Source organism: Lysinibacillus sp. NPDC092081 (assembly GCF_044755845.1).
In the GTDB taxonomy this organism is placed as follows: domain Bacteria; phylum Bacillota; class Bacilli; order Bacillales_A; family Planococcaceae; genus Lysinibacillus.
The window spans coordinates 1-42,629 of record NZ_JBIVRU010000030.1; the positions used below are offsets into that span (position 1 = coordinate 1).

A 42,629-nucleotide genomic window follows, 5' to 3' on the forward strand; every position below is an offset into this window, starting at 1 on the left:
AGTTAAGCTCTTTAGCGCCGATGGTAGTTGGGGGCTTCCCCCTGTGAGAGTAGGACGTCGCTAGGCACCTGAAAAAGTCGAGGATTTATTCCTCGGCTTTTTTGTTTGCAATTTTTTAGTAAGTTAACCCTACCTCATTAGTTGTAAGCCCAAGCTCATAGTTAATTGAATACTTGGACTTTGGCGTTGCATTATCAAATCGTTTTAGCCATCGTTATATTCGTAATTTCATAACCCATTTTTTCATATAAGCCACGTGCAATTTTATTATGACCAAAAACGTTTAGACCAATTTTATTCATACCTAACTCTTTAGCAATAATTTCAGCTTCCTTCATTGCTTTCTTGCCATACCCCTGCCCTTGATATTGTTCAAAAATCACAAAATCATATATAAAACCTTCATGAGGATTTGTAGGCGCCTTTTGTGAAATCCAAATCATTCCAATTAAGATATCGTTGTGAAAGATAGAGAATAAATGATTATTCTCGGTCTTCTCATTTTGTGGTAGTAGTCGTTCAAATGATTCCCTCGACAAGTCAATCGCTTTATCTTCACTCCAATTTCCGGAAGCGATCTTGTCTTTTGCGTAGTCTTCAATTGCATAGCTGATATATTGTTTGAACTCCTCTTGGTTCATAGGTTTTAATGTAATCAATTTATTTTCCTCCTATTCTATTTATTTAATTTTAGCATCTTTTTAAAATTTCCGATAATGATACTTGAAACCGCTCATCGTACAATCCAATTAAACAAAACATAAAAAAAGTGAAGTTACTATCATAAGATAGTAACTCCACATAGCTTGCTGATGAAATTATTTCCAATTAAAACCCTTTTTCGCTAAGAAATCTTTGATATGAGGACGGCGTTGTTCAATTAAAAAATCAGCCATTTGCTTTGTCCAGTTATCAATTTTTCGATTGGATGAGCGATTATTATAGTATGCTTCCATTGTGTCGTTGTAAGCTGGTAAAAGCTCCTCGTATTTTTCTGCATTGTATTCATTTTCATGTAATACTGCTGCGACAGGTAGACGAGGTTTTACTTCATTGCGACGAGCAGGAACCCCAATTGTTAAACCGAATAGTGGGAAAACATAGTCAGGTAGATTGAATAATTCGCTTATTTCTTCAAGCTTATTACGCACTCCACCAATGTAACAAATTCCATATCCCATAGATTCTGCGGCAACGACAAAGTTTTGCGCGAATAATGATACATCGGCTACTCCAACAAGTACGTTTTCTGCCGAATCAGCTACAATGTCTACACCTTCTAATTTACCTGCTGATTGAAGACGCTTGAAATCTACACAGAAGACAAAGGCACCGCCAGAAGTTTCGTATTGACGAGGATTACCAGAGAGCAATCCTAATTTTTCTTTTTTCTCCGCATCTGTTACCCAAATTACACTATAAGCTTGTACAAAATGTGATGTAGCAGCCATTTGTGCAGTAGCAATTAATTCTTCAATAATTTCTTTTGAAATCGGATTTCCATCATAAATACGAACCGAAGAGTGGTTGCGTAATAATTCTTTAACCATTTATAAAATCCCCTTTTTCCCTTTATATATATCAAGAGCATATCACGCTTCGTCTTCAAAATCGAATTTTTTCGATGTTGAAATTATTTTTAAATAATTTGCGAATGTATAAAATCTTTCGTAAAATAAAATAATTCGTTGGTTATAGATTAAAAATTCTAAATAGTTTAAAATTATATATGGGTGGTTTATTTGGTTAGATTTCTAATAATTGGATGACTATACCAGAGAATTAAACCGAGTAATTAGTTGAATAAAAATAAAGTGGGATGGAGGAATAAGGGATGGCAGAAAAGTTGGCGAAAAAGCTTCGTAATGAACAGCTACGGAGCAAAGTTGTAACAGCAGAAGAAGCAGCATCTTGGATTAAGGATGGTATGGTACTTGGGATGAGCGGGTTTACCCGCGCTGGTGATGTTAAAGTGGTACCTCTTGCACTTGTGGAGAAGGCTAAAAAAGAGAGCTTCCAGGTAGATGTATATACAGGTGCATCACTTGGCCCAGAAGTGGATCAATACTTAGCGGAAGCTGGCGTTATTCGTAAACGTGGACCTTTTCAAGCGGATGCCGGTATTCGTAACAAAATCAACAGTGGTGAAATCACATTTGTTGATGCGCATCTATCACATAATGCGGAGCTTGTACGTCAAGGTATTATTGGTCCTATTGATTTTGCGATTATTGAAGCGGCTGCTATTACAGAAGACGGCTTACTAATTCCTACAACTTCAGTTGGTAACTCTCCGATTTTTGTGCAAGAAGCAGACCAAATAATTATTGAGTTGAATGTAGCTCAGCTTGATGCATTAGAGGGTGTCCATGATATTTTTGTACCGGGACCACAGGGGAAACGAGATCCGATTCCATTACAAAATGTATCCGATCGGCTTGGCGCAATTGGCATACCACTAGATTTAAATAAAGTAAAAGGCATTGTGATTTCAGATATTTTAGATGCGCCATCAACGATTGTTCCTGCGGATGAAGAAACAGATATTATGGCTAATCATTTATTAAACTTCCTACGTGAAGAAATTAAAGTAGGTCGTTTAACAACAAGCTTAAGACCAATTCAATCAGGTGTAGGCTCAGTTGCAAACGCCGTTTTATTAGGTTTTAAAGATTCTGAGTTTGAGAACTTAGAAGTATATTCAGAAGTACTGCAAGACGCAGTATTCGAATTAATTGATGCAGGAAAGGTAAACTTCGCATCTGCTACTTCTATTACCCTTTCCGAAGAAGTTGGTAACCAAGTTTATGGTGATTTTGAAAAATATGCAGATAAACTAGTATTACGTCCGCAAGAAATTTCTAACCAACCAGAAATTATTCGCCGACTCGGGTTAATTTCTGTTAATACAGCACTCGAAGTGGATATTTATGGAAATGTGAATTCTACGCATGTTTCTGGCACAAAAATGATGAATGGAATCGGCGGCTCCGGAGACTTTGCACGTAATGCACGATTAGGCATTTTCGTCACAAAATCTTATGCGAAAGGTGGAAATATTTCTAGTATCGTTCCAATGGTTTCGCATGTAGACCATACAGAGCATGATGTAGACGTAATCGTAACAGAGCAGGGAGTAGCAGACTTACGTGGGCTAGCTCCAAAAGAACGGGTTGGGCTCATTATCGATAACTGTGCACACCCGGAATATCGTGAGCAATTATGGAAGTATTTTAACGATGCCAATGAAGCAACAGGTGGACACCATACGCCACACGATCTAGAAAAAGCTCTCTCCTGGCATGTGAATTACGCAAAAAATGGTACGATGAAGAACCCTGCTTTATTGAAATAATAAAGTAATAAAAGCCTTGAAGGACAGTAGACTTTTTCCTTCAAGGCTTTTAATTGTTATTAACGTAATCTCAAAAGCTCGGGTGCTCTGGAATTTTGATCGGGGAACCCCCTGAAGTGCTCAGGTGTCCAAAGAGAAAACCCTAGCTGCTTCTTACAATAAGCCAATCCATTTCCAATACGTTGCGGAGAATAGAAGAACTAGGATATATCCAATAATCGTTAATGGAATACCAGATTTTAAGAAATCCTTTGTTGTAAAGGCTCCTGTACCATAGGCAAGCATATTTTGCGGTGCGCTAATAGGTAAGAGGAAGCCAAAGCTAATAACGAATTGTTGCACGATAACGAAACCAACCTGATCGACATTAGCCGTTAATGTTGAGGCTAAAACGATAAAGACCGGTACAAGTGCAGATGCCAAGCTTGTTGCACTCGCAAAACCTAAATGAATAATAATATTAAATAAAGTAACAAGGGCGATTGTTGCTAGAATCGGCATAGAATCTAAACCGAGTGAACCGAATACCTTATCAGATAACCACGATGCACCTTTAGTATTAAGCAAGACTGTTCCTAGCATAATTCCTACTGCAAAGACGATAATTGTCCCCCAAGGAATATGAGGTTCAACTTGCTTCCACGAATAGACTCCGATTTTTGGCATTAATAAAATGGCGATTGCAACGATTGTAACGGTTGTCGTATCGAATGGGTGGAGTTTGCCCTCTGCAGCCCAGAAAAATAGTAAAACTACCGAGGTGATGATTAATCGAATTTCGGGAGCTTTTAATGGACCAAGTTCCGCAAGCTGTTTTTTGATTACTTCTTTACCACCTTCAATATTACTTGTTTCAGGCTTAATTAGTGTAATCATAATGAAAAATAGAGCCACCGACATGATGATTGAGAAGGGGGCAGCGTAAAGTAACCAAGCACCCCAAGAAATATCTACACCGAATTGTTCTTTGATGAAATTTAAAGCGACCATATTTTGAGCTGCTGCCGTTTTAATACCGATATTCCAAATGGAAACAGCTTGTACAGAAGTAATAACAAGTAAAGCAGCAAGTCGACTATCACGTGGTAAACCAAATGCTGCTACCATTCCGAGTAGTATTGGTACAACTGCGCCTGCACGTGCAGTAGCAGATGGGACAAAGAATGCGAGTGCAATAGATACTAAAATAGCACCGAATACAATGGCTTTCGTTTTTGTCCCAACTAGTGAAAGTATCCATAGCGCAAGACGTTTATGTAAATTCGTAATTTGCATAGCTGCCGCTAGGAAAAGAGCTGCGGCTACTAGTGCAACTGCTGAATTACTAAATCCGCTTAATGCTAATTTTAATGCATCTGATGTTCCTAGCACTTTCGCGGGATCTTCCATTGACGGGGCTAAGCCTAGTAAGATTGTCACGAGAGCAATAATCATGGCAGAGCTAACGGGATAGGATACTGCTTCTGTAACCCATAGGATGACCGCGAAAGCTAAGATAGCCAAAGCCCGTTGACCAGCTATAGGTAAATCGCCGTTGTTAGGTAAAAAAGTTATGATGATTAGTAATGCGAACGCTAATGCAATCCATAGTGGCTTCAAATTACGTTTCGGTTTTGCTTGTTCAGAAGTAGACATACTTTTTCATCCTTTCTATTACAATTTTCTATAACATCGGCTAGTAAAATACTTTATTAAGAAAGTTAATTTGTCTATTTATTGTAAAAAAACTAGTATGTGAAATACCCCCTATTTATAGCGATAATGGGCAGTTGCGAGAAAATATGTGGCCATATAAAAGACAATAATATCCAAAGTATATTATTTTTTCTTTTTGAATGCAGAAGTCACTTTAGGCTCAGTTCCTATCATCAGTCGCTTAATATTTTCGATATGCAAAATGATGGCTATACCAAAAAGTAATAGGGCTATAATCGTTGGGCCAACTCCAGGAATCCATAAATATGTGGCTATACAAAAAACGAGATAAAATTCAAGTACACCGACAATTAAATAGTTCGTCGTGATAGATAAAATAACAAATAAAATGAGTGCAAATAAGCCAATTTTCCAATCAATCGCAAGTAATATTCCTATGATTGAAGCAGTTCCTTTACCGCCATTGAAGCCCATAAAAAATGGGAAATTATGACCTAGAATGACGCCAGCAGTTACGATATAGATAAAGAGCCAAACTTGTGCTTCTGTTAATTGTGTTATATCTGCTAAATAGACATGTGCACCGATTATAGCTACAACGCCTTTACCGATATCGATTAGTGCAACTAATATGCCGTATTTCCATCCAAGGGAAAGTGTCGCATTAGAGGCACCTGCATTGCCATGACCAGTCTTTTTTAAATCTACCCCGGATAAAAACTGTGCAACTTTAGAGCCGTGAATACAGCCAATCAAATAACCAACAAGAAGAAAAATGATAACGGCTTTTATCATAAAAATCCTCCTTTCTAAATAATTGTCCCATCACTAAAAGTTAGGGATGACATTTGTTAAAACGTATATCATGTATATAAGTCGAAACGGAAATAAACCCACACTATGGTGATAAAAATAATAAATACCTAAAATAGTGTATGCGTTCGTATTACGTAAAAAAGCAGACAGAAGTTTCGGAAAAAATAAAATTTTAGTATTGACAGAGAAAAAGTCTATGTTTATACTGTGTAACAACGATGGAAATTGAATCTCATACTCTTATCAAGAGCGGCGGAGGGATAGGCCCTATGATGCCCGGCAACCAGTAAGTGACGAACTTGCTAAGGTGCTAATTCCTACAGATTCTTACTTGGATCTGGCAGATAAGGGGAGGAAAACTTGCAACCGCAACCCTCTTCTTAACTGAAGAGGGTTTTTGTTTTCTACTGAAAAAATCCTCCTCATCTCCGGTACCATCGTAAAAAAATAACCATTTGGAGGTATACAATGACAAATTTTAAACCAGAAACATTGCTGTTACACGGTGGCCAAGAGCCAGACCCGGTAACAGGATCTCGTACAGTACCCGTATATCGCTCAACGGCATTCGTTTTTAAAGATACTGCTCATGCGCAACGTCTGTTTGCCTTAGAGGAAGCTGGCAATATTTACACACGAATTACAAACCCAACTGTAGATGTTTTTGAAAAACGCGTCGCTTTATTAGAAGGCGGTACAGCAGCAGTAGCACTTTCATCTGGTGCAGCAGCAATCGCATTTTCAATTTTAAATCTTGCAGGGGCAGGTGATGAAATTGTCGCAGCTAGCTCTTTATACGGAGGTACTTATAATTTATTCGCAAACACACTACCGAACTATGGTATTAAAACAATTTTTGTAGACGAAACAAATCCAGATAATTTCCGAGCAGCTATTACTGATAAAACAAAAGCGGTGTTCGCTGAAATTTACGGTAACCCAAGTTTAAAGGTACTAGATATTGAAGCGGTAGCTAATATAGCACATGAAAACGGCCTGCCATTAATTATTGATAGCACATTTGCTTCACCATATGGCTCTACACCAATTGACTACGGTGCAGATATCGTTGTTCATTCCGCTACAAAATGGATTGGCGGCCATGGTACAACTTTGGGTGGCGTTGTGGTAGATGCAGGGAAGTTTGATTGGACTCGCGGACGTTTCCCAGGCTTTACTGAGCCAGATGCTTCTTATCACGGTTTGCGTTATGGTATTGACACAGCAGCGGCTGCATTTGCCACAAAACTGCGTGTGCAATTACTACGTGACTTTGGACCAACATTAAGTGCAGATGCAGCATTTAATTTATTACAAGGTTTAGAAACGCTTCATTTGCGTATTCCTAAACACAATGAAAATGCATTAGCGGTAGCCGAATATTTGCAAAACCACCCATCTGTGGAATATGTAAATTACAATGGCTTAGAAAATTTCCCTACCCATGATTTAGCAAAAAAATATTTGAGAAACGGCTTCGGTTCAGTACTTACATTCGGTATAAAAGGTGGACGTGAAGCAGGGCGTAAATTAATTGATAGTGTAAAATTATTCTCGCACGTAGCAAATGTAGGGGATGCCAAATCATTAATTATTCATCCTGCATCTACTACACATCAGCAACTATCAGCTGAAGAGCTAATCCAAACTGGCGTAACCGAGTCGCTCATTCGCTTATCTATCGGTCTAGAGGCAGTAGAGGACATTATTGCAGATTTAGAACAAGCTATTGAACAAGTAACAGCTTCACAACAAAAAGTAGAAGCTTAATAAATAAAACATATTGGCTAATGTTGTAGCGTTTACGTATTTTCTCATCCGATTGGCCTCATTTGGTAATGCGTCAAACGTTGCTGCATCATCCGCTCACCTCATTTGGTGAAATAACTGAAATTTTAACTTCTTTCAGCGGGTGCTAAAGCATCCCATTCCGGACGCAATTATGCCTCGGCATAATTGATAATTAATTAATACCTAGTAATTTTATAAGTATTATTGACTTATTTAATTCCTTGTTTTATACTAGGGAATAAGAAAAGTGTTCGAAGGGCTACCAACCTAGAACCAATTTAAAGCGCCGACTTGTTGATCGGTAAAGTGTTTTCAATCAATGCTCAAACTAATTTAGTTTCATAAGTGCTCCCCCACTTTTGAATATATACGAAGAGGAGTAGCTGCTCAGCCAGTAGCTACTCTTATCTACAAAACTGATGATAAAGGAGTGTTTTAAATGGGAAATGTGTATAGTGCGCAAAACATTGCATCTTATCTTATTTATGAGCTAAATGAAGGTCATGTGTTTGTGAACAACATGTCCATTCAAAACATACTTGCGTCAGTTGAGTGCAAATGGCAAGAGATCTTTGGACATTCTGCTTTTAAGGAAGTTGTTTATGTCAACGAGGAAGTCTATACAGTAAAAGAAATTTTCGAAGCTTATGAAGGCTATGGAACAAGTCATATTCCTCTACCTGCGACAGAGTATTATTTAAAATACGGCACATTCCAATTAGTTGAACGTACGTATGCAATACCAAATTTTACGCAAGAGGAAATAAGATTGGTGCAACAAGCTTTAATACAATATCGTTATAAATTGCTAGCCAAAGCTAGTTAATTATCCCTCATATAATTGGGCTCATTCTCTGCTGCTACAGGGAATGGGCTTTTTAAATTAGACGATGAAGATATACAGAAAAAATTTTTATTAATATATTTCAAAAGAACAATTTTTATGAATGTCTTTACATACATATATAATAGAAGAAAGGCATTTGTTTTTTAGATAAAGATTCGTCAAAATTTGTTCAATTATTATAGATCAAGTGAAAAATCACATAATAAAAGGAATGAAAACGATTTCCTTTGCACGTCTACAGGAAACAAATGTCCACCCTAGAAAGATTTTTCTTGTGCAATGTATGTATTTACGTTACAATTTTCTTTAAGTTGATTTTTGAATTATTTGAATTTGTTTGTTTCACAGTGTATCTTCATTCAGGATGTCTTTTGTAGCGAAAGTGAAACGCCATGACTAAATATCTGTCTGAAGACGAAGTGTTAGAAACACGGCAAACTGACCTGCTTTGTATAGTCGGCGCACAATTCAAAATCTATAAGAATTAAGCTGAGACGAAATAAATATAATGAAACTGCGGAATGTAAGTTGGAGGGAATAGGAATGGCAACTATAAAGGCAGCTATATTAGGATTTGGAACGGTAGGTCAAGGAATTTACCATATATTAAACGAAAAGCGTGAAGAGCTTAAAAATAAATTAGGAATTGAGCTAGAAGTAGCAAAAATTTTAGTTACAGACACTAGCCGTGAACGTGTACCAGGGACAGCGCATTTAATGACAACTAGTATGGATGAAGTCTTAGCAGAACCAGGTATCCAGGTTGTTTTTGAGGCGATCGTCAATGAGGAGCCAGCATTTACTTATTTAAAGCGCGCTGTTGAACATAAATGTCATGTCATTACAGCTAACAAAGTAATGTTTGCAAAACGAGGCTTGGAGTTACAGGATCTTGCAAAAGCAAACGGTGTTTTTGTAGGCTTTGAGGCAACGACTGCTGGCGGTGTACCAGTTATTAAAACGATGAAAAATATTTTGCTTGTCAATGATGTTAGTCGTATTCAGGGTGTTTTAAATGGGACATCCAACTATATTTTAACGAAAATGCGTTCACAGGGCTGGTCGTTCGAAACTGCTTTAAAAGAGGCGCAAAATTTAGGTTATGCAGAGGCAGATCCATATAATGATATCTCAGGCCAAGATGCCTTCAAAAAATTAATGATTTTAAGTGCTTTGGCATTTGGTGAACAACCAGATTGGGCTGACGTTGATGTGGTTGGCATTGATAGTATATCGGCAGAGCAAGTAAAAGAAGCGTGTGAAAAAGGCTTGCGTTACCGCCACGTTGCTGAGGTTGAGAAGCTAGCAGATGGTAAAGTGGTCGCAAAGGTTGGCCCGCAATTAGTGGATAAGGAACATCCGCTTTATCCAGTTGATGATGTCAATAATGCTGTGGCATTGGATACAAATTATATTGGCACATTAACGCTAATTGGACCTGGGGCAGGTATGTACCCAACAGCTAGTGTCATGGTTGAGGATTATGCGGAAATTATCGGTAAGCGAGCTGGATTTGTCGTAACGATATAATTAGATAGATTATGCCTATCATTCAACAATGTGCTAATTGTTTAATGATAGGCATTTTTTAATCCTCATCTTTAACATCGATATCCTCTGGAATAGGAGTATTCCGCCAAATTTCAATTTCCTCTTTAATACGATCTAACTGCTCAAAATAAGTGCTGAACTGTCCGCTATTAATTAGTATTTGATCACCGTCGTATACTGAACGGATACGGCCCTCGTAAACTAGGCGAAGTATTTGATCTTCTGGCATACCAAGTTCGATGGCTGTTTCTTCAATTGTTTTATACATATTTTCGCTCCTTTTGCTGTTTTTATTATAACCTCCCTTTAATAGAAAGCCTACTGTGGGTATATAAATGAAGGAAAAAGGAAAATGGTAATTGTTTGATTTTGGATAAATCTGTATTATTAATGTTAATGAGTGGTGACGGTCGAGGGGCAATAAATGATGTATCCTGAAATGGTCATGGAAATGGACAAGTATAGCTGCTACGAGCATTGCGTTATTCCAAGGTCTTTTTTTTTCATCAAATCGTTTAACCGGCGTAGCTATGGAACATTTATAAAATTGGTAGCGCTCCTGTCTTTTCTGGTGCTTTAGAATGGATACTATGGAAATCACACCCGACAAAGGTGTGGAGAATAGCAACTGTAATGACAATTCGTTAATAATGGGGAAGGGGCTGTCCCAGTCGGAACGGAAATCAACCCTACGTTATGATAATGAGTCACAATCAATTATGCCTCGGCATAATTGCGTCTGGAATCGACTTTGTCCTTAGGTCTGCACGAGGGCCGACACGATGTCGGTCACTCAGTCATTGCCCACAGTACGTGGCGTTCTTAGACTGAGTTCCTCTATTTCAGTGGATGTTTGGACACCTGCTGAAAGAAGGTAAAACCTTAAGAAATTCTTCATTTTTATAATAACTGGTTTTTAAGATTTAAAAGGTACACTATTAATTGAGAGCGAGGTGTATATCATGACGAAACTAACAGTTCTTGTAACAGACGATGATCAAGATATTCGTGATGGTATTGAAATCTATTTAAAGAATGAAGGCTACAATGTCATTAAAGCTGCTGACGGCTTAGAGGCACTCGAAAAATTAGAAGACAATGAAATACATTTAATTATTTTAGATATTATGATGCCAAATATGGATGGAATTACAGCGACGTTTAAAATTAGAGAAGAGCGCAATATCCCAATTATTATGCTTAGTGCAAAAGCGGAGGATGGCGACAAAATTCATGGTTTGTCTGTAGGCGCAGATGATTACGTCACAAAGCCTTTTCATCCATTAGAGCTGTTGGCTCGAGTAAAATCACAGCTGCGACGTTATGTACAACTTGGGACGTACAATGATGAAGCAGCAAAGGTGGAAATCGACGGACTTGTATTAGATGAAGATGCAAAGGAAGTCATCTTAGAAGGGGAGCCTGTTCGATTAACACCAATCGAATATAAGATTACGGAATTATTAATGAAAAATGTAGGGCGTGTATTTTCGATAAGAGAGATTTATGAGCGTGTGTGGAATGAGGAAGCTTACAATGCAGAAAATATTGTGGCTGTACACATTCGAAAAATACGTGAAAAAATTGAAGCAGATCCGAAAAATCCACGCTATTTAAAGGTGGTGTGGGGCGTTGGCTATAAAATGGAAAAATAAAATAGAGCAGTATGCTACAATTGCAGGGTTTGTAGCAGGGGTTATTGGACTAATTTATTTTGGTGTGTATGCGTATCAGATAGTAACTTCCCGCTCTTCGGGGATGCTACAATTGCTCGAGAGAATTTTTTAGAGAGGAGTTGAAAGTATGTTAAAAAATTGGAAATCTCTTCTTGCTCTTATATGTTTAATTTGGGTAATTTTTGGTATATTTACATTCTCAAAAGTCGGGTATCAATATATTGGAAAGTCGTATTTTCAATCTGAAACTTTCCAGCAAGAACTTGATAATTTTCAGTCAGAATTAGGACCATTAGTGTTAAATATACCAACGGCTGAGGATTTAAAAAGTAAAATTGTGGTGACACAAAGCGAAATTGAAGAACATCGTAATCGCTATGGAACAATAGGAGTACAGATAGATAATATTAAAGCTCAATATGAGGGGCGTATTCAAGAAGCTGCTAATGTAAATGCAACGGATTTAAAAACAAAGCTTGAGAAAGAGCGGGATGCAAAAATTAAAGATATTACGACTAATTTTGAGGATGATGAGCATGTCCGTAAAAAAATTCTAACTCAAAAGGAAGAGCTTGTTGATAAATATATAAAGGCAGCTAAAGAAGAAGCAAAAAGTTTTGTGAAAAATAATAATTACTGGTCTTATGAATTAACGAACACTGAATCAGGTAAAACATTTCGTTCGGGTGATGTTTCGGATAGTAGTGCGTTCAAAATAAAGTATACTGGGCAACATCCATTATCTACTTGGAATATTAGTGCTAATTTAAACCAAATTTTTTATCAAACTGATATCAACTTTGATACAGAAAATTTAAGGGAAACTTCTGATTACACTGGTATCATAACCATCTCAAAAAAATCAGCACAAGCAGTAGACATAATGGAAGGCTATAACAATTTTACAAGCCGTCAATACATTTTCTTCTTTATATGGTTAACGAGTATTGTGGCAGCAATTTTTGCATGGAAAGGGCGTAAAGAAGTACTGCAGGTGGTACAAGGTTTAAAGGAAAAAGAAGCTCTTGCAAAGATGAGAATTGATTACCAAATCGGATTATTATTAATAAGTGCATTCATTTATATGGTAGCATCTGAAGCTGCCTTTGGATCGATTGTAAATGTTTTCTATGAATATAATTATGTACGTTATTCAATGGATTGGTTGTTTAAAATAGGTGCCTTGATCATTATTGCTATGCTGTTCTTTGTGCAGCTAATTTGGTTGTATGACCGAGTGAATACAGCACAGAAATTAGAGGAGAACTTAAAAGCTAGCTATTTATGGTCACTTGGCGAATCAATGACAGATTTATTTATAAATCGTTCCATTGCATTACATGCTATTGTCATGATTGGAGCAGCATTTTTTGGTGGTGGAAGTCTTATTGCTTCAATGTTTAGAGGTGGTGGATTCCCCGTTCTAGTATTGGGCATCTGCGCAATGATCGGTATACCAGCCATGATTCTCTTCCTTTCTAGAATGGGCTATTTAAACCGAATTATGAAGGATACAAAAGACATGGCAGAAGGACGTTTAAATCGCGATGTCAAGGTAATGGGCAAATCACCACTCACGGGCCATGCAGAAAATCTTAATCATTTAAGAGAAGGCGTAAGCACGTCTATGCATGAGCAGGCAAAAAGTGAGCGTTTAAAAACAGAGCTTATTACGAATGTTAGTCACGACTTACGCACGCCGTTAACATCTATTATTACGTATACAGATTTATTGAAAAATCCTGATATTACAGAGGAAGAGCGTAAACAATACATTCATATCCTTGATAAAAAATCAGAACGTTTAAAATTACTGATTGAGGATCTTTTTGAAGTGTCTAAAATGGCGAGTGGTAATATGGAGCTTCATCGCAGTCGAGTTGATTTAACCCAGCTTGTACAGCAGGCGGTAGGGGAGCATGAGGAAGATTTAGCACAGGCTCATTTAGATTTACGCCTGACAAAACCACATGAGCCAATCTACGCGTACGTGGACGGACAAAAATGGTGGAGACTGATCGATAATTTAATCGTTAATGTATTGAAATATGCTTTAGAAGGCACACGTGTCTATGTTACATTAAAGCGTACTGCTGAGGGCGATGCAGAATTCACAGTGAAAAACGTCGCAAAATATGAAATTAGCGAGAATGCCGAAGAGTTATTTGAACGCTTTAAGCGGGCGGATGCTTCACGCCATACAGAAGGCTCAGGGCTAGGCTTAGCCATTGCACAATCCATTGTAGATTTGCATGGTGCTCGTATGAGTATAGAGGTAGATGGAGATTTATTTAAGGTAATCGTTCGGATTCCAACAGCATAGACAAAGAACAGCGGCAAATATTTTGCCGCTGTTTTTATTATGTTGAAAAATAAAATATGTGAGGAAATCCTTTTGAAAGTTGTGAATTTAAATCCGTCGTTTCGGCCCTTATTCAGTCGCTTTGGGTGTTCTATCCAAGACATTGACGATTCTATCCACGACTTAGGCTGTTCTATCCATCACCTCGGATCTTCGTTTTCAACCCCTCGTTGTGCCGAAGAGCCATACTTACTTTATTAGTTATAACCCTAAATTTTTGGCAATAATCACTTTCATGACTTCGTTGGTACCTGCATAAATGGACATGACAGGAATATCTCGATATCTTCTAGCAATCTTGTATTCCTCCATATAACCGTAGCCACCATGTAACTGCATACACTGGATAGCAAGCTCTCGTGCATTTTCTGTTATCCAGTATTTTGCCATTGAAACTTTTGTCACAACATCATTTCCTGCGATATGTTCCTCTATTAAAGATTCTAAAAATGATTTGCCAAGTTCAATTTTTGTCGCCATTTCAGCTATTTTAAATTGCGTATTTTGGAAGTCACTAATTGACTTTCCAAAAGCTGCGCGTGATTTTACATAATCAATTGTTAAAGCTAGCATGTCCTCAGCAGCGGCTTGTGCGGCGATAGCTACTGCTAAACGCTCTTGCTGCAGCTTTTCCATCATATAGATAAAGCCTTTACCTTCTTCACCAAGGAGATTCTCAACAGGTACGCGACAATCCTCAAAATATAGCTCGGCTGTGTCCTGCGCATGCATGCCAACTTTTTCGAGTTTGCGACCTTTTGTGAAACCTGGTGTCCCGTCTTCAATGACAAGGAGGCTAATGCCACGATGCTTTTTTTCTGCCTGTGGATTTGTTTTTACAGCAACGACCGCTAAATTTGTATGAATACCATTTGTAATAAATGTTTTTTGTCCGTTGACGATATAGTGATCGCCATCACGAATAGCAGTTGTTTGGATGTTTGCCAAATCTGAACCTGTGCCTGGCTCCGTCATAGCAATTGCTGAAATATGTTCCCCTGTAACACATTTCGGTAGCCAGCGTGATTTTTGCTCATTTGAGCCGTATGCCTCAATATAAGGCACGACAATATCGTTATGCAGACCAACGCCAATAAGGCTCGAACCTACGCGCTCTAACTCTTCTTGAATAATAACGCCAAAACTAAAATCTAGTCCGAGACCGCCGTATTGCTCTTCTACTTGAGGGCATAGATAGCCCATTTCCCCAAGCTTACGCCAAAATTCAAGTGGAATAAGATGATCTTTCTCCCATTGTGGATAGTGTGGCTCGGCTTCTTCTGCTAAAAACTTACGTAAGGTTTTACGAAATAACTCATGCTCTGTTGATTCGAATTTATATCTTGTCATATGAACAACACCCCTTTTTCGCTCGTATACGCGTTAAATTTGCTCTTGCCATTATTATGTTACTGAAATATTCAGAAAAATTAAAGTATATTATTCATAGTTTTTTTGCGTAATCTTATAAAATAGGTTGAATTGCAAAAGCGGATCATTACTATAACATGGGTTTAGTTTCTTAGGCGCTTTCTGGGAGCGTCGGGCAACAAATGTTTTATGTGCGAAAGCGTAGTGTTAACGTAGCGTCAGGATGTAGTATACGATTTTTATGTGTTCGTCTAGATACGATCGTGTCACTTTCCTAATTAGCTTGTCATGTAAATCATACGATTGAATTACAAGGAATATGTACACTTGATATCATGAGCTGATTGGTTGTCCTTTTGCACTTACCTTCTATCAGAGAATGTTAAGTATAATGCTATAATCAACTAAGACTATATGAAAGTAGGGAACTGAAATGCCAAAAGTAGTTGGTGGAATTCTTTTATTAAGTATATATAGTGCATTAACTTTTTACTTAGGATGGGGATTGCGACATTGGCTTGTGGCAATGGGATGGTTCCGTTATCCAATTTTATATTGGTTTGTGCTTTATGTCATTGCGTTCAGTAGTATTATTAGTAGATTGCATGAGTCCTTACGAGTGTTTTCAATCATCAATAATTACTGGATGTTTATTTTTGAATACGGATTATTTCTCTGCTCGATAGCACACTTGATTCTTTGGCTAAGTCCTTTTAAAAGTGTACAGGTAATTGGTAGTGTAGCAATTGCTATGTTGTTTGTACTAAGTATTGTAGGTACCTATTTAGCGTATTCGCCTGTTGTCCGTCATTTAGAAATAACGATGGATAAAAAGAGTAGTGAGCTAGAATCGATGAGAGTTGTAGTTGCATCAGATTTTCATTTAGGTGTTCTATCACATAAAAAACATTTACAGCGCTTTGTTACGTTATCGAATGAAGCAAAACCGGACATCGTCTTTTTAGCTGGGGATATTGTAGATGACGACCCTAAATGGTTTGTTAAAGATGGAATGGCAGATGTGATGAAACAATTAACATCTACATATGGAGTGTATGGTGTACTGGGCAATCACGAGTACTACGGCAAGAAAATTCCTGAATTTATTAAAGAGATGGAAAACGCTAATGTAAAAGTTTTGTGTGATGAAACTATTAGAATCGATAATGTGTTAGTATTAACGGGGCAAGAGGATATTACAAACAAGGATAGAAAGCAATTAGATGCATTGAAGACAACAGATGACTTGCCTTGGTTTGTCATGAATCATACTCCGAATGATTTAATTACGCCTGTAAAAATGGGTGTAGACTTCCATATGTCAGGTCATACACATAAAGGTCAACTATGGCCGAATCAGTATATAACAGCTCGTGTATTTGAGCTCGATCATGGTTATAAGATGAAGGAGAAAATGCATACACTTGTTTCATCAGGTTTTGGCTTTTGGGGTCCTCCGATGCGAATAGGTAGCCGTTCCGAATTATGGGTTGTGGATATAAATTTTCGTTAGTTGGTAAGGATGGCTGTTGGAGTAAGATAAATGATTCAGCTAGTTTGATAGACAACCACTGTTAAAAAGTTGCCATTATACTAATAAAGGTTGTCTTCTGACACATTAACCAAAAGTTTTGAGTGACATTTGTTAAAACCGTTTGCCATTAAGTTGATTGGAGTGGGGGCAGGGTGACTCTTGAGGGCTCACCGGACGCTCAGAACGGAAATCAACCCCACGCTATGGTGATTAGCCTGTCTACTCATAACTATATGAAAAAGTGTATTTTATAATATGTTGGTATTTAATTAATAAAAGGTAAGGTGACAATGTGGATATCATTGAATTATTAAAGGCGCTTATTTTAGGCTTTGTCGAGGGAATGACAGAGTTTGCACCAGTGTCGTCAACAGGTCATATGATTATTGTGGACGATATGTGGTTGAAGACAGAGGAGTTTTTAGGGATGTATCCCGCCAATACATTTAAAATCGTTGTACAGCTAGGCTCCATTTTAGCCGTAGTCGTTGTAATGTGGAAACGAATGTTAAATTTAGTTGGACTTTATAAAATTGATGGCCAATCGAAATCAGTAAAAGGTCACTTCAACTTATTACATGTTATTGTGGGTATGTTACCAGCGGTTATATTAGGTTTTGCGTTCAAAGATTTTATCGATGATCATTTATTTAAAGTAGAGCATGTTGTTTATGCTTTAGTAGCTGGAGCACTTTTAATGATTGCTGCAGATAAATTAGCACCGAAAAGACCAAAAGTAGATTCTCTAGACAAAATTTCTTATGGTTTAGCATTTAAAGTAGGGTTAGTACAATGTTTATCACTTTGGCCAGGGTTCTCCCGTTCAGGTGCAACAATATCTGGTGGTGTATTATTTGGTATGAGTCACCGCGTGGCGGCAGATTTTACTTTCATTATGGCAGTACCAATTATGGCGGGTGCTAGTTTAGTATCTGTACTGAAAAACTGGGATACGCTATCTATGGATTATTTTGGATTCTATGTAGTAGGCTTCATTAGTTCATTTATCTTTGCATTACTCTCAATTAAATTCTTCTTAGCACTTATTTCAAAAGTGAAATTAATGCCATTTGCTATTTATCGCCTAGTACTAGCTGCTGTACTAGCTGTTATTATCTTTATGTAATTAATAAAGTCACTCTTCTTTTTAGAATGAGTGGCTTTTTAGTTTGAGATTTATATTTTAGCGTTTTCATCCCGTTTTAAAATAAATTTAATGGTTAATAAGTATCATTCTCAATTAAGATAGATAAATACTTATTGCGAAAACAGATGTTTTTTACCTATATATTGTCATTTCAGTTGTCTAGACAGTATAATTGATTATAGATTTATTTGTTTTTAGTAGAATAGACATAGGTACAGCGGGGTGGGGAAATTGTTTCAAATTGGAAATCGGCCTAAGAAAAATACAGTTGAAATAAGTGATGATTTAAGTATAGGGGTTATGATGCAAGATCAGGAACGTTTACAACAGTTAGATCTAGTAAATTTAACTAGAGAAGATTTGCAGTTGATCAGAAGTTTAAAACCGTATATTGAACGAAATGTTGTAGAAGTAGTGGCGGCATTCTATCATGCAATTGAAAGTGTGCCAGCCTTACGTGAGGTTATTGAAAAGTATAGCTCTAGTGAGCGGTTACGCCAAACATTACGCCATCATATTATAGAAATGTTCGAAGGGCGTATAGACGATGCATTTTTGGAGAAGAGAAGGCGAGTAGCGAAAATGCATGTGAAGATTAACTTGTATCCTAAGTGGTATTTAGCAGCCTTTCAAAATCTTGAAAATTTTTTAAGAAGGATTATTTATAAGCTTCAATTATCGAGGGACGAAGAAGAAAAATTTTGTGATGCTATCAGTAAAATCTGTAATTTCGAACAACAGATTGTCCTAGAGGAATATGATAATTATGCTAATACATTAATTGAGAAGCAACAGGATAATGTTCGAGCACATGTTAAGGAAGTTATAGGTGGGATATCTACGCAGCTAGAGACTCAATCTCATAGTACCAATGAAACAGTGACCGAACTTGTTTATAACGCTAAGGAAGTGAATGAATACTTGAAGGAAAGTATCGATGAGGCAAAAACAATGCAAAAGGTATCGTCTGAAGGCTATTCTAAAATTACATTAATTAATGAACAAACAGGAAAAATTCATCATAAGACAGTTGAAATGTCGGATATGGTGGAGCAATTAGATCACTCTTCCTCAAAAATCAATGCTGTTATCGAAATAGTGAAAAGTATTTCTGGCCAAACAAATTTACTGGCGTTAAATTCGGCTATTGAGGCTGCACGTGCAGGGGAGCATGGAAAAGGCTTTGCTGTCGTGGCGAGCGAAGTTCGTAAGCTTGCAGATCAGACGAAAAGTTCGGTTGAACAAATCGCGGAGCTCATAACAATGTCTAATGGAATTACAAACCAAGTTGTTCAAGCAATTCATGAAATCCAAGAGCTGGTGAACAATAGTATTGAGCAAAACGCAGAATCTTTAAAAGCATTCGATGCAATATCTGGCTCAGTAAACGGTTCTATCTCAAACTTCCAAAACGTCGGCCTGAAAATAACGGAATTGTCAGGAATTATAGAATCAATTGGAGAATCTTCCGAGGAATTAAAACAAGCTGCCAATCGATTAGATACAACAATCAGAGATTTCTAATGACTATGCATAAAGCCTATGCATAGTTTTTTTGCTTATCACCTTAACAATAATAGGACAAAATCGTCTTTTTGAAGGATAAAACAATAAATAAACGGATGAAGTTTGTAGAGTGATAAAAAGGACTAACGATTACATATGTAAAGATAAGAAATCCCTAGAAAATGAGCGTTCTAAGTGTTACGCTATAGGCGAATTGAATTGAGGGGTGTTCGGAATATGAAAAAGAAATTATTTATTACACGAAAGTTCCCAGCGCATATAGTTGAGCCGTTGAAAGAGTATTATGATATCAAACAATGGGAGGAGGAGGAAATTGTTATACCACGGGAAATACTATTGGCAGCTGTTGCAGATTGTGAAGTATTGTGGGTAACGATTGCTGACCAAGTCGATGAAGAGTTATTATTACATGCACCCAATCTAAAACTCGTGACTAATTTAGCAGTTGGATTTAATAATATTGATGTCAAAGCTTTGCGTAAGCGTGGAATAATGGCGACTAATACTCCAGGAGTTTTAACAAATACAACTGCAGATTTAGTATGGGGATTATTGCTTGCGACTGCTCGAAGAATTCCAGAAAGCGAACGATATTTGCGTGAGGGTAACTGGAAAAGCTGGTATCCGATGCAATTAGTAGGTAAAGATGTCTCAGGATCCACTATAGGAATTATTGGTATGGGACGTATTGGCCAAGCTGTTGCAAGACGAGCAAAAGGTTTTGATATGAAAATTTTATACAACAATCGTAGACGCCGCCATGAGGTAGAAGAAATGTATGGCTTTCAATATGTATCGTTGGAGGATCTTTTAAAACAATCGGATTTTGTTGTTATTATGACACCTTTTAACAATGATACTGTAGGACTTATAGGTGCAGAGGAGCTTGCTTTAATGAAGGATGACGCGGTTTTAATTAACGCATCACGTGGTGGTATTATCGATGAGAATGCACTGTATGATACGTTAAAAAACGGTAAGTTGTGGGCAGCAGGGCTAGATGTCTTTGAACAAGAGCCTATTGCGTTGGATCATCCATTGTTGACGCTTTCAAACGTTGTAGCACTTCCACATATCGGTAGTGCTTCGCTTCAAACTAGAACTGCAATGTTGATGCTGAACGTTAAAGAGCTTACCGCATATGGGCAGGGCAAGGCTGTAACGAATCGAATAGATTAATGACACCCGGAGATAGCAGAAGTAGGAGTATCTTTTGCGACAAAGCGGCTAAGCCCCCGTCCGCAGTGGAAATAAAGGGTAGAATTTAACTGAATTTATAAGAAAGGAGCACATCGTAATTAGATGTGCTCCTTAAATAAATAGCGTCCATTATCTATTAAACATATCAAATAAACCGCCAATGCCGCCTTCACCTTTAGATTGACCGCCACCGCCTTGGGAAATTGGTGCTGCAGCAAAGACACGGCTTGCTAATCGGCTAAATGGTAATGATTGAATCCATACTTTACCTGGGCCAGTTAAAGTAGCGAAGAAGATACCTTCACCGCCAAACAGTGCAGTTTTTACGCCCTTGACCATCTCGATATCGTAATCTACATCAGATGTCATAGCAACTAAACAGCCTGTATCAACACGTAATACTTCACCGGGTGCTAGAGTCTTTTCGTGAATAGTGCCACCTGCATGTACAAAAGCCATACCATCTCCTTCAAGCTTTTGCATAATGAAGCCTTCACCACCAAAGAAGCCAACACCGATTTTTTTCTGGAATTCAACGCCGATTGAAACTCCTTTGGCAGCAGCTAAAAAGGCATCTTTTTGACAAATAATCTTTCCGTTCAATTGGCTTAAATCCATTGGAATAATCTTACCAGGGTATGGAGAAGCAAAATACACATGGCGTTTACCTGAACCAACGTTCGTAAATGTCGTCATGAATAAGCTTTCACCTGTAATTAGACGTTTTCCAGCTCCAAATAATTTACCCATAAGACCATTTTCTAGGCTTCCTCTTGAACCATCACCAAAGATAGTTTCCATATGGATAGAATCATCCATCATCATTAACGCTCCAGCTTCAGCTACTACTGTTTCTTGAGGGTCAAGCTCAACTTGCACGTATTGCATATCATCGCCATATAATTTGTAGTCAATTTCGTGATTATTCATAAAGGGATTCCTCCAAAAAATAATTTTGATATTGTATACGATTATAAGTTGAATTAGTTTCATTGCATAATTAAATATTTAAGAAAAAAAGGGAATAAGCTAGTAAATGTCGAATATAAAAAACTAGAATGAGTATTTTTTATTTTCATTCAGCTGAAAATTTGTGATTATTTTTTTATGCTCACAAAAGACCTTCATCCGTAACTGACATCAATGTTCAGCTAAAAGAAAATAAAGCCTCTGACGATTGTCACCGATGTTATTGATCCAAAAGCATGATCTTTAGACCTCTATATATTAAAAATTCGGAATTTTGACATATCAAATTCTATATAATATAGAGTAATAGATATCTGTCTGAAAGCTATGCGATTGGTAACAATGAGGCAGAGGCACCATAGATAGTTCAGGGGGTGTTTGTAGTGGAAATCAAAAACTATATCGGCGGTGAATGGGTAACACGTTCGCATTTACAAAGTATAGTAGTGACCAACCCTGCTAATGGGGAGCAGCTAGCTACAATACCGCGTTCTACTGCAAGTGAGGTAGATGAAGCGGTAGCGGTTGCGAAACAGGCACAAAAAAACTGGGCATTAGTACCTGCGCCTAAACGTGCTGATTATTTATATGCCATCGGTCAAAAAATGAAAGAGAAAAAGGAGCATTTAGCGACCGTTTTAACAAAAGAGATGGGAAAGGTTATTGAAGAAGCTAGAGGCGAAGTGCAGGAAGGGATAGACATGGCCTATTATATGGCTGGTGAAGGGCGACGGTTATTTGGGGAGACAACGCCGTCTGAGCTAGCTAATAAATTTGCCATGAGTGTACGGACACCTATTGGCGTTGTAGGATTAATAACTCCGTGGAATTTCCCTGTAGCTATTGCCACTTGGAAGTCATTCCCTGCAATTGTTGCTGGCAATACATTCATTTGGAAGCCGTCTAATGAGACACCAATGATGGCGTATGAAATGGGTAAAATTTTTGAAGAGGTTGGCTTACCAAGCGGAGTAGCAAATATCGTCTTTGGTACAGGGCCAACAGTTGGAACAGCATTGATTGAACACCCAGACGTTAAGGTCATTTCATTTACCGGCTCTACAACAACAGGAAGTAAGGTAGCAGAGCTAGGTGGTAAACACCTAAAGAAGATTTCATTAGAGATGGGTGGAAAAAATGCAGTCATAGTGATGGATGATGCCGATTTACAACTAGCTACTGAAGGCATCTTATGGAGTGCATTTGGCACTGCTGGTCAAAGATGTACAGCATGTAGTCGCGTGATCGTGCATAAAGATGTAAGAGAGGAACTAGAAAAACGTCTATTAGACGAAATGCAAAAGCTAACAATTGGAGACGGCCTACATGAAAGTGTAAAAATCGGTCCTGTGATTAACAAAGCCGCATTGGAAAAGATTAATCACTATGTGCAAATCGGCAAACAGGAGGGGGCAACGTTGTTAGCTGGAGGTAGAATATTATCTGAGCCTCCTTATGACAAAGGGTTTTATTATGAGCCTACACTATTTACCAATGTGAAGCCTGACATGATTATTGCACAGGAAGAAATTTTTGGTCCGGTCGTTTCTCTTATTGAAGTAGCAAGTTTGGATGAAGCAATCGAAGTAAATAATGGCGTAAAATTTGGCTTATCCAGTTCAATTTTCTCACAAGATGTGAATACGATTTTCCGCGCACAACGAGATTTAGATACAGGTATTGTTTATGTGAATGCTGGCACAACAGGTGCTGAAATCCATTTACCATTTGGCGGCACAAAGGGCACGGGGAATGGGCACCGCGACTCGGGTGTAGCTGCCTTAGATGTCTACACGGAATGGAAAAGTATTTATGTAGACTATAGCGGTAAATTACAAAGAGCACAAATCGATACAGAATAACAGATCAATGAAAGGGGATGTTCTTGATGAAAGTTGTTGTATTAGGTGCAGGTTTAATGGGGAAAGAGGTAGCTCGTGATTTAATAAAAAATAGCAAGGTGGAGTGTGTATTTTTAGGAGATATTGACGTGAGAATAGCGCAGAACTTTGTGGCCTCGTTAAATACAGACAAGATTGAGGTTGTAGAGCTTCATGCTGAGCGCGATGACTCGTTAATGGAAGTTATCTCAAAAGGCGATGTAGTCGTTAATGCATTATTCTATTCATTTAATGAGCGTGTAGCAAGAGCGGCAATCGCGGCTGGTGTTCATTCCGTGGATTTAGGTGGTCATATTGGCGGTGTAACAGAAAAAATATTAGATCTAGACGAAGAGGCAAAAGCAAAAGGTGTAACAATTATTCCGGACTTGGGTGTTGCTCCAGGTATGGTCAACATTTTAGCGGGGTACGGTGCATCGAAATTAGATGAGGTAGAATCTATTAAACTATTTGTAGGCGGTATTCCTACAGAGCCGAAGCCACCTCTGCACTATACGCGAGTATTTTCTCTAGATGGTGTCTTTGATCATTATACAGAGCCATCAAAAATGATTCAAAAAGGTAAACTTCAAGAAGTTCCATCGTTATCAGGTGTTGAACCTATTTATTTCAAAGATTTTGGTGTGCTTGAGGCATTTTATACATCTGGCGGTATATCGACATTGTATAAGACATTCCCAAATGTCCAAACATTAGAATATAAAACGATTCGTTATAAAGGACATGCAGAGAAATTTAAGCTATTAGCAGATTTAGGATTCCTCGATGCTAGTAATAAGGTAGAGGTAGAAGATCAGGAGGTTTCTGTGCGTCCAGTTGTTCGTGAGGCACTTAAAAAGAAACTTGAGCTTGGTACAAAACCAGATGCAGTACTGCTGCGTGTTATTGTAGCGGGTGAAAAAGCGCAACAACAAGTGACTTATGAGTACGAAATGGTCGTTCGTAAAGATATGACGATTAATGAAACGGCTATGGCTCGTGCAACAGCAAATACAATTTCTGTCGTTGCTCAAATGATTGGGGGAAATAAAATTACAGAGCGAGGAGTATTTGCACCTGAATCAGTTGTGCCGGGCGATACTTATATTGAAGAAATGGCTAAACGAGGTGTTGTTATTAAGGAGACGTCTCATACATCTGCAATGATCGTGAAATGGTAGGTGCTTAGTCATGAATTTCGAATTTACCGCTGAGCAGGAAATGCTACGTAAAACAGTGCGGCAGTTTGTGGATGCCGAGATTATTCCACATATTGCGAAGTGGGATGCTGAGGGTGGCTTCGATCCGAAGATTTGGTCAAGACTTGCTGAGCTAGGCTTAATGGGTGTTTGTGTACCAGAACAATACGGAGGCAGTGGGATGGATTACAATGCACTTGCCATCGTTTGTGAAGAACTGGAACGTGGAGACACAGCGTTTCGCACAGCTGTTTCCGTTCATATAGGCTTGAATAGTATGACTTTAATGCAATGGGGAACAGAGACTCAAAAACAGCAGTATCTTGTTCCACAGGCAAAAGGAGTTCGGATTGGGGCATTTGGTTTAACAGAGCCCGGAGCAGGGTCAGATGTAGCCGCAATGACTACCACCGCTGAAAGGGATGGAGATTTTTACGTGTTAAATGGACAGAAAACATGGATTTCCTTATGTGATATAGCTGACCATTTTATCGTTTTTGCCTACACGGATAAATCGAAGAAGCATCATGGCATTAGTGCATTTATCGTAGAGCGTTCCATGGCGGGCTTTACATCGAAGGCCATTAAAGGTAAATACGGTATTCGTGCTGGTAATACGGGTGAGCTCTTTTTTGAAGATCTACGTATACCTGTAGAGAATCGCCTTGGAGAAGAGGGAGAAGGCTTTAAAATTGCGATGTCTGCGTTAGATAATGGTCGTTTTACAGTAGCTGCAGGCGCTGTCGGTCTTATTCAAGCGTGTCTCGAGGCGAGTGTGAAATACTGCCATGAACGCAAAACATTTGGTAAACCTATTGGTGAGCACCAGCTAGTAGGGCAAATGATTGCCAAAATGGAAGCGGGCTATCAAATGAGTCGCCTACTTGTATATCGTGTTGGAGAGTTGAAAAACAAAGGTGTACGCAATACGCGCGAGACATCATTAGCAAAGTGGCAGGCTTGTGATTTTGCCAATACAGCTGCGGATGATGCTGTCCAAATTCATGGAGCATATGGTTATTCGGATGAATATCCAGTCGCTCGTTATTTACGTAACTCGAAAGCACCGGTTATCTACGAAGGCACGCGGGAGATTCATACAATTATGCAGGCTGACTATGTATTAGGAAAACGTCAAGATAAGTCATTGGCAAAAATGCTACCAAAATGGCCATTTGAAGAATAAGCTTTTATCAATGTATCTAAAGGAATAAAGAAAAAACTACCAAATAACAAACAATGTTGCGATTGTTTGTTTTTAGACTAGTAGGGGCACAATCAACAAAATATAAACTTGTACGCTAAGTAAAATTTCATAAAGAAAAAGCCGATTTCCTAAACTTTAAAGGAATAATCGGCTTTTTTACTGTTACGTTTTCTGTAGTGGACGTAGAGAGTCTAATGGTGCAATTGCTTTCCAGTTCGCTTTAACATTTAAAAAAGAATCCGAATTTCGGGTTCTTTTTTTGTTAAATAATGGTTTTATGGTCTAATTGTGTCTTAGTGTTCAAATCGTGCAAGAAAATATTTCTAAATATAACATTTTATATTGCTTTATTCACATAATATGTTATTTTTTAAATGGGCAATATAGTTCCAAATAATCAATATATTACCATTCGATGAAGGTAGTACTATAGGAGGACTTGTTATGAAAAAGAAATTAAAACTCAATCAAGTGTTAATTGGGATTGGTACAATGGCACTGTCATTAGGAGCGTTACAAGCAGAAGCATCAGCAGCAGAAAAAACGCCTTATAATGTATTGCAAATGAAGCCTGTTGGCATAGGAACTCTGAATGATGAAATTGCACATTCTACAACGGCTGATGAAACATTATCATTTGAAAAACGTTTGGAAATGGGAGATTTTTCGGAACACCCAGCTCCAACTATAAAACTTTCTGAAACGAAGCAATTGCAGGAAAAGTACTCGATGGCAGAGCTTAATATAATGAGCGATAGTGAGCTAATTGATACGCTAGGAAATATTCGCTGGTATCAAATTACAGACCTATTCCAATTCAATGATGAAACAAAAGCTTTTTATCAAAATAAAGAACGCATGCAAGTTATTATCAATGAATTGGGGAAAAGAGGAAGTTCTTTTACGAAAGATGATTCAAAGGGTATTGAAACATTTGTTGAGCTATTGCGTTCTGCTTTTTATGTAGGGTTTTATAATAAGGAACTAGGTTATTTAAACGAGAGAAGTTTCCATGATAAGTGTTTACCAGCATTAAAGGAAATGGCTAAGAATCCGAACTTTAAACTTGGTACAGATGAGCAAGATAAAGTGGCATCCGCCTATGGGAAATTAATAGGTAATGCTTCTAGTGATGCAGAAATAGTTCAGTATGCTGCGAAGATTTTAAAACAGTATAACGAAAATCTCTCTACATATGAAAGCGATTCTTTAAAAGGGCAAGCTATATATGATTTAATACATGGGATTGATTATGACTTGCAGTCGTACTTGCATGAGACACGTAAAGAAGCTAATACAACGATATGGTATGGAAAGATTGATAGTTTCATAAATGAAGTGAATAAAATTGCTCTTATACATAATGTAACAGATAACAATAGTTGGTTAATCAATAATGGCATTTATTATGCAGGGCGTTTAGGAAAATTCCATAGTAATCCGGATAAAGGTTTAGAAGTCGTCACACAAGCGTTGCATATGTATCCATATTTAAGTGAAGCTTATTTTGTGGCAGTAGAGCAACTTACTACAAATTATGGTGGAAAAGATTATAGTGGAAATACAGTAGATTTACAGAAAATACGTGAAGAAGGAAAGAAGCAGTATTTACCGAAAACATATACATTTGATGATGGATCAATTGTATTTAAGACGGGAGAAAAAGTAACAGAAGACAAAATTCAAAGATTATACTGGGCTGCAAAAGAAGTAAAAGCACAGTATCATCGTGTAATTGGGAATGATAAAGCATTAGAACCAGGCAATGCTGACGATGTATTAACAGTTGTAATTTATGACTCTCCAGATCAATATCGAATAAATCGTCAATTGTATGGGTATGAAACAAATAATGGTGGTATTTATATCGAAGAGAAGGGAACGTTCTTTACGTATGAACGTACACCGGAGCAAAGTATTTATAGTTTAGAAGAGTTGTTCCGCCATGAATTTACACATTATTTACAGGGAAGATACGAGGTTCCTGGTTTATTCGGAACAGGAGATATGTATCAAAATGAACGACTAACATGGTTCCAGGAAGGAAATGCAGAATTCTTTGCTGGGTCAACACGTACAAATGATGTAGTTCCACGTAATAGTATTATTAGTGGATTATCATATGAACCATCACAACGCTACACAGCTGAACAAACAATGTTTGCAAAATATGGATCATGGGATTTTTATAACTATTCATTTGCACTACAGTCTTATATGTATAATCATCAATTTGATGCATTTGTTAAGATTCAAGATTTAATTCGTGCGAACGATGTGAAAAATTATGATGCGTATCGCGACGTATTAAGTAAAGATCCACAACTGAATACGGAATACCAAGCGTATATGCAGCAATTGATTGATAATCAAGAAAAATACGAGGTGCCACAAGTATCAGAAGATTATTTAGTGGAACATGAACCAAAAGCGTTAAATGAAGTAGTACAAGAAATTGCCGATGTTGCTAACGTAAAAGATGCAAAAATTACAAAACATAAGTCTCAATTTTTTAATACATTTACTGTCGAAGGTACGTATGTAGGTAGTGAAACAAAAGGTGAATCTAAAGACTGGAAAACGATGAGTGAACAAGTGAACCAAGTACTGGACCAACTGTCGCAAAAAGAGTGGAGCGGCTATAAAACAGTGACAGCGTATTTTGTAAACTACCGTGTGAATGCAGCAAACCAGTTTGAATATGATATTGTTTTCCATGGCGTTGCGACGGATGATGGAGAAAATCAAGCACCTATTGTAAACATGAATGGTCCATATAATGGAATTGAAAATGAAAAAATCCAGTTCAAGAGCGATGGTTCAAAAGATAAGAATGGAGAAATAGTTTCTTACCTTTGGGATTTTGGTGATGGAAAAACAAGTAAAGAGGCAAACCCTACTCATGTATACGAAAAAGAAGGCACATATAATGTGACATTAACAGTGAAAAATGATAAGGGAATAGAAAGTAAGGATCATGCAATTGTAACTGTACGGAAGGGAGCACAAACAGAGAATAATCATCCAAAAGAAGCGAAGATAATTCCATTTAATACGCCCCTAAAAGGTAGTTTGATTGATGATAATGATACGGATGTATACACATTCGATGTTACGTCTCCGGAAGAAATAGATATTTCTGTCGTAAATGAAAATCAAATTGGAATGACATGGGTGCTTTATCATGAGTCGGATATGCAAAACTACGTATCATTTGGACAGGAAGATGGAAATAGTATAAAAGGTAAACTTACTGCGGAACCAGGAAAGTATTATTTATATATTTATAAATTTGATAATGAAAATGGGACATATACAGTAAATGTACAGAATGAAGCAAAAACAGATATAGAACCAAATAATCGTCCAGAAGAAGCGAATATGATTCCATTTAATATGCCCCAAAAAGGTAGTTTGATTGATGATGATCATACGGATGTATACACATTCAATGTTACGTCTCCAAAAGAAATAGATATTTCTGTCGTAAATGAAAATCAAATCGGAATGACATGGGTGCTTTATCATGGGTCTGATATGCAAAATTACGCATCCTATGGACAGGAGGATGGAAATAATATAAAAGGTAAATTTACTGCGGAACCAGGAAAGTATTATTTATATATTTATAAATTTGATAATGAAAACGGGACATATACAGTAAAAGTACAATAATTATATTTTTAAGCGTATACGAAAGTTTTAGTTTCAGTAGTAGAGGCTGATCTGATATATATAATGCATAATCATATATCTAGTGCCTAACCATAAAAAGAGCAGCAGTTAACGTAGAATACATTAGCTATTGCTCGTAATTATAGTCTATATAAGCCGAGAGGGATTCACTTCCTCTCGTTTTTTACTGAGAAAAAATTCAGAATAATGTAACTTTTTTATTCTTTAGCAGTCTAATTAATAAACAAATTTATGAAGGGTAGGTAAATTAATGAAAAATAAGTGGATAGCAATTTTACTCATTACCGTACTAGCTATTTTGCCAGGAATTTTTATGTTGATGTCGGTCCCAAAAGTAGAGGCACAGACTGCAAGTGCGAGTATGACAACTCATAGCTGGCAAGTATCCTTTACTAAGACACTAAATGAAAACAAAATAACGGAAGACAATGTTTACGTAACAAATAGCAAAGATCAAAAGGTGTCGGCAACAGTAACATTGGGAGAAGATAAAAAGATAATGATCGTAAACGATTTAGCACCTGGAAGCTATAAATTACATGTGAATAAAGAAGCGTTTGTACTAGGTGGACCTAAAACAATATCGCAAGAAATAGCGTTTACCATCATTGAAAAGCTTGAAGCTGTAAAATCAGAAAAAGAGCTACAACAATATTTCGAAGCACTTTTAGCTAACTCACAAAAAGAACTGAACTATGAAGCAACCGCAGAAATTGCAAAGAGCGAAGACAAAGCGAGTGTAGACAATTCCTCTACAACGAATAATCAAGTCGAAGGAGTGGAAGAAGGAGATATTGTCGTTGTCAAAGATGGCTTTATTTATGCTGTAAAAGATCATGGCATTACTGTAGTAGATGCTAAAGATCCGAAAAATTTAAAGCTAGCGACAACAATCAAGCTGAAGGAGTCACAGTATATTTCGAAGTTAGCATTATATGATCATTTATTAATAGCGATTGGGGATGAATATTTAGAAAAAGTAGGCACAAGCATGTCGACAGCTACTTTGTATGATATTTCAAACCCAAAGAATCCGAAGCTCATACGTGAAGTGGGGCAAGAGGGGTATTTACAAGATATTCGAATTACAAATGGCACATTATATTTAATCGGTAATATGTATCCGAATTATTGGATGCTTAGAGAGCAAAAAACGCCGGATTTAAAACCGAAAACATTTGATAGTGTAGAAGGAAAAGAATATAAGAGCTTACCTCTAGAGAAAATTTCTATTTTACCAAATACAATGGATGGAACATATAGTTTAATTACAGCAGTGGATTTAAAAAATGGTGCAAAGACAACTGCGAATACTAAGGGATACTTAGGTGGTAGTAGTGGGCTTTATATGTCGGAGAATGCACTTTATTTAACAACACCAATTTATGATGGAAGCCCAGTGCCTACTGCAGGTCGCATTATGGATATGATTTGGATACCAAGAACAACTGATACACAAGTTTTTAAATGGAATATTGATGGAACTGCCATGAATTTTGTAGGTACTACGGAAGTAAAAGGTTCAGTGTTAAATCAATATTCAATGGATGAATATAAAGGCAATTTCCGCATCGTTACAACTGAAGGAAATGCGTGGGATGAACAAAAAATATCACGAAACCACCTATTTATTTTAGATAAAAATTTACAAGAGCTCGGTGCAGTAAAAGATTTAGCTCCTGGTGAAAAAGTGTATTCTGCACGCTTTATGGGCGAAAAAGCATATGTGGTAACATTTAAGCAAGTGGATCCATTATTTGTTATTGATGTCGCAAATCCGAAAAAGCCAACTGTGCTAGGTGAGCTAAAGATTCCAGGCTTTAGTAACTATTTACATCCATTAGACGATACACATTTAATTGGCATTGGCTATGATACCGAGGAACGCTATGATGCATATTCGAAGCGTAATTTTACGGTTACAACAAATATGAAAATGTCACTGTTTGATGTTTCAGATTTCAAAAATCCAAAGGAACAATCAACAGTAAAAATCGGTGGAAAAGGCTCGTACTCCGAAGTTCAATACAATCCTAAAGCGCTATTCCGCAATAAGGAATACCATTACTTTGGTGTCCCAGTTGTCCTTTATGATGCAGGGAAGGGTGATGAAATCGTCTACAAAGGTCAAGGCGCACTAATCTATGAAATCACTGCGGATAAAGGAATCGTACTAAAAGGAAATATCGTTAATAAAAGCGCGGGCGATGAGTATGAAAGTTGGGAGCAGCGTGTACAGCGAGTAGTCTATATAGATGACGCTCTTTACACAGTAGCTAGCAATGAAGTGAAGAGCTATCAGCTAAAAGACTTCACACCGCTTGACACGTTAACAATTAAGTAAGAAAAAAGTCCAATGAACTCAATCTTTGAGATTATTGGACTTTTCATGTTGTTGAAAACTATTATGTTAATGAATTTAAGTGTCATAGTATATAAAGCTTGGCTCTTTGGCAAAATGAGGGGTTGATTTCCGTTCCGACTGGGCGCGTCCGATGAGCCGCTTTTGTTGTTGCTGTCGCTTCGCTGCAGGGTCTCATCTGTGACGCTGATCCCCAAGTAGTTGTCCATAGCAGAGAAAAACTGGAATTGTTCCGATAAAACGAGAAAATATTCCGATAAAAGCTAAAATTGTTCCGATAAAATGAGATTTTGTTCCGATAAATCTTCAAAAACTGTGCGTGAATCCTTTTACTTTATTATGTTGCCCAGTCTCCACTCCAATCAACCAATTCATTTAGTAAGTATCTTTTAGCATTTCACTCTTTAATTTATAGTGATAAAATGCAAAAGCATAAAGCACCGTAATTAAATGTTTTAGGTGCGCAGCAGATGTACAATAACATTCTCTATTCTGATTGATTATGGTGAGTGGCATAACTTTCACCTTTAACATTAAATTAAATTTATAATAGTTCTACGTTATTGCTGATTGGAGTGGAAGGCTACTCGACTCCCGTGGGAAGCGGCTCGACGCTCGCCCACAGGAAAGCGAGTAGCCTGGAACGGAAATCACCCACATTTAAAGTGCCACAACATTCACAAAGATTTACTTAACTATTTTGTTTATCAACACAAAAAAGTCCAATAAACTCAACATTGAGTTTATTGGACTTTTTCTTTGATTAGTTATTTTTGACGATATGGAAGAATTTCTGATACTGTAACGAATTCATAGCCCTGCCCTTGTAAATAAGCAAGCACAGAATCAAGACCATCGGCAGTCGATTGATGAATATCATGCATTAAGACAATGGCGTTATTGTGTAAATTATTTTTAACATTAGGTAGCAACTGTTGTGCATTGCGATACTTCCAGTCTAACGTATCGATCGTCCATAAAACAACAGGAACTGGAATTTGAGCGTTAATCGCATCGTTTGTTGCACCGTATGGTGGTCTAAATACAGTTGGCTTTTGATTAATGGCCTTTTCTATCTCCGTAACTGTAGATGTGTATTGATTCACTGCCGAATCTAGTGGCAGTTTTGTCAATACAGGATGGTTCCATGAATGATTACCTATTTCATGTCCTCGTGCAAGTACGTCTCTTGCGATATCAGGGTAATATTGGACACGACTACCGAGCATAAAGAAGGTAGCTTTTGCATGATATTTATCAAGCGTATCTAAAATCTGTTCTGTAACCTTTGGATGTGGGCCATCATCAAAAGTTAAGGCAATACGTTTTTTGTTTGGATCACCTGTATTAATTGGCTTCGTCGGCTTTTCCATAGCAATTTGGAAATCAGAGGCTAACAACGGATTGATAAGTGAAAGGGGAAGCTTCACAATTGGTGAACCAGCTGCTCCGCTAGCAATCTCATACTCATCAAAATAGAATTGTAACGAATCATCAATGATAGCAAAGCGATTGAAGTTAGACCACTTCGGTTCAGTTGACTTTATTAAATCATCCTTGAAAAGCTCATCCTTTAACTTGAGGTTTTGTTGTAAGTCATTACGTACATGAGTAGCTAATGCTGTTAAGTTGTTTTCATCGTTGTTCAACAATGTTTTAATGGAAATTAGTTTACCAGTTTCATGATTGATGAAGAATGTTTTTGTTGAAACCTCGGGATTGGCTCCGCCTGTATACAGCATTTTTGTTAGTACAAAAGAATAGTATTGTTTTTGATATGGGAAAGTTTCCAAACTAATATTAAGCTCACCCATTACCTCTTTATCTTTATTTTCTTTCATAGATGACAGATAGTTTTCTTTTGAATCCGTTATGTACTGTAATACAGCATCGTTAAAAGCTTTATTATCTGTTTCTGGATAGTGAATAGCAAAAGGAGTTCGCTTATCATTAGAAACATCTGTTACAATACGTATACCTGGAAACGCAGAGCTTTCTGTGGATAGATTACTCGTTATTGAATCTGTCTCTTTTGAGGCACTAATTTTTTGAAACTTAAAGTCATCCTTTGATAGGATAATAACTAAAATAATAGTCGTTAATGTAATGATAAGGCCAATTAATAGGAAATCAATCATTGGGCCGCGTCTTTTTCTGCGTTCCGGCATTTTGATGGATACGCTCCTTTCCATATTTATTTTTCTATACAATCAGACGTGTTAGTCATTGAAAAAGTTATATGAATCTACGAAGTTTTGCTATTAATTTATGGGAAACCAATCTTCATAAATAAATTACCCATTAGCTTACCATTTCTAACTTATGATAACCAAAGTACTTTGGTTAAAAGTTAAAAAATTTTTTTGTTGAGTTTTTATTTGCAGTTCGATACTATTGGCAAGGAACCTTTTAAAGGAGGCAGATAACTGTAATGGTTTTACATGAAGTGGATAATGAATTTACGATTGACTGCTTATTGCTTGCAGGTCGAATTATGATTGAAAGTGGTGCAGAAACATATCGTGTGGAGGATACAATGCTACGCATGGCACATTCTCAAAATATGCTAGATGCGCAATGTTATGCTACACCTACAGGGATCATTTTTTCGTTAGGCAAGACACAGCCGACGAGAATTACATCGATTTCCAACAGGGTAACAGATTTACAAAAAATAGCCTTGGTAAATTCAGTATCTCGGAGACTCACATCTCACATGATAACACTAGAAGACGCTTATGACGAGCTAAAGTCGATACAAAAAACAAATTATTTTTTACCAACATATATTCAAGTCATAGCAGCGGCTCTTGCGAGTGGTTGTTTCCTTATAATGTTTAAGGGGGGATGGTCTGATTTCCTGTTTGCCTGTTTGGCAGGAGGGTTAGGCTTCCTAGTGCTTTTATTGATAAATGACTTAACAAAAGTGAAATTTTTCTCAGAATTTACAGCTTCATTAGTAGTAGGATCGATTGCTGTCTTTTCAGTGAAATATGGCCATGGTACGGAAATAGATAAAATTGTTATTAGCTCCGTTATGCCACTGGTACCAGGTATTTTGATCACGAATGCAGTTCGGGATTTAATAGCAGGTCATTTTATCTCAGGGATGGCAAAGGGCGTAGAGGCCTTTTTAACAGCTTTTGCAATTGGTGCAGCTATTGCCGTCACTCTATCGTTTTAGGAGGCAGATGACATGGACTATATCATACAGTTGATTCTTAGCTTTTTTGCGACTGCAGGTATCGCAATTATTTTTAATGTACCTAGAAAAACCCTAATTTATTGTGGTTTTGTTGGGGTAGTAGGATGGATGATTTACTTCGTCCTAACAGAGCATGGCATGGATATAGTAAATGCCTCATTCTTTAGCTCTTTCGTAATTGCTATCGTTTCTCATTTGTATGCTCGACGCTTCAAAATGCCGATGATTATTTTTATTGTTGGTGGTATTATCCCGTTAGTTCCGGGAGGCATGGCTTATAATGCAATGAGAAATGTTGTAGAGGATGATTATATACAAGGGCTACAGTATGGATTAAAGGCATTTTTAATTACAGGTGCTATCGTTATAGGACTTGTATTTGCAGAGGTGCTTATACAGCTTATTTTCCGTTCTGTACGTAACGGTAAGGCGACATTCCAAAAGGTCTACAAGAAATAAGGCTCTACGTCAAATGTAGGCGGATAGAATAACTATAAAGAAGGAGGTTACGTTCTTAAACGTAGCCTCCTTTTTTAAATTAACTATTTAACTAGTAGTGCTTCAATTTCCTCTGAATGAATTGGTTTACTAATATAGTAACCCTGAATTGCATCACAGCCATAAGAAATCAAAAGATCTGCTTGTTCAGCAGTTTCAACACCTTCTGCTACAACTTTAAGTTCCATAGATTTTCCGAGTTGCACCATACCGTTCATTAGCTTTTGGGTTTTTTCAGATTTTAATAAAGAACTTGTAAATGCTTTATCGATTTTTAATGTATCTATTGGTAGAATTTGCATATATCTAAATGAACCATATCCGGTACCGAAATCATCTAGTATAAAGGCGATACCTTCATTTTCAAGCTTACGCATTTGCTGTGTGATAAAGGTAGCAGCTTCTGCTTCTAGGGCAAATTTCTCTGTAATTTCGATTTGAATAAGGCTTGCAGGACAGCCAGTTTTCGCTAACGTTTCAAGAATTGACTTTGCCATGTTTTTATCACGGAATTCGCGTACAGAAGAGTTAATGGATACTTTTAAATCAAGACCAGCTTTTTTCCAGATTAGTGCTTGTTCACAAGCTTTTTCTAACATAAAGGAACCAATATTATTAATGAGACCAGTTTCCTCAGCAATTGGAATAAGTTCATCTGGTGAAACAACGCCTATTACTTCATCTTCCCAACGAACTAGTGCTTCTACAGCTGTAATTTTACCTGAAGTAACATCAATTTGTGGCTGATAGAGGACTTTTAAGTTTTTTTGGTCAAGAGCTTGAAGTAAACGTTTTTCAATCAAAGCTTTACGATTTAATGCCTTATGTGTTGCTTTTGATAGTGAGACGATTTTATCGCCACCTGCTTCACGGACAGTTGTAATAGTAGCAATGGATGCCTTCATGAGTTGGGAGAATGTAGTTTGATCCTCTGGATAACGTGTAATTCCGCCACTAATAGAAATAGGGACCGCAACATTACTGTTATAAATTGGATGTTGTTGTAAGTAAGACAGGAAGCCTTGAATAAACCATTCACTTAATGGTGTAATCACGACAAAATCATTTTCATTAATACGTGCCATTGTGCTATCTTGGAAGTACATTTTTATACGCTTGGTAAACTCTACAATAAGACTTTGATCGATTTGCTGATCATGTAACTCTTTTAACGTATAAAATTTATCTATACTTAAATAGACAAAAGAGAAGTTTCTTTCTTCCTCAATCATTTTGGAAATCACCTTTTCAAGTCGGTGTGCATTCATGAGGCCTGTTTCTGTATCGATATAAGCGATTTTTTCAAGCTGATGTTGTATGCTCTTGGACTTCGTGATATCCTTTTCAATTAAAAAAAATTGCTGCTCATTCGTTTCAAGATTAAATGTAGGGATAGCTGTTAGAAGTACCCAATATGACTGACCTGTTTTTGTAATTTTTTCGACTTCACCTTGCCACGTATAGCCATTGTTTAAATTACGCCAGATAGTATTTGTGATCTTTTCACTTTCTTTATTTTCAGGGAACAGCTGCCAAAACGTTTTACCAATAACGCGTTTTGGTGTCCATTGACTTGTTTTTAGAAATTCAGCATTACATTCTAAAATGAACCCATCATGATCAAGTGTTATTGTCATAAATGTCGAGTCTAATCCCTGTTTTAAGTCTACGAGAGTGCTGCTACTTGAGACAGAATTAATCATTAATTCTGGTAGCATAAACATCATAAGAATGAAACGCTCTCCTTGTTCAGTAAATGGATTAGCTAGCAGCGCTGTTGTAATTTCTTCATTTGTATATGTGTTCAGTTGAATTTGATTGATATACGTGCGGTCATCATTTTGTAAAAGGGTTTGAAACTTTTCTAACGAAAGCTGACGTAGTAAATTTTCGTGAATAAATGAAGCGGTATGTTCTTTAGTAGTAGTAGCTGAAAAACCAAATAGCTGTTCAGCAAGTTTTCCCAATTTTATAGCTTGTCCATCTTGATTCATGACAATTGCTGGAAATGGGAGTGAATTTAAATAATGTTCATCAATCGTAAATGATTTATGCATATGACTCATGATTTTTCGATCTCCTTGAGTAATCTATATATACTATTATTATAGTTAATTATCAGGAATTAGTCATTATGAATATGATTGTAAATATTTGATAATGAAAGATTTTGGGACTTTTTTAGTGAAAAATAAGTGAATAATTGATTAAAAATAACATTATTTAGTATTTATATAGGGAATGGGAATTGTATGAAACAATTAAATGGAATGGTATTTATCGTCTCTGGTGCGATGTTATGGGGTGCAACTGACCTTTAGTGGGGTGGTTACTCAACCATCCGCCATTGACAGTATAATATTTCTTACATATTGATTGTTAACTAGAAAAGATTTTTTCGGCATTTGGAAACAAAAACTATGGAGTAGACAACTTTTTGTATTCGGGTAGCAGGAATGTTGGGCGTACAGTTTGCTTTTGTGGCCGCAATCAAAGAAAGTAATGCTGTATTTGCTACCTTATTACAGTTTTTAGCACCGATATTTGTTGTTGCTTATGTCTCTCTTAGTTTAAAGAAATGCCCACCGAAATATCAAGTGTTAGGAATTATTGGTACACTTATAGATCTTTTCCTCCTACTAACGAACGCTTCATTTGACGCTTTGTTAGTTAGTAGCAAAGACTTATTATGAGGAGTAGTTGTTGGTCTTACGTTAGCCTTCTACACATAGTACCCTGCACGTTTGATGAAAGATTGGCGTGTACTACGTGTTGTCGGTTGGGGAATGCTTATAGGAGGATTTACATTACATCAGTTGAGACAAGTATCCTTTCTAGTATTGAACCGCTAACAGCAATGGTTATTTCAGTTATCGTGTTTGGTACATCGTTAGGTTATTGGCAATTAGTTGGTGTATTCGTTATGTTTGTTTGTATAACGTGGCTTTCTGTAGGTGGAGGAAAAGCATAAAAATACTATCTATATAGGAGTTTTTCACTATATTTGAATTTTATGGAACTTCTTTAAGAACAAGGGGGAAGAATGTGAAAGAAATTTTTTCCTATGTAAAGCCTTATAAATGGACTGCATTAATTGCGTTTTGTTTAATGCTGGTGGAATTGTTTGTGGAGCTCGCCCAGCCACTTATTATGGCTAAAATCATAGATGATGGAGTACGAGCTCAAAATCAAGGGATGATTTGGCAATGGGGAATTGTTTTACTTGCCTTATCCTTCGTAGCCTTTATAGCAGGTGTCGTAAATTCATATTTTTCATCGCATACAGCACAGAGTTTCTCCTATGATTTACGAAATGCATTGTTTGAAAAGATACAATCCTTTACATTAGCTACTTATCAAAAATTCTCAACGGCTTCTCTTATTACAAGGTTAACGAATGATGTGACGCAAGTTCAGACAGTGCTGTTTATGAGTTTGCGTATTATGCTTCGTGCACCACTAGCCGTTGTTGGTAGCATCGTTATGGCTTTTATTGTAAATGCTAAACTAGCGTTGTTTTTAGTTATTGGTGCACCGATTATTTTGATCTTTCTTATTTTTATGGTGGCAAAAGGCGTGTCTTATTTTGGACTTGTGCAAAAGAGAATTGATCGTTTGAATCGTGTACTGCAGGAAAATTTACAGGCTATTCGATTAGTGAAGGCTTATTTACGCGGTGCATATGAAGCCTCTCGTTTTGATGAAGTTGCCTCACGCTTAAAAATAGATACTGTAAAGGCTCTACGCACAATGGAGTATATTATGCCTGTACTGTTATTCATCATGAATATGAGTTTACTTGCAGTGCTGTGGTTTGGAACGAAGCAAATAGCTGCAGGTACATCACCACTTGGAGATGTTGTTGCCATCGTCAATTATGCCATGCGCATGACAGGCTCGTTCTCGATGTTTGCCTTTATTATTATTTTTTATGCGCGGGCAAAAGCCTCAGCAGAGCGTATGGCAGAAGTTCTTTCAACTGAAAATGAGATTGAGATACCGTCATCTTCAGAGAAAATATCTAATGGCATGAGTTTTGGAGAATTAGCTTTTGACCATGTGAGCTTTACTTATCCTGGGGAAGACTCGCCTGTCCTCTCCGATGTAAGTTTCCGAGTGAAATCGGGTGAAAAGTTAGCCATTATGGGAGCAACAGGTGCAGGGAAATCTACGTTGCTACAGCTTATTCCTCGTTTCTATGATGTCACAGAAGGCAAAATAGTAGTAGAGGGGAAAGATGTACAGCAATGGGATTTACAAGAACTGCGCGAAATCATCGGCTATGTTCCACAACAATCTTTATTATTTACAGGAAGCATTGCTGATAATGTTCGTTGGGGCGATGCAGAGGCTGAAATGGATGCGGTGCTACAAGCTACAATGCAAGCGCAAATCCATACTTCTGTGGAGGATTTCCCGAACGGTTACGAGACAAGAGTCGGTCAGAAGGGTGTCAATCTTTCAGGTGGTCAAAAACAAAGATTATCGATTGCGAGAGCGTTATTAAGAAAAGGGCATATATTAATGCTTGATGATAGTACAAGTGCGCTTGATGTTAAAACGGAGCAGGCACTATGGGAGGCATTGAGTGAAGAACAAGCAACGATGCTAGTGGTCACTCAAAAGATTCGGACAGCTAGAGGTGCTGATCGCATCTTACTCATTGATGCAGGAAAAGTGGTAGCATACGGGACGCATGAAGAGCTTTTGCAAACTTCAGCGCTCTATAAAAAAATCGCAATCTCCCAACAGGAGGTGGAGGAATAATGGGATTTTTCCAAAAACCTTTTGGCTATGAGCCGATTTTGACGAAAGATGATATGAAGCAGGCTGTTAAGAAAAAGAAGGGACCTCGTGCGACAAATTGGAAAAGTACACTACTACGTTTATGGAAAATAGTTGATGAACAACGTGTACTATTAATTATTGTGCTGTTACTTGTCTTGGCAAGTTCCCTTTTGGCTCTCCTTGGTCCGTATTTAATCGGTAAAATGATTGACATGTACGTAACGCATGGAGAGCTTGCAGGACTAGAGAAGGGGATTATGCTGTTAATCGGCATTTATGCTCTATTAGCTGTATCGTTATTTTTGCAAAACTATTGGATGATCGGTATTGCTCAACAAACCATTTATAGATTACGAACGAGTGTATTTGCTCATTTCCAAAGACTGCCGATTGCCTTTTTCGATCGCCGTCAACATGGGGAATTAATGAGTCGGATGACGAATGATATTGAAGCAGTTAGCTCAACATTAAATAGCTCCTTTATCCAAGTGTTTTCTAGTGTAGTAACATTGACGGGAACAGTGATCATCATGCTAAGCTTAAGTCCTTTACTAACAGTAATAACGATGATGATTATACCGATTATGTTTTGGGCGATGCGTTGGATCACACGGAGAACCGCACCGTTATTTAAGGAACAGCAAGCGGCTATAGGAGCTTTGAATGGCATGATTGAAGAAACAATTTCGGGCCAGAGAATCGTGAAAGCTTTCTCACAAGAGGAACGAATGAAAGAGGAGTTTCGCGAGAAAAGTTTACGCTTAAAAAGTACTGGCTTTTGGGCACAGACATACTCTGGTTATATTCCAAAGGTCATGAACTTTTTAAACAATATGAGCTTTACAATTGTAGCTGGTATTGGCGGCATACTTGCTTTTTATGGGCATGTGTCAATCGGAGTAATTGTTATTTTTACAGAATACGCAAGGCAATTTACACGACCGTTAAATGATTTGGCCAATCAATTTAATACCGTGCTGTCAGCGATTGCTGGTGCTGAGCGTGTATTTGCGTTACTGGATGAACAGCCTGAAGAGGAAGCTGCTTCAGCGCAGAAGCATAAGCTACTAGGACAGGTGAGCTTTCAACATGTGTACTTTAAATATGAGCAAGCAGAGGAAGCTTACATTTTGAAGGACATTAATTTTAACGTGGAGCCCGGACAAACGGTAGCTCTTGTTGGGGCAACTGGCGCAGGAAAAACAACGATCTTGCAGCTTATTGCAAGATTTTATGAGGGTTCAAAGGGTGAGGTTTTATTTGATGGTGTAAACGTTCAACAAATAGAACGGCAAGCATTGCGCGCACAAATGGCCTTTGTGTTGCAGGATCCGTTTTTGTTTGAAGTATCTGTACGTGAAAATATTCGTTATGGTCGATTAGATGCTAGTGATGAAGAGATAGAAGAAGCCTCGAAGCGTGCAAATGCACATGACTTTATCATGACGCTAAAGGATGGCTATGACACTGTACTTGCCGCAGATGGCAGCGGAATTTCGCAAGGTCAAAAGCAGTTATTATCAATTGCACGAGCTTTGATTGCTGACCCGAAAATTTTGTTGTTGGATGAGGCGACGAGTAGTATTGATACTGTTACGGAGCTTGCGATTCAAGAGGCTCTCGATGTGTTAATGCAGGGACGCACAAGTTTTGTTATTGCTCACCGTTTAAATACAGTGCACAATGCTGATATTGTGCTTGTTATGCACAAAGGTGAGTTAGTCGAAGCAGGCCCTCAACAAAAATTAATGGAATCTGGTGGCATCTATGCGCAGATGTTACAATCTTCATCCCATCATCTTGATGAGTAAGTTGAAAGTAGCGATGTAAGTGTCAATCACATTCCTCAAACATAAGAAAGAGCGATTTCAAAATTCTTGGGATTGCTCTTTTTTTAGGTTCTATAATATTTCTTGGGGTATTCATACAATTTCGCGCATAAAAAAAGCACAGATTCACTGATTTATATATACTTGAATTGTCGAGAAACAA

General features: G+C 37.5%; 29 protein-coding genes, 2 pseudogenes and 1 riboswitch. Of the genes and pseudogenes, 22 read left to right on the plus strand and 9 right to left on the minus strand.

The features are described 5' to 3' along the window. Positions 1–194 precede the first annotated feature (194 nt). Both ACIQLB_RS23585 and chrR read right to left on the minus strand, forming a co-directional pair. A complete protein-coding gene (locus ACIQLB_RS23585; protein WP_400731144.1) occupies positions 195–659 on the minus strand; it encodes a GNAT family N-acetyltransferase in 465 nt (154 codons plus the stop codon). A 159-nt stretch (positions 660–818) separates the two neighbouring features. Next, positions 819–1,550: a class II chromate reductase ChrR gene (gene chrR, locus ACIQLB_RS23590; RefSeq protein ID WP_400731145.1), complete on the minus strand. Its 732-nt coding sequence runs from the start codon at positions 1,548–1,550 to the stop codon at positions 819–821. 284 nt (positions 1,551–1,834) lie between these two features. Between chrR and scpC the strand changes: the two genes are divergently transcribed. Continuing rightward, entirely contained in the window at positions 1,835–3,355 is a 1,521-nt protein-coding gene (scpC, locus tag ACIQLB_RS23595; protein ID WP_400731146.1) for a succinyl-CoA:acetate CoA-transferase ScpC, read from the plus strand. 153 nt (positions 3,356–3,508) lie between these two features. On the opposite strand, the gene ACIQLB_RS23600 is transcribed toward scpC, so the two are convergent. Continuing rightward, the gene (locus tag ACIQLB_RS23600) at positions 3,509–4,990 is read right to left on the minus strand and encodes a DASS family sodium-coupled anion symporter (RefSeq protein WP_400731147.1); all 1,482 of its coding nucleotides are present in this window, start codon (positions 4,988–4,990) and stop codon (positions 3,509–3,511) included. Positions 4,991–5,173: 183 nt separating this feature from the next. Beyond that, positions 5,174–5,806, minus strand: coding sequence for a glycerol-3-phosphate acyltransferase (locus ACIQLB_RS23605; RefSeq protein ID WP_400731148.1), 633 nt, complete (start codon positions 5,804–5,806; stop codon positions 5,174–5,176). A 258-nt stretch (positions 5,807–6,064) separates the two neighbouring features. Continuing rightward, positions 6,065–6,178: riboswitch (SAM riboswitch) on the plus strand. 117 nt (positions 6,179–6,295) lie between these two features. Between ACIQLB_RS23605 and ACIQLB_RS23610 the strand changes: the two genes are divergently transcribed. The 3 genes from ACIQLB_RS23610 to ACIQLB_RS23620 all read left to right on the plus strand — a co-directional run bounded on the left by ACIQLB_RS23610 (position 6,296) and on the right by ACIQLB_RS23620 (position 9,995). Next, complete coding sequence (locus ACIQLB_RS23610) at positions 6,296–7,597, plus strand: O-acetylhomoserine aminocarboxypropyltransferase/cysteine synthase family protein (protein WP_400731149.1); 1,302 nt, start codon at positions 6,296–6,298, stop codon at positions 7,595–7,597. A gap of 460 nt (positions 7,598–8,057) precedes the next feature. Next, positions 8,058–8,444, plus strand: coding sequence for a hypothetical protein (locus tag ACIQLB_RS23615; protein WP_400731150.1), 387 nt, complete (start codon positions 8,058–8,060; stop codon positions 8,442–8,444). A 564-nt stretch (positions 8,445–9,008) separates the two neighbouring features. Continuing rightward, positions 9,009–9,995, plus strand: a complete 987-nt coding sequence (locus tag ACIQLB_RS23620) for a homoserine dehydrogenase (RefSeq protein WP_400731151.1) — start codon at positions 9,009–9,011, stop codon at positions 9,993–9,995. A gap of 58 nt (positions 9,996–10,053) precedes the next feature. On the opposite strand, the gene ACIQLB_RS23625 is transcribed toward ACIQLB_RS23620, so the two are convergent. Beyond that, positions 10,054–10,284, minus strand: a complete 231-nt coding sequence (locus ACIQLB_RS23625; protein ID WP_142509709.1) for a MerR family transcriptional regulator — start codon at positions 10,282–10,284, stop codon at positions 10,054–10,056. A gap of 694 nt (positions 10,285–10,978) precedes the next feature. Between ACIQLB_RS23625 and ACIQLB_RS23630 the strand changes: the two genes are divergently transcribed. Together ACIQLB_RS23630 and ACIQLB_RS23635 are read left to right on the plus strand one after the other, a co-directional pair. Beyond that, positions 10,979–11,671, plus strand: coding sequence for a response regulator transcription factor (locus tag ACIQLB_RS23630; RefSeq protein WP_400731152.1), 693 nt, complete (start codon positions 10,979–10,981; stop codon positions 11,669–11,671). A 148-nt stretch (positions 11,672–11,819) separates the two neighbouring features. After that, positions 11,820–14,015, plus strand: coding sequence for a sensor histidine kinase (locus tag ACIQLB_RS23635; protein ID WP_400731153.1), 2,196 nt, complete (start codon positions 11,820–11,822; stop codon positions 14,013–14,015). A 240-nt stretch (positions 14,016–14,255) separates the two neighbouring features. Here ACIQLB_RS23635 and ACIQLB_RS23640 read toward each other — a convergent pair whose 3' ends face one another. Continuing rightward, the gene (locus ACIQLB_RS23640) at positions 14,256–15,404 is read right to left on the minus strand and encodes an acyl-CoA dehydrogenase family protein (RefSeq protein ID WP_400731154.1); all 1,149 of its coding nucleotides are present in this window, start codon (positions 15,402–15,404) and stop codon (positions 14,256–14,258) included. A 454-nt stretch (positions 15,405–15,858) separates the two neighbouring features. Between ACIQLB_RS23640 and ACIQLB_RS23645 the strand changes: the two genes are divergently transcribed. From ACIQLB_RS23645 to ACIQLB_RS23660, 4 genes are all read left to right on the plus strand, one after another. Next, entirely contained in the window at positions 15,859–16,938 is a 1,080-nt protein-coding gene (locus ACIQLB_RS23645; RefSeq protein ID WP_400731155.1) for a metallophosphoesterase, read from the plus strand. A gap of 313 nt (positions 16,939–17,251) precedes the next feature. Beyond that, positions 17,252–18,085: an undecaprenyl-diphosphate phosphatase gene (locus ACIQLB_RS23650; RefSeq protein WP_400731156.1), complete on the plus strand. Its 834-nt coding sequence runs from the start codon at positions 17,252–17,254 to the stop codon at positions 18,083–18,085. 243 nt (positions 18,086–18,328) lie between these two features. Next, positions 18,329–19,630: a protoglobin domain-containing protein gene (locus ACIQLB_RS23655; RefSeq protein ID WP_400731157.1), complete on the plus strand. Its 1,302-nt coding sequence runs from the start codon at positions 18,329–18,331 to the stop codon at positions 19,628–19,630. Positions 19,631–19,849: 219 nt separating this feature from the next. Next, positions 19,850–20,812 (plus strand): 2-hydroxyacid dehydrogenase, encoded by a 963-nt coding sequence (locus ACIQLB_RS23660; protein WP_400731158.1) that lies wholly within the window; start codon positions 19,850–19,852, stop codon positions 20,810–20,812. Positions 20,813–20,962: 150 nt separating this feature from the next. Here the strand turns inward: ACIQLB_RS23660 and ACIQLB_RS23665 are convergent, their stop codons facing one another. After that, positions 20,963–21,763: a TIGR00266 family protein gene (locus ACIQLB_RS23665; protein WP_400731159.1), complete on the minus strand. Its 801-nt coding sequence runs from the start codon at positions 21,761–21,763 to the stop codon at positions 20,963–20,965. Between the two features lie 422 nt (positions 21,764–22,185). On the opposite strand from ACIQLB_RS23665, the gene ACIQLB_RS23670 reads away from it, so the two are divergent. From ACIQLB_RS23670 to ACIQLB_RS23695, 6 genes and pseudogenes are all read left to right on the plus strand, one after another. Continuing rightward, positions 22,186–23,664 (plus strand): aldehyde dehydrogenase family protein, encoded by a 1,479-nt coding sequence (locus ACIQLB_RS23670; RefSeq protein WP_400731160.1) that lies wholly within the window; start codon positions 22,186–22,188, stop codon positions 23,662–23,664. A gap of 26 nt (positions 23,665–23,690) precedes the next feature. After that, on the plus strand, positions 23,691–24,863 hold the full coding sequence (locus ACIQLB_RS23675; protein ID WP_400731161.1) for a saccharopine dehydrogenase family protein: 1,173 nt from the start codon (positions 23,691–23,693) through the stop codon (positions 24,861–24,863). Positions 24,864–24,873: 10 nt separating this feature from the next. Continuing rightward, positions 24,874–26,067, plus strand: a complete 1,194-nt coding sequence (locus tag ACIQLB_RS23680; protein ID WP_400731162.1) for an acyl-CoA dehydrogenase family protein — start codon at positions 24,874–24,876, stop codon at positions 26,065–26,067. Between the two features lie 465 nt (positions 26,068–26,532). Further along, positions 26,533–29,418, plus strand: a pseudogene (locus ACIQLB_RS23685) (collagenase); the annotation flags it as partial. 12 nt (positions 29,419–29,430) lie between these two features. Continuing rightward, positions 29,431–29,763 (plus strand): annotated as a pseudogene (locus ACIQLB_RS23690) (PPC domain-containing protein); the annotation flags it as partial. Between the two features lie 271 nt (positions 29,764–30,034). Beyond that, the gene (locus ACIQLB_RS23695) at positions 30,035–32,128 is read left to right on the plus strand and encodes a beta-propeller domain-containing protein (protein ID WP_400731163.1); all 2,094 of its coding nucleotides are present in this window, start codon (positions 30,035–30,037) and stop codon (positions 32,126–32,128) included. Positions 32,129–32,913: 785 nt separating this feature from the next. Here the strand turns inward: ACIQLB_RS23695 and ACIQLB_RS23700 are convergent. Continuing rightward, the gene (locus ACIQLB_RS23700; protein ID WP_400731164.1) at positions 32,914–34,314 is read right to left on the minus strand and encodes a polysaccharide deacetylase family protein; all 1,401 of its coding nucleotides are present in this window, start codon (positions 34,312–34,314) and stop codon (positions 32,914–32,916) included. Positions 34,315–34,577: 263 nt separating this feature from the next. On the opposite strand from ACIQLB_RS23700, the gene ACIQLB_RS23705 reads away from it, so the two are divergent. Together ACIQLB_RS23705 and ACIQLB_RS23710 are read left to right on the plus strand one after the other, a co-directional pair. After that, positions 34,578–35,330, plus strand: coding sequence for a threonine/serine exporter family protein (locus ACIQLB_RS23705; protein ID WP_400731165.1), 753 nt, complete (start codon positions 34,578–34,580; stop codon positions 35,328–35,330). Between the two features lie 12 nt (positions 35,331–35,342). Continuing rightward, on the plus strand, positions 35,343–35,810 hold the full coding sequence (locus ACIQLB_RS23710; protein ID WP_400731166.1) for a threonine/serine exporter family protein: 468 nt from the start codon (positions 35,343–35,345) through the stop codon (positions 35,808–35,810). 83 nt (positions 35,811–35,893) lie between these two features. On the opposite strand, the gene ACIQLB_RS23715 is transcribed toward ACIQLB_RS23710, so the two are convergent. Further along, the gene (locus ACIQLB_RS23715) at positions 35,894–37,915 is read right to left on the minus strand and encodes an EAL domain-containing protein (RefSeq protein ID WP_400731167.1); all 2,022 of its coding nucleotides are present in this window, start codon (positions 37,913–37,915) and stop codon (positions 35,894–35,896) included. A gap of 390 nt (positions 37,916–38,305) precedes the next feature. On the opposite strand from ACIQLB_RS23715, the gene ACIQLB_RS23720 reads away from it, so the two are divergent. The 4 genes from ACIQLB_RS23720 to ACIQLB_RS23735 all read left to right on the plus strand — a co-directional run bounded on the left by ACIQLB_RS23720 (position 38,306) and on the right by ACIQLB_RS23735 (position 42,448). Then, positions 38,306–38,542: an EamA family transporter gene (locus tag ACIQLB_RS23720; protein ID WP_400731168.1), complete on the plus strand. Its 237-nt coding sequence runs from the start codon at positions 38,306–38,308 to the stop codon at positions 38,540–38,542. Between the two features lie 86 nt (positions 38,543–38,628). Further along, positions 38,629–38,820: a hypothetical protein gene (locus ACIQLB_RS23725; RefSeq protein ID WP_400731169.1), complete on the plus strand. Its 192-nt coding sequence runs from the start codon at positions 38,629–38,631 to the stop codon at positions 38,818–38,820. Positions 38,821–38,894: 74 nt separating this feature from the next. After that, complete coding sequence (locus tag ACIQLB_RS23730) at positions 38,895–40,616, plus strand: ABC transporter ATP-binding protein (RefSeq protein WP_400731170.1); 1,722 nt, start codon at positions 38,895–38,897, stop codon at positions 40,614–40,616. Beyond that, the gene (locus ACIQLB_RS23735) at positions 40,616–42,448 is read left to right on the plus strand and encodes an ABC transporter ATP-binding protein (protein ID WP_400731171.1); all 1,833 of its coding nucleotides are present in this window, start codon (positions 40,616–40,618) and stop codon (positions 42,446–42,448) included. The genes ACIQLB_RS23730 and ACIQLB_RS23735 overlap by 1 nt, the downstream gene beginning before the upstream one ends. Positions 42,449–42,629 lie beyond the last annotated feature (181 nt).

What these genes read in the sequence shown, in the direction of transcription:
- ACIQLB_RS23705 (WP_400731165.1), top strand. Translation starts at nt 34,578, where the DNA reads ATGGTTTTACATGAAGTGGATAATGAATTTACGATTGACTGCTTATTG.
- chrR (WP_400731145.1), bottom strand. Translation starts at nt 1,550, where the DNA reads ATGGTTAAAGAATTATTACGCAACCACTCTTCGGTTCGTATTTATGAT.
- ACIQLB_RS23735 (WP_400731171.1), top strand. Translation starts at nt 40,616, where the DNA reads ATGGGATTTTTCCAAAAACCTTTTGGCTATGAGCCGATTTTGACGAAA.
- ACIQLB_RS23600 (WP_400731147.1), bottom strand. Translation starts at nt 4,990, where the DNA reads ATGTCTACTTCTGAACAAGCAAAACCGAAACGTAATTTGAAGCCACTA.
- ACIQLB_RS23615 (WP_400731150.1), top strand. Translation starts at nt 8,058, where the DNA reads ATGGGAAATGTGTATAGTGCGCAAAACATTGCATCTTATCTTATTTAT.
- ACIQLB_RS23645 (WP_400731155.1), top strand. Translation starts at nt 15,859, where the DNA reads ATGCCAAAAGTAGTTGGTGGAATTCTTTTATTAAGTATATATAGTGCA.
- ACIQLB_RS23675 (WP_400731161.1), top strand. Translation starts at nt 23,691, where the DNA reads ATGAAAGTTGTTGTATTAGGTGCAGGTTTAATGGGGAAAGAGGTAGCT.
- ACIQLB_RS23695 (WP_400731163.1), top strand. Translation starts at nt 30,035, where the DNA reads ATGAAAAATAAGTGGATAGCAATTTTACTCATTACCGTACTAGCTATT.
- ACIQLB_RS23640 (WP_400731154.1), bottom strand. Translation starts at nt 15,404, where the DNA reads ATGACAAGATATAAATTCGAATCAACAGAGCATGAGTTATTTCGTAAA.
- ACIQLB_RS23720 (WP_400731168.1), top strand. Translation starts at nt 38,306, where the DNA reads ATGTTGGGCGTACAGTTTGCTTTTGTGGCCGCAATCAAAGAAAGTAAT.
- ACIQLB_RS23620 (WP_400731151.1), top strand. Translation starts at nt 9,009, where the DNA reads ATGGCAACTATAAAGGCAGCTATATTAGGATTTGGAACGGTAGGTCAA.
- ACIQLB_RS23710 (WP_400731166.1), top strand. Translation starts at nt 35,343, where the DNA reads ATGGACTATATCATACAGTTGATTCTTAGCTTTTTTGCGACTGCAGGT.
- ACIQLB_RS23680 (WP_400731162.1), top strand. Translation starts at nt 24,874, where the DNA reads ATGAATTTCGAATTTACCGCTGAGCAGGAAATGCTACGTAAAACAGTG.
- scpC (WP_400731146.1), top strand. Translation starts at nt 1,835, where the DNA reads ATGGCAGAAAAGTTGGCGAAAAAGCTTCGTAATGAACAGCTACGGAGC.
- ACIQLB_RS23610 (WP_400731149.1), top strand. Translation starts at nt 6,296, where the DNA reads ATGACAAATTTTAAACCAGAAACATTGCTGTTACACGGTGGCCAAGAG.
- ACIQLB_RS23660 (WP_400731158.1), top strand. Translation starts at nt 19,850, where the DNA reads ATGAAAAAGAAATTATTTATTACACGAAAGTTCCCAGCGCATATAGTT.
- ACIQLB_RS23635 (WP_400731153.1), top strand. Translation starts at nt 11,820, where the DNA reads ATGTTAAAAAATTGGAAATCTCTTCTTGCTCTTATATGTTTAATTTGG.
- ACIQLB_RS23630 (WP_400731152.1), top strand. Translation starts at nt 10,979, where the DNA reads ATGACGAAACTAACAGTTCTTGTAACAGACGATGATCAAGATATTCGT.
- ACIQLB_RS23605 (WP_400731148.1), bottom strand. Translation starts at nt 5,806, where the DNA reads ATGATAAAAGCCGTTATCATTTTTCTTCTTGTTGGTTATTTGATTGGC.
- ACIQLB_RS23700 (WP_400731164.1), bottom strand. Translation starts at nt 34,314, where the DNA reads ATGCCGGAACGCAGAAAAAGACGCGGCCCAATGATTGATTTCCTATTA.
- ACIQLB_RS23715 (WP_400731167.1), bottom strand. Translation starts at nt 37,915, where the DNA reads ATGAGTCATATGCATAAATCATTTACGATTGATGAACATTATTTAAAT.
- ACIQLB_RS23625 (WP_142509709.1), bottom strand. Translation starts at nt 10,284, where the DNA reads ATGTATAAAACAATTGAAGAAACAGCCATCGAACTTGGTATGCCAGAA.
- ACIQLB_RS23665 (WP_400731159.1), bottom strand. Translation starts at nt 21,763, where the DNA reads ATGAATAATCACGAAATTGACTACAAATTATATGGCGATGATATGCAA.